Annotated in this window: 45 protein-coding genes and 2 pseudogenes (1 of these 47 running past the window's edge); 25 read left to right on the top strand and 22 right to left on the bottom strand. The window is 71.2% G+C overall.

Translation table 11 applies throughout. From position 1 onward, the window contains the following. Positions 1-369: 369 nt before the first annotated feature. The 5 genes from P3T29_RS14810 (at position 370) to P3T29_RS14830 (ending at position 9297) form a co-directional block, all read left to right on the top strand. Entirely contained in the window at positions 370-1314 is a 945-nt protein-coding gene (locus tag P3T29_RS14810) for a hypothetical protein (RefSeq protein WP_280716893.1), read from the top strand. 214 nt (positions 1315-1528) lie between these two features. Beyond that, positions 1529-2200, top strand: coding sequence for a hypothetical protein (locus P3T29_RS14815; protein ID WP_280716894.1), 672 nt, complete (start codon positions 1529-1531; stop codon positions 2198-2200). A gap of 167 nt (positions 2201-2367) precedes the next feature. Continuing rightward, positions 2368-4773, top strand: a complete 2406-nt coding sequence (locus P3T29_RS14820) for an excinuclease ABC subunit UvrA (RefSeq protein ID WP_280716895.1) — start codon at positions 2368-2370, stop codon at positions 4771-4773. A 577-nt stretch (positions 4774-5350) separates the two neighbouring features. Continuing rightward, the gene (locus tag P3T29_RS14825) at positions 5351-7150 is read left to right on the top strand and encodes an ABC transporter substrate-binding protein (RefSeq protein WP_280716896.1); all 1800 of its coding nucleotides are present in this window, start codon (positions 5351-5353) and stop codon (positions 7148-7150) included. A 425-nt stretch (positions 7151-7575) separates the two neighbouring features. Continuing rightward, positions 7576-9297 carry a hypothetical protein gene (locus tag P3T29_RS14830; RefSeq protein WP_280716897.1) on the top strand — a complete coding sequence of 574 codons (1722 nt, stop codon included), beginning with the start codon at positions 7576-7578 and terminating at the stop codon, positions 9295-9297. 445 nt (positions 9298-9742) lie between these two features. Here P3T29_RS14830 and P3T29_RS14835 read toward each other — a convergent pair whose 3' ends face one another. Both P3T29_RS14835 and P3T29_RS32700 read right to left on the bottom strand, forming a co-directional pair. Continuing rightward, on the bottom strand, positions 9743-10051 hold the full coding sequence (locus P3T29_RS14835) for a hypothetical protein (RefSeq protein WP_280717007.1): 309 nt from the start codon (positions 10049-10051) through the stop codon (positions 9743-9745). Positions 10052-10415: 364 nt separating this feature from the next. Further along, a pseudogene (locus tag P3T29_RS32700) lies at positions 10416-10583 on the bottom strand (alpha/beta hydrolase); the annotation flags it as partial. Positions 10584-10893: 310 nt separating this feature from the next. Here P3T29_RS32700 and P3T29_RS14840 point away from each other — a divergent pair. The 5 genes from P3T29_RS14840 (at position 10894) to P3T29_RS14860 (ending at position 16182) form a co-directional block, all read left to right on the top strand. Continuing rightward, positions 10894-11967: a serine hydrolase domain-containing protein gene (locus P3T29_RS14840; protein ID WP_280717001.1), complete on the top strand. Its 1074-nt coding sequence runs from the start codon at positions 10894-10896 to the stop codon at positions 11965-11967. Positions 11968-12207: 240 nt separating this feature from the next. Beyond that, complete coding sequence (locus P3T29_RS14845) at positions 12208-13215, top strand: ABC transporter ATP-binding protein (RefSeq protein WP_280716898.1); 1008 nt, start codon at positions 12208-12210, stop codon at positions 13213-13215. Positions 13216-13276: 61 nt separating this feature from the next. Further along, on the top strand, positions 13277-14467 hold the full coding sequence (locus tag P3T29_RS14850) for an ABC transporter substrate-binding protein (RefSeq protein WP_280716899.1): 1191 nt from the start codon (positions 13277-13279) through the stop codon (positions 14465-14467). Positions 14468-14470: 3 nt separating this feature from the next. Further along, positions 14471-15343, top strand: a complete 873-nt coding sequence (locus P3T29_RS14855; RefSeq protein ID WP_280716900.1) for an ABC transporter permease — start codon at positions 14471-14473, stop codon at positions 15341-15343. 38 nt (positions 15344-15381) lie between these two features. Next, complete coding sequence (locus P3T29_RS14860; RefSeq protein ID WP_280716901.1) at positions 15382-16182, top strand: ABC transporter permease; 801 nt, start codon at positions 15382-15384, stop codon at positions 16180-16182. 52 nt (positions 16183-16234) lie between these two features. On the opposite strand, the gene P3T29_RS14865 is transcribed toward P3T29_RS14860, so the two are convergent. Beyond that, positions 16235-16882 carry a hypothetical protein gene (locus P3T29_RS14865; protein ID WP_280717002.1) on the bottom strand — a complete coding sequence of 216 codons (648 nt, stop codon included), beginning with the start codon at positions 16880-16882 and terminating at the stop codon, positions 16235-16237. Positions 16883-17356: 474 nt separating this feature from the next. Between P3T29_RS14865 and P3T29_RS14870 the strand changes: the two genes are divergently transcribed. Next, positions 17357-17671, top strand: coding sequence for a hypothetical protein (locus P3T29_RS14870; protein ID WP_280716902.1), 315 nt, complete (start codon positions 17357-17359; stop codon positions 17669-17671). 290 nt (positions 17672-17961) lie between these two features. On the opposite strand, the gene P3T29_RS14875 is transcribed toward P3T29_RS14870, so the two are convergent. From P3T29_RS14875 to P3T29_RS14885, 3 genes are all read right to left on the bottom strand, one after another. Next, positions 17962-18558, bottom strand: coding sequence for a dihydrofolate reductase family protein (locus P3T29_RS14875; protein ID WP_280716903.1), 597 nt, complete (start codon positions 18556-18558; stop codon positions 17962-17964). A gap of 296 nt (positions 18559-18854) precedes the next feature. Continuing rightward, positions 18855-19781 (bottom strand): NADP-dependent oxidoreductase, encoded by a 927-nt coding sequence (locus P3T29_RS14880; protein WP_280716904.1) that lies wholly within the window; start codon positions 19779-19781, stop codon positions 18855-18857. A gap of 74 nt (positions 19782-19855) precedes the next feature. After that, on the bottom strand, positions 19856-20683 hold the full coding sequence (locus P3T29_RS14885; RefSeq protein WP_280716905.1) for an alpha/beta hydrolase: 828 nt from the start codon (positions 20681-20683) through the stop codon (positions 19856-19858). A gap of 273 nt (positions 20684-20956) precedes the next feature. On the opposite strand from P3T29_RS14885, the pseudogene P3T29_RS14890 reads away from it, so the two are divergent. After that, positions 20957-21382, top strand: a pseudogene (locus P3T29_RS14890) (PPOX class F420-dependent oxidoreductase). A 257-nt stretch (positions 21383-21639) separates the two neighbouring features. Then, the gene (locus P3T29_RS14895) at positions 21640-22308 is read left to right on the top strand and encodes a DNA methyltransferase (RefSeq protein WP_280716906.1); all 669 of its coding nucleotides are present in this window, start codon (positions 21640-21642) and stop codon (positions 22306-22308) included. Between the two features lie 69 nt (positions 22309-22377). Here the strand turns inward: P3T29_RS14895 and P3T29_RS14900 are convergent, their stop codons facing one another. The 6 genes from P3T29_RS14900 to P3T29_RS14925 are packed head-to-tail and all read right to left on the bottom strand — an operon-like array spanning position 22378 to position 29917. After that, positions 22378-23655: a hypothetical protein gene (locus P3T29_RS14900; RefSeq protein WP_280716907.1), complete on the bottom strand. Its 1278-nt coding sequence runs from the start codon at positions 23653-23655 to the stop codon at positions 22378-22380. Continuing rightward, positions 23652-24509: a hypothetical protein gene (locus P3T29_RS14905; protein ID WP_280716908.1), complete on the bottom strand. Its 858-nt coding sequence runs from the start codon at positions 24507-24509 to the stop codon at positions 23652-23654. The genes P3T29_RS14900 and P3T29_RS14905 overlap by 4 nt, the downstream gene beginning before the upstream one ends. Continuing rightward, complete coding sequence (locus P3T29_RS14910; RefSeq protein WP_280716909.1) at positions 24506-27031, bottom strand: ATP-grasp domain-containing protein; 2526 nt, start codon at positions 27029-27031, stop codon at positions 24506-24508. Before P3T29_RS14910 ends, P3T29_RS14905 begins: the two co-directional genes overlap by 4 nt. Then, complete coding sequence (locus P3T29_RS14915) at positions 27028-27681, bottom strand: serine acetyltransferase (protein WP_280716910.1); 654 nt, start codon at positions 27679-27681, stop codon at positions 27028-27030. The genes P3T29_RS14910 and P3T29_RS14915 overlap by 4 nt, the downstream gene beginning before the upstream one ends. After that, on the bottom strand, positions 27678-28967 hold the full coding sequence (locus P3T29_RS14920; RefSeq protein ID WP_280716911.1) for an MFS transporter: 1290 nt from the start codon (positions 28965-28967) through the stop codon (positions 27678-27680). Before P3T29_RS14920 ends, P3T29_RS14915 begins: the two co-directional genes overlap by 4 nt. Beyond that, positions 28964-29917, bottom strand: coding sequence for a cysteine synthase family protein (locus P3T29_RS14925; RefSeq protein WP_280716912.1), 954 nt, complete (start codon positions 29915-29917; stop codon positions 28964-28966). Before P3T29_RS14925 ends, P3T29_RS14920 begins: the two co-directional genes overlap by 4 nt. Positions 29918-30620: 703 nt before the next feature. Between P3T29_RS14925 and P3T29_RS14930 the strand changes: the two genes are divergently transcribed. After that, complete coding sequence (locus P3T29_RS14930; protein ID WP_280716913.1) at positions 30621-34439, top strand: amino acid adenylation domain-containing protein; 3819 nt, start codon at positions 30621-30623, stop codon at positions 34437-34439. A 21-nt stretch (positions 34440-34460) separates the two neighbouring features. After that, positions 34461-34685 (top strand): tautomerase family protein, encoded by a 225-nt coding sequence (locus P3T29_RS14935; RefSeq protein WP_280716914.1) that lies wholly within the window; start codon positions 34461-34463, stop codon positions 34683-34685. Positions 34686-34799: 114 nt separating this feature from the next. Here the strand turns inward: P3T29_RS14935 and P3T29_RS14940 are convergent, their stop codons facing one another. Then, on the bottom strand, positions 34800-34970 hold the full coding sequence (locus tag P3T29_RS14940; protein ID WP_280716915.1) for an N-acetylmuramoyl-L-alanine amidase: 171 nt from the start codon (positions 34968-34970) through the stop codon (positions 34800-34802). A 118-nt stretch (positions 34971-35088) separates the two neighbouring features. Here P3T29_RS14940 and P3T29_RS14945 point away from each other — a divergent pair, with 118 nt between their 5' ends. Then, a complete protein-coding gene (locus tag P3T29_RS14945) occupies positions 35089-35616 on the top strand; it encodes a GNAT family N-acetyltransferase (RefSeq protein WP_280716916.1) in 528 nt (175 codons plus the stop codon). A 15-nt stretch (positions 35617-35631) separates the two neighbouring features. On the opposite strand, the gene murF is transcribed toward P3T29_RS14945, so the two are convergent. Next, on the bottom strand, positions 35632-37068 hold the full coding sequence (murF, locus tag P3T29_RS14950) for a UDP-N-acetylmuramoyl-tripeptide--D-alanyl-D-alanine ligase (protein ID WP_280716917.1): 1437 nt from the start codon (positions 37066-37068) through the stop codon (positions 35632-35634). A gap of 450 nt (positions 37069-37518) precedes the next feature. Here murF and P3T29_RS14955 point away from each other — a divergent pair, with 450 nt between their 5' ends. Further along, complete coding sequence (locus tag P3T29_RS14955; RefSeq protein ID WP_280716919.1) at positions 37519-38424, top strand: glycosyltransferase family A protein; 906 nt, start codon at positions 37519-37521, stop codon at positions 38422-38424. Here the strand turns inward: P3T29_RS14955 and murJ are convergent. Next, a complete protein-coding gene (murJ, locus tag P3T29_RS14960) occupies positions 38370-40064 on the bottom strand; it encodes a murein biosynthesis integral membrane protein MurJ (protein WP_280716920.1) in 1695 nt (564 codons plus the stop codon). The two genes, P3T29_RS14955 and murJ, sit on opposite strands and share 55 nt — an antisense overlap. Positions 40065-40144: 80 nt before the next feature. Next, positions 40145-41833, bottom strand: coding sequence for a UDP-N-acetylmuramoyl-L-alanyl-D-glutamate--2,6-diaminopimelate ligase (locus P3T29_RS14965; RefSeq protein WP_280716921.1), 1689 nt, complete (start codon positions 41831-41833; stop codon positions 40145-40147). Positions 41834-42606: 773 nt separating this feature from the next. Here P3T29_RS14965 and P3T29_RS14970 point away from each other — a divergent pair. Beyond that, positions 42607-43008: a transglycosylase SLT domain-containing protein gene (locus P3T29_RS14970; RefSeq protein ID WP_280716922.1), complete on the top strand. Its 402-nt coding sequence runs from the start codon at positions 42607-42609 to the stop codon at positions 43006-43008. 380 nt (positions 43009-43388) lie between these two features. Here P3T29_RS14970 and P3T29_RS14975 read toward each other — a convergent pair whose 3' ends face one another. Together P3T29_RS14975 and P3T29_RS14980 are read right to left on the bottom strand one after the other, a co-directional pair. Continuing rightward, complete coding sequence (locus P3T29_RS14975; RefSeq protein WP_280716923.1) at positions 43389-43991, bottom strand: hydrolase; 603 nt, start codon at positions 43989-43991, stop codon at positions 43389-43391. Positions 43992-44023: 32 nt separating this feature from the next. Then, complete coding sequence (locus P3T29_RS14980) at positions 44024-46252, bottom strand: MMPL family transporter (RefSeq protein ID WP_280716924.1); 2229 nt, start codon at positions 46250-46252, stop codon at positions 44024-44026. Positions 46253-46382: 130 nt separating this feature from the next. Here P3T29_RS14980 and P3T29_RS14985 point away from each other — a divergent pair, with 130 nt between their 5' ends. Then, positions 46383-47117 carry a TetR/AcrR family transcriptional regulator gene (locus tag P3T29_RS14985; protein WP_280716925.1) on the top strand — a complete coding sequence of 245 codons (735 nt, stop codon included), beginning with the start codon at positions 46383-46385 and terminating at the stop codon, positions 47115-47117. A gap of 41 nt (positions 47118-47158) precedes the next feature. Here the strand turns inward: P3T29_RS14985 and P3T29_RS14990 are convergent, their stop codons facing one another. Continuing rightward, on the bottom strand, positions 47159-48262 hold the full coding sequence (locus P3T29_RS14990) for a PP2C family protein-serine/threonine phosphatase (RefSeq protein WP_280717003.1): 1104 nt from the start codon (positions 48260-48262) through the stop codon (positions 47159-47161). A gap of 72 nt (positions 48263-48334) precedes the next feature. Next, a complete protein-coding gene (locus P3T29_RS14995) occupies positions 48335-49399 on the bottom strand; it encodes a CehA/McbA family metallohydrolase (RefSeq protein WP_280717004.1) in 1065 nt (354 codons plus the stop codon). Between the two features lie 309 nt (positions 49400-49708). Between P3T29_RS14995 and P3T29_RS15000 the strand changes: the two genes are divergently transcribed. From P3T29_RS15000 to P3T29_RS15015, 4 genes are all read left to right on the top strand, one after another. Beyond that, positions 49709-50896 (top strand): alpha/beta hydrolase-fold protein, encoded by a 1188-nt coding sequence (locus P3T29_RS15000; RefSeq protein WP_280716926.1) that lies wholly within the window; start codon positions 49709-49711, stop codon positions 50894-50896. A gap of 98 nt (positions 50897-50994) precedes the next feature. Continuing rightward, positions 50995-51960, top strand: a complete 966-nt coding sequence (locus P3T29_RS15005) for an NAD-dependent epimerase/dehydratase family protein (RefSeq protein ID WP_280716927.1) — start codon at positions 50995-50997, stop codon at positions 51958-51960. Positions 51961-52097: 137 nt separating this feature from the next. Then, a complete protein-coding gene (locus P3T29_RS15010) occupies positions 52098-53519 on the top strand; it encodes an oxygenase MpaB family protein (protein WP_280716928.1) in 1422 nt (473 codons plus the stop codon). A 226-nt stretch (positions 53520-53745) separates the two neighbouring features. Beyond that, on the top strand, positions 53746-54045 hold the full coding sequence (locus P3T29_RS15015) for an SCO5918 family protein (protein WP_280716929.1): 300 nt from the start codon (positions 53746-53748) through the stop codon (positions 54043-54045). Between the two features lie 82 nt (positions 54046-54127). On the opposite strand, the gene P3T29_RS15020 is transcribed toward P3T29_RS15015, so the two are convergent. Then, positions 54128-55459, bottom strand: a complete 1332-nt coding sequence (locus P3T29_RS15020) for an erythromycin esterase family protein (protein WP_280716930.1) — start codon at positions 55457-55459, stop codon at positions 54128-54130. A gap of 62 nt (positions 55460-55521) precedes the next feature. On the opposite strand from P3T29_RS15020, the gene P3T29_RS15025 reads away from it, so the two are divergent. Both P3T29_RS15025 and P3T29_RS15030 read left to right on the top strand, forming a co-directional pair. Further along, entirely contained in the window at positions 55522-56091 is a 570-nt protein-coding gene (locus P3T29_RS15025; protein ID WP_280716931.1) for a helix-turn-helix domain-containing protein, read from the top strand. A 152-nt stretch (positions 56092-56243) separates the two neighbouring features. Next, positions 56244-57146, top strand: a complete 903-nt coding sequence (locus P3T29_RS15030; protein WP_280716932.1) for an NAD(P)-dependent oxidoreductase — start codon at positions 56244-56246, stop codon at positions 57144-57146. A gap of 119 nt (positions 57147-57265) precedes the next feature. Here the strand turns inward: P3T29_RS15030 and P3T29_RS15035 are convergent, their stop codons facing one another. Further along, positions 57266-57671, bottom strand: partial view of a DEAD/DEAH box helicase gene (locus P3T29_RS15035; protein ID WP_280716933.1) — the 3' portion only. 1178 nt of this gene lie beyond the right edge of the window; 406 of the gene's 1584 nt are visible here — the last part of the coding sequence; its start codon lies off the right edge, out of view; it ends in the stop codon at positions 57266-57268.

Consider the following 57671-nt stretch of genomic DNA (forward strand, 5'->3'; position numbering starts at 1 on the left):
GGAGCTTCGTTGCGTTCGTGACGGGCCAGGCCCGGACCCCTTCATCGGCATGACCTGCGCACTCACATGCTCACCGGGACTTTGAAACGGCCCTGCCTTGAGCGTAGAGGCTTGAGCCTTGGGCGACGGCGATATGCCCGTTCCGAATCCTGCATGACGCCGAACCCCACGCCCGGAGTCCACGCCGGAGTCCACACCGGCCCCCACGCCTGGCTCCACGCCGGACTCCACCAGTCCGGACAGGCAACCGGCCTCATTCCCCCAAATCCGCTTCGCCGTACGGGGCGGTAACATCACCCTGGCCCCCCAGGGAATAACGATTCGCTCCGGGGTCTTTCTCGTGCTCCGGAACGGCCCTAGTCTGCGTCCGTGTCGATCTTTCGAATGTTTCGGAACTCCGGCCCCCGTCTGGTCCCAGAACTCGATGACAGCAATCTCGGCAGGGTGCGCAAGCAACTGGACACCCCTCCTATGCCGGGCCTGACTGATATTCAGGTCGACCAGATCGAGCGGGTCATTCAGGATGCTGGAACGGATTGGGACCGCCGGGCGCACCGGTTTCTGGTGCTCGCGGAATCCGCAGCGGATTCCGGTCTCGCGAGGTCCTGGCGGCGGCGTCAGCCGCGTAGCGCTGATGCGCTGATCTTCGAGGCGTGGGTCGAGCTGGTGCGCGGCCGTTCGGCGGGCCGGATGGAGGACGCGCACGCTGCGGCCGACAGTTGTCATCGCGCTGCCGAACTCCAGCCGAACGATCCGACGCCATGGGTGGTACTGCTCGGAATCCTGCGGCTGACGAGATGCGATCAGCAGGACGTTTTCAAGGTCTGGCACGAGGTGACGGCTCGCGATGCCTGGCACCGCGAAGCGCATATCCAGATGCTGGGTTACGTGTCACCGGAGGAGTGCGGCTCGCACGGCCAAGTGCTCGACTTCGTCGATTCCGTCCGGTCCCGGATAACCCCGGCGGTGCCTGCCGTCGGCCTGGAGCTGGCGGCGGCCGTCGATCACCACAACCGGACCGTCGCCCGGGGCGGCGTCGACGCGCTGCTGGCCAGAAGGCAGTGGACACAGGCACGCGCCGAGTCCGCGCTGGCCCGGGCACTCGCCGACTGGGTCCGGGCCGGCCGCCTGGGTCATGCGGCGGCCCTGGCCGATCTCAACATGCTGGCCTACGCGCTGGTCCAGGCCAACCGGCTCCCGGAGGCCGCAGAGGTCTTCCAGCTGATCGGAGGAACCGTCACGCCCTGGCCGTGGCGGCTGGACGGCGACCCGGTGCAGCAGTTCAGCTACTGGCAGGCGCAGGCTCTCCGCTGAGGCTCAGCGGGCGGGGCGCAGGTGTCGGCGGCCGAAGGCTGCGATCAGGTCGGCCGCGATACGCGCTGCCGACACCGGCTCGGTGGCGCGGTGCCGCTTCTCCCCCAATGCTGGAACCCGATGCCAACGCTTGAAGCCAGCGCTGGAACCCAGTGCTGGCACCCATCAGCGGGCGATGAACAACGGCATCGGCGTCCGAAGGGAGCGGCTCACGATGAACCGCAGCTGGCTTCCCGGGCTCGGCGAAGCCCTCGGCCACGGTCCCTGGGTCGCGGCCGCCGCAGCCGTGGCCGTCACGCCCGGAGCGATGTGGATCCTCGCTCTCCTGTTGGAGCGCCGCTGGATGGGGACGCGCGAGGGATTCGTGGCGGTCCTACTGGGCGACCCGCTGCTGGCAGTGGCGGTCGGCCTGGGCGTCCAACGGATGCGGGGCGCGCCGCCCACCGGACCGGCCGACCCGAGGTTCGCGTCGGCCTGGCTCGTGGGGTGCCTCGGATTCGGGCTGCTCCAGTGGCACACCGAGCTGCGCCACGGGTTCTTCACCCGTGAACAGGCCCTGGCCCCGACCAAGATCTGGCACCAACTGGTCGTGTACCCGCTGCTCGGCTACTGGCTCTGGACCTCCGTGATCGGTGGCCTGGCCGCCCCCGGCGCCGGGCCGGCCGACATCACGGTCCGGGCTCTGGTCATCCTCTGCGTCCTGGCCTGGCTGGCCACCAACGGCTACGACCGCCGACACCCCAAACTGGGCCACCCGCCCTACGACTGGCGACGGCTCCGGCCGCGCCCCCGGCCCTGGCCGGCCACCTCCACCACCCTCCGCGCGTACCGGGACACAGAACCGCTCGACACCGGACGCCGACGCGTCCCGGCCTCGGGGGGATGACGGGCCGCCCGGGTGCTACCTGCTGCTGCGGGGCGTTGACCCGAAGCGCCTTGGATACCTTGGTTCCTTGCGCCGAGCGCGCCCCGGCCGGCGTCCACCGGACGGGGTCGTGCCACCCCCGGCTGACACCGCCGATCAGGCGGGCCCGCCCAGCAGATGGAGAGACGATGAGCAAGGCCACGAGAGCGAACGCGCAGTCGCCTGCGCCGCACGCTGCCGACAGCCACGACCTGATCCGCGTGCACGGCGCGCGCGTGAACAACCTCAGGGACGTCAGCATCGAGATCCCGAAGCGCCGGCTGACGGTGTTCACCGGCGTCTCCGGGTCGGGCAAGAGCTCGCTGGTGTTCGACACGATCGCAGCGGAGTCGCAGCGGCTGATCAACGAGACCTACAGCGCCTTCGTACAGGGCTTCATGCCGACACTGGCGCGGCCGGAGGTCGACGTACTCGAAGGGCTGTCGACCGCGATCATCGTCGACCAGCAGCGGATGGGCGCGAACGCCCGCTCCACGGTGGGCACCGTCACCGACGCCAACGCGCTGCTGCGCATCCTCTTCAGCCGGCTCGGGAAGCCGCACATCGGCTCGCCCAAGGCGTTCTCCTTCAACGTCGCCTCGATCTCGGGAGCGGGTGCGGTCACCCTGGAGCGCGGGGGGAAGACCGTGAAGGAGCGCCGCAGCTTCACCATCACCGGCGGCATGTGCCCGCGCTGCGAGGGCATGGGGTCGGTGACCGACATCGACCTCACCCAGCTCTTCGACGACTCCAAGTCACTCACCGACGGCGCGATCACCATCCCCGGCTACACGCCGGGCGGCTGGAACTACCGGCTCTACAGCTCGTCGGGCTTCTTCGACCCGGACAAGCCGATCCGCAGGTACACCAAGAAGGAGCTGCACGACTTCCTCCACCGCGAGCCGGTCCGGATGAAGATCGAGGGGATCAACATGACCTACGAGGGGCTGATCCCCCGGGTCGAGCGGTCGATCCTCGCCAAGGACAAGGAGGCGATGCAGCCGCACATCCGGGCGTTCGTGGACCGGGCGGTCACCTTCACCACCTGCCCCGACTGCGACGGCACCCGGCTCAGCGAGGCCGCCCGGTCGTCGAAGATCGAGCGGATCAGCATCGCCGATGCGTGCGCGATGCAGATCAGCGACCTGGCCGAGTGGGTGCGCGGCCTCGACGAGCCGTCGGTGGCGCCGCTGCTCGCCACGCTGGAGCAGACCCTCGACTCGTTCGTGGAGATCGGGTTGGGCTACCTCTCGCTCGACCGGCCGTCGGGCACGCTGTCGGGCGGCGAGGCGCAGCGCGTCAAGATGATCCGCCACCTCGGCTCCCCGCTCACCGACGTCACCTACGTCTTCGACGAGCCCACCACGGGCCTGCACCCCCATGACATCCACCGGATGAACGACCTGCTGCTGCGACTGCGGGACAAGGGCAACACGGTGCTCGTCGTGGAGCACAAGCCGTTGACGATCGCGATCGCCGACCACGTCGTCGACCTCGGCCCCGGCGCCGGTACGGGGGGCGGCACCGTCTGCTTCGAAGGCACCGTCGAGGGGCTGCGGACCAGCGGTACCCTCACCGGCCGCCATTTCGACGACCGGGCCGCCGTCAAGGAGGCGGTGCGCAAGCCCACCGGCACGCTCGAGATCCGTGGCGCGACGGCGCACAACCTGCGCGACGTCGACGTCGACATCCCGCTCGGGGTGCTGGTCGTCGTCACCGGCGTCGCCGGCTCCGGCAAGAGCTCGCTCGTACACGGGTCGCTGCCGGGACGGTCGGGGGCGGCCGGCGAGGGCGTGGTGTCGATCGGCCAGGGCGCGATCCGCGGCTCCAGGCGGAGCAACCCGGCGACGTACACCGGGCTGCTCGACCCGATCCGCAAGGCGTTCGCGAAGGCCAACGGCGTGAAGCCGGCCCTGTTCAGCGCCAACTCCGAGGGCGCCTGCCCCAATTGCAACGGCGCCGGCGTCGTCTACACCGACCTGGCGATGATGGCCGGCGTCGCCACCACCTGCGAGGAGTGCGAGGGGAAGCGGTTCGAGGCCTCGGTGCTGGAGCACCGCCTCGGCGGCCGCGACATCAGCGAAGTACTCGCGATGTCGGTGACCGAGGCCGAGGAGTTCTTCGGCGCCGGCGAGGCGCGCACGCCGGCCGCGCACGCCATCCTCGACCGGCTCGCCGACGTCGGGCTCGGCTACCTCAGCCTCGGCCAGCCGCTCACCACGCTGTCCGGCGGCGAGCGGCAGCGGCTCAAGCTGGCCACCCACATGGCCGAGAAGGGCGGCGTGTACGTCCTCGACGAGCCGACCACCGGCCTGCACCTCGCCGACGTCGAGCAGTTGCTCCGCCTGCTCGACCGGCTCGTCGACTCCGGCAAGTCGGTCATCGTCGTCGAGCACCACCAGGCGGTCATGGCGCACGCCGACTGGATCATCGACCTCGGACCCGGCGCGGGCCACGACGGCGGCCGGATCGTCTTCGAGGGCACACCCGCCGACCTCGTCGCCGCCCGCTCCACCCTCACCGGCGAGCACCTCGCGGCCTACGTCGGCAGCTGACCGAGGCGGGCGGTGCCAGGCAGTCAGTGCCATGCGGTGGGTACCAGGCGGCAGCCTGACGCCCGCCGACGCTGCGCGGTTCTCGCGGTTCGACGCGGCTCGACGCGGTTCGACGCGGTTCGACGCGGCTCCAGGCCTGACGGACCTTCAGCACCGCGACGAACTGCGGGCCGCCGGTGGGCTGTCCGGGGTGAGCACGAACGCGAACGAGGGGCCGCCGGAGGAACAATCGCGCCATTTCCCGCGCGCCGGCGGCCCCTTGCACTTTTCCGAGGCATCGGGTCGCCGCAGCGGCGCTCCACACCCTTGACCGGCGCAGGCTCCGGTTGGGAGAGTCGTGATCAGTCAACGGCGCACCCGCAATTCGAGACACCTTCGAGAAGCACCTCGCGCTGTGTCCAAGGGAGTTCAGCCGCGCGGGCCGGAGAGAACCGGATACCGACGGCGACGACCTGACGGACAGGAACCACGGTCGGCACGGCGCAGCCGCGCACGTTCAGGTCGGCCGGACCCGCCCTCGTCGCGGGCTGTTCGTCATCCCCCACGCTCTTACCCTGACACCTGAGGAAAGTGCCTGATGACTCGCATGACCGACATATCCGGTATGTCCAGGACCAGATCCACCGTGCTGGCCCTCGCCGTGGGATCGCTGGTCCTCACCGGCACCACCGCCGGCACCTCCGCGACAGCCGCCACCGCCCAGGCCGCACTTACGGACCCCACGCAGATCACCTTCGCCGATGCGGCCGGATCCGCCGGCCCCGCGCAGCCGATTCCCGGAGCCAGCAGCGGCGGCACCCTGAACATGCTCCAGCAGGACACCTTCGGCCACCTCGACCCCGCCCAGATCTCGGTCAACAACCAGGCGCAGCTGGCCACCCTGCTGGACCGTGGCCTGACCGGCTACAAGCTCGACAACTCCGGTGCCTACTCGGTCGTCGGCGACCTCGCCACCGACAGCGGCCGGATGAGCGACGGCGGCAAGACCTGGAGCTACACGCTCAAGGACGGGATCAAGTGGGAGGACGGCACGCCGATCACCTCGGCCGACATCCGCCAGTCCGTCGAGCGCCTCTTCGCGCCGTTCGTCACCAGCGGCCCGACGTACCTCCAGCAGTGGCTGGCCGACAGCAACGGCACGGACTACCGCAACCTGCTGCCCGGCGGCCCTTACACGGGCAGCCACCTGCCGGACTCCGTGCTCGCCACCCCGGACGCGAAGACGATCGTCTTCCACTTCAAGAAGGCGCGGCCGGACCTGCCCTACGCGCTGGCACTGGCCGGCTACAGCGCGGTGCCGCAGGCCAAGGACACCAAGGAGGCGTACGACCTGGCGCCGGTGGCGTCCGGCCCGTACAAGATCCAGGAGTTCAAGCCGGGCGTCTCGATGACCCTGGTCCGCAACACCGAGTGGGACCCGGCGACGGACTCGTCGCGGCACCAGTACCCGGACCGGTTCCAGATCTCCTTCAACGTTTCCAGCGTGGACTCCACCCGCCGCATCATGAGCGACGCCGGTGCGGACCGGACCGCGACCTCCTTCACCAACTCGGTGGACGCGGGCAGCATCGCCCAGATCATGGCCGACCCGCAGATGGCCCAGCGGACCCTGGCCGGCTACCAGCCGTACGTCGCGCAGGTCAACTTCAACACCAAGCTGATCACCGACCGCCGACTGCGGCTCGCCCTCGCCTACGCCATCCCGACCCAGGCCGTGTTCGACGCCCAAGGCGGCACGTACGGCGCCGAGTTGGCCGGCAGCTTCATCAGCCCCACCCTGCCGGGCTACCGGAAGAGCGACCCGCTCGGCAAGGTCGCGCACCCCCAGGGTGAGCCGGACAAGGCCCGCCGGATCCTCAAGAGCGAGCACAAGTTGGGCATGAAGATCCGGTACGCCTACATCGACAGCCCGGCGGGCCGGCAGTACTCGGCAGCCATCGAGACCGCGCTGGACAAGGCCGGCTTCGACGTGCAGCGCTTCCCGATCCCCGGCCAGCACTACTACGACACCATCGGCATGACCGACAACACCTACGACATGTACGGCTCGGCGTGGGGTTCGGACTGGCCCAGCGGCCTGACCGTGATCCCGCCGGTCTTCGACGGCCGCACGATCGCCAACGGTTCCTCCGACTACTCGATGCTCAACGACCCCCGGGTCAACCGCCGGATCGACCGGATCGAGGCCATGACCAACCCGCAGAAGGCCGCGACGGCGTGGATGAAGCTGAGCGACTTCATCGCCAAGAACGATGTCCCGGCTGTCCCGACGGTCTACTACAAGCAGCTACAGATGTTCGGTTCGCACGTCGGCGGGGCGACCTACCAGAAGTTCTTCTCCAACATCGACGCGACGCGGCTGTACGTGAAGCCGTAGCGCCACCCTGGGGGGACGGCCGGGCGCGGCGAGAGGCCGGGGTTCTTCGGAACCCCGGCCTTTTGCGGCCTGCGGGGCGACATCAACTTACCGACTGATTACTGACTGATTGTCAGCAAGCTCGGCCCCCGGGCCACCGTGCACGGACGAAACCGCACCCCCTTGACGCGCGGGGTCCGGTACGGCCACTATCCACTGTGGGCGGGTGGCGGTTTGACACAGCATCACTGCAGGTCAGCCAGGCATCGACCGCATCGGTTGCGGCCAGGGCCGAGGCCGCCGGACAACCGGGGCCGCTCCCGACCGGGCTCGGCGCACGGCGTCGCGCCGGGGCCACCAGCCCTCAACCTCCCTGCCTCAGCGCCACGGTGTTCTCACCCGACCCCGTGGGCCGCACGACCCTGAACATGCACGGAGGACAGCAAGTGCCAGACCCAGTAGCCACCACACCCACGGACGCCGAACTCGCGGGTCGCATCCGCGGCGGACCGGAGCGGGACCGGTCGGCGGCCGACGAGATCGCCGACCGCCACCGGGCGGCGGTGCTGGCCTACGCGGACCTGTGCTGCCGGGACCTCCGAGCAGCGGAGGAACTCGCGGACGAGGCCTTCGCCCGGACGCTGGATGCGGTCCGCTCCGGGTCCGGCCCGACCGACGGCTGGCGCCCGTACCTGCTGGCGGCGGTGCGGCGTGCTGCTGCGCGATGGGCCGACACCGGGCGGGAACCGTCCCTCTCGGAAGGTTTCGCCTCCTGGCTGAGGAACCTGCCCTGCACCGACCTGACGGAAGCCTCCCGCCGGGCGGCGGCAGTCGCTGCCGAAGAGGCCTCGCTCCTCCTGCGGGCCTTCCGGAGCCTGCCGGAATCCTCTCAGGCCAACCTGTGGCGATACCTCGAGGCCCCCGCCGGGACACCGGAGACCCCGGCTGCGCCTGGGCTGACCCCGGCCCCGGACCCGGCAGCCCGACAGAGCCTCTATGAGGCCTACTTGCAGGCGTACGTCTCGCATACCCCCAACCGCTCCTGCCGCCACTTGGTGGCCGCGTTGGGCGACAGCGTCCGGAGCGGCATCTCCGCCCCGACGAACGAGCTCGAGCTCCATCTGCCCAGGTGCGGGAGCTGCCGCAGCGCGCGCACCGAACTCGTCGCCGTCCACGCCTGGCAACGCGCCATCCTGATACCGGCGTTGCTGCTGTGGCCGGGGGAACCGCCGGCGGATCCACCGGTCGCGGCGGCCGCAGCCCCGGGTGGAGCCGCTGCGAACGCGTCCGCCCACCAGCCCGCAGCCGGCAGCCGCCGCTTCCTCGGGTCGTCCCCGAGGAGGAGCGGGGTACTCCTGACGGCGGGCGCGGCCGTCGTGGTCCTGGCGATCGTGGGTGTCGTCGGGATGCGGCAGCCGCAGTCCCAGGCAGCGCCCGCCCTCCCGGCCCTGCCGACGGCGGCGACCCCCGCCTCGTCCCCGCCGACGGCGTCCACCTCCCCCGGCCCGTCCGCCTCGGCCAGTCCCTCCCCCGGCCCGTCGGTGTCGGCCACCACATCCGCCAGTGCCGCCACCGCCGCCACGTCCGGCCCGTCCACCCCGGCCGGACCGTCCCCCGACCCGTCGGCGTCAGCCGCGAGCCCCGCCCCGGCCGGCGCGTCGGCCCCGGCCTCCCCGACCGGCTCCACCTCACCGCCGCCCGCCACCATCCCCGCCACCATCGTCGGCGGCGGCCGCTACCACAGCATCAGCGCCGGCGGCAGCGGCGGCCAGGTCCTGGAGGTCTCCGGCACTTGCAGCTCCCCACTCGGCGCCGCCGCCGACATCAACACCTGGTGGTCCGACCACACCTCCGAGCAGTGGACCTTCACCACCAACCCCGACGGCACCGTCCGGATCAGCGACAACTGCTACACCCCCACCCACGTCCACACCGTGCTCACCGCCGGCACCGCCCCCGGAACCAACGCCTACCTGCTCGACTACTCACCCGGTAACCCCTCGCAGGAGTGGCGCGTCCTGCAGAGCACCGCCACCGGCGCACTGACCATCACCAACTCCGCCACCGGCCTGGCCCTCGCCACCACCGCCACCAACGCCGGCTCCACCGTGGTCACCAACACGGCCAGTGCGGCGGCCCCCGGGCAGTCCTGGACCGTCCTCTCCTGACGGTGACCGGCTCCGCCTCGACGGCGAAGGCGGAACACCACGGGCGGATCGCGCCTCCCGAAGCCCGACGGCGGACCGGCGTGCGCCATGGCGGCGAGCCGCACCACGGCGCAGCGGCCCCCATCTGATGGTGGGGGCCACTGCACGCGTTACTCCGTATGGGGGGAGCAACGGCCGCCGGACAGCAGTACTCGCACCGGCAGCCCGGACACCTCGGTGAAGTTGCCCGTTCCCGCAGGCGAGCTGAAGAGTACGCGCATGGCCCGAGCCTAGGGAACCGGAACGCCGGGCGGATGGTCATCGGCTGCGCGGCTGTACGTGAAGCCGAAGCGCCACCGCCGCCTCCGGGGGGACGGCCGGACGCCGCGTGGGGCCGGGGCTCATCGAAACCCCGGCCCCGCTGCGGCCCCCTCGACGCGTCAGCCGCATCGGTGCGCGCGCTCCGTCAGGAGTGGAAGCTGACCTCCGGGTTGGCTGCGGAGGGGCCGTCGAGGACCGGTTCCGGTATGCCCCGCAGGTGCAGGTCGAAGAACGCCCCGACGTAGGTGCGGGTGAGCTGCACCGATCGCTGGGCGGAGATCGTCGTACCGGGGGGCTCGGGGATGCCCAGCTTGTCGGCGAGGACCGGCACGTCGGTGAAGCTGCCGTGGTTGGAACCGGCGACGGTCACCCAGCGCTTCCAGCCGTCCAGGTTCGCCCAGCCGCTCGCCCAGGTGGGATCCACCGCGCCGCCCAGGTCGTGGCTGACCAGCATGAAGGGGCGACCGCCCAGGCCGGTCGCGGGGACCGGCGATGGTGCCGTCCAGGTTCACCCCGGCCAGCACCCGGTTGTCGGTGGCCATGGTCGTGACAGCGGCGTCACCGCCGAGGGAGTGCCCGGCGACGCCGATCCGCCCGGCGTCGATCATGCGGGCGTACCGCCAGGCCGGATGACGGCCGGTCAGCTCGTCGATCACGAACGAGATGTCCGTCGCCCGGCTCTCCGCCATGACCCCGGGACCGCCTGCGGGAGGCGTGTCGCAGATGGCGCAGGCGAGCGTCTGCCCGTCGGGGAAGGTCGTACCGGAGTTCTCGTAGGTGTGGTCGACGAGTGCGACGACGTACCCACAGCTGGCCAAGTCCTCGGCGAGGCTCGTGAGTTCGGTGCGCGGCATGGTGAAACCGGGCGAGAGCAGCACGAGCGGGAACCTGCCGTGCTCCGGCTGCGCGTCGGAGTGCGCCCAAGTGCCGGTCCGGCTGACCTCCTCGGCCGGGATGGTCGTACCCGGAAGCTTCAGCTGAATCATGAGCCGGGCGGCCTCGCATTCTCCCCCCCTGGTCCCCGGGTCGGACCAGGCCCTGGAGTCGCGAGACGACCAGGACCACGGTCCTGGGTGAAGGCGCCTCCCGGAGCACGCTCCCAGGGCGGTCTCGTGCTGGCAGCGGACGAGTTGCCGGGGCCCCGCATGGTCCTCTTGATCCGGGCCGAGGATCCCCGGCGCCTTCCATCAAGGAGTTTTCGTGAACGAGCATGCATCGCAGGGTTTCCGTCTCCCCCGGCGGCGGGATGGTCGACGCAGGGCGGTGGCGGCTGCGGTCGCCGTGGCTGCGGGCATCATGACGGTCGGCGCGCTGGCGCCGCTGTCGGCGTCCGCCGCCGCCAAGCCGGACACCGTCCAGCAGAGCCTGAACGCGCTGGTGCACAACGACGGCCTGCCCGCCGCACTGGCCACCGTCACGGACCGCGACGGCCGCACCCACAACTACACCGCCGGCGTCGCCGACCTGGCCACCAAGGCGAAGGTACCCGTCGACGGGCAGGTGCGGATCGGCAGCAACACCAAGACCTTCACCGCAGTCGTCGTGCTCCAACTGGTCGGTGAGGGGAAGGTCGCCCTCGACGCCCCCGTCGAGACCTACCTGCCGAACCTCCTGCGCGGCGACGGCATCGACGGACGCACCATCACCGTCCGCCAACTCCTCCAACACACCAGCGGCCTGCCCGACTACCTGAACAAGGACGAGATCCTCAGCAATCCGCAGCGGTACTACGAACCACGAGAACTCCTCGACGCGGCACTGGCCCAGAAGGCCCACTTCCACCCGGGCAAGCAGTGGGAGTACAGCAACACGAACTACCTGCTGGCCGGCCTGATCATCCAGAAGGTCACCGGGCGACCCCTCGGCGAGGAGATCACCCGACGCATCATCAACCGCGTCGGACTGCGGCACACCTACTTCCCCGCCCCCGGGGACATGACCGTCCACGAAGCCCACCCCAAGGGCTACAACAGGGACGCGGCCGACGGATCCATGCGCGACGTCACCGAACTGGACCCCTCCTGGGGCTGGGCGGCGGGCGCGGTCGTCTCCACCAACAGCGACGTCGACCGGTTCTTCACCGCACTCCTCGGCGGGCGCCTGCTCCCTGCGGCGCAGCTGGCCCAGATGCGCACCACCGTGCCCGCCGACGCGGTGGGCCCGGGCACCCGCTACGGACTGGGCCTGATGAGCCGGCCGCTGTCGTGCGGCGGCCTGTACTGGGGCCATGGCGGGACCATTCCGGGGTACGAGACCGCCGGGGGCGCCACCGACGACGGCCGGGCCGTCGACATCGCCGTGACCATGATCCCGAGCGCTGCGGCCAGGCAGCACATAGCGGCCGCCGTGGACGCGGCCCTGTGCCGCTGAGCCGCCGGTCGGGCTGACCCGCCGGGTCGGGCCGGGCGAGCCGGGCCGACCCGGTCGTGCTGCCACCGTCAGGCTGACCCGGGTGGCGGGTGGCCTGCGGGACTCCGGGCAACGCGACGGACAGGGGCCGGGACGCCCGACCCCGAACCAGAGTTCGGATGTTTTCCGCCCGGCGGATGAGCGCAGAGATGGGTGCAGACATCGCTGTGGGTCCGAGTGGCAGGAAGAGGCAGGCGCGAGATGGCGGCTGATGACGGCACTGCGGTCCGGCTCACCGGGCTGCGCAAGGCCTTCGGTGCGACCGAGGCCGTGGCCGGGGTGGATCTGGAGGTCCGGGACGGCGAGTTCTTCGCCATGCTCGGTCCCTCCGGCTCCGGCAAGACGACCGTGCTGCGCATCATCGCGGGCTTCGAGGAGCCGACTGCGGGTACGGTCGAACTCGCCGGGCGGGAGGTCACCCGGCTCGCCCCGTTCGAACGTGACGTCAACACGGTGTTCCAGGACTACGCACTCTTCCCGCACATGACGGTCGAACAGAACATTGCCTACGGCCTGAAGATCCGCAAGGTCCCCAAGGCCGAGCGCCGGGAACGCGCCCACGCCGCGCTGAGCAGCGTCCGCCTGGACGGCTACGAGCGACGCCGACCCGCACAGCTCTCCGGCGGCCAGCGCCAACGCGTCGCCCTGGCAAGGGCGTTGGTCAACCGCCCGCGCGTCCTGCTGCTCGACGAACCGCTCGGCGCGCTCGACCTGAAGCTCCGTGAGGAGATGCAGGTCGAGCTGAAGCAACTGCAGCGCAGCGTCGGGATCACCTTCGTCTTCGTCACCCACGACCAGCAGGAGGCGCTCACCATGAGCGACCGGATCGCGGTGTTCAACCACGGCCGGATCGAGCAGGTGGGCACCCCTGCCGAGATCTACGAGCGGCCCGCCACCCCGTTCGTGGCGGGCTTCGTCGGCACGTCCAACCTGACCAACGGCTTCAGCGTCCGACCCGAGAAGATCCGCATCCTGGCCGAGGGTTCACCCGCCGAGTCCGAGCACGACGAGGCGGCAGGAACCGTCGCCGAGGTGGTATATCTCGGTGAATCCACCCGCTTCATCGTCGACCTGGACAGCGGCGGCCGGCTCACCGCCCTGCGCCAGAACCTCGACGCCGACGCCACCGAGGTCGCCGCCTACCGTGGCCGACGCGTCCTGCTCCGCTGGCACCGACGCCACAACTTCGCTGTCGTACAGAGCACTTGACCGGCCCATCCGGCGACCAGTCAGTCAATCGACCACCCGACGTCATCAGATCGGACTCCCCGTGCGCTCTGCTCTCAAGTCGCTCGTCGCCATCGGTGTGCTGGCTCTCGCCACCGCCTGCAGCTCGACCCCGGCGAAGACCGCCCCGGACGGCAGCTTCACCCCGCCCAAGCTGACCGCGCAGCAGTCGCTCGGCGCAGGGGAGGGCCAGGTCAACCTGATCGCCTGGGCGGGCTACGTGGAGAACGGCTCGGACGACCCCAAGGTCGACTGGGTGACGCCCTTCCAGAAGCAGACGGGCTGTCAGGTCAACGTGAAGGTGGCCGGCACCTCCGACGAGATGGTCAACCTGATGAAGAGCGGCCAGTACGACGCCGTCTCGGCCTCCGGCGACGCCTCGCTGCGCCTGATCGCCTCGGGTGACGCGGCACCCGTCAACACCGACCTGGTGCCCAGCTACCAGGACATCTTCCCCAGCCTGAAGCTGCAGAAGTGGAACTCCGTCAACGGCGTCGCCTACGGCATCCCGCACGGCTACGGCGCCAACCTGTTGATGTACCGGACGGACAAGGTCAGCCCCGCGCCGACCTCCTGGGGTGCGGTCTTCCAGCCGGACTCCCCGTACAAGTCGCACATCACGGCCTACGACTCGCCGATCTACATCGCCGACGCCGCGCTCTATCTCGCCAAGACCAAGCCGGAGTTGGGTATCACCAACCCGTACGCGCTGGACCAGCGGCAGTTCGACGCCGCAGTCGCACTGCTCAAGCAGCAGCGCGCCAACGTCGGCGAGTACTGGAGCGATTACCTCAAGGAGGTCTCCGCCTTCAAGAGCGGCGACTCGGTGCTCGGCACCACCTGGCAGGTGATCGCCAACACCGCTCAGGGCGAGCAGATCCCCGTCAAGGCCGTCCTGCCGGACGAGGGCGCGACCGGCTGGTCCGACACCTGGATGCTCTACAGCAAGGCCGCCCACCCCAACTGCGCCTACAAGTGGATGGACTGGATCACCTCCGCCAAAACCAACGCGCAGGTCGCCGAGTACTTCGGTGAGGCCCCGGCCAACCAGAAGGCCTGCGACAACACCTCGGACAAGAACTTCTGCGCCGAGTACCACGCGGGCGACGCCGCCTACTACCAGAAGATCGCCTTCTGGACCACGCCGATCCCGCAGTGCGTCGACGGCCGCAGGAACGTCAAGTGCGTGCCGTACGCGGACTGGGTGCAGGCCTGGACCGCCATCAAGGGCTGACGGGTGACCACCGACTCGGCCGGCCGGCGGCTGGCGGGAGCCCTCCACCGCCGCCCCCGGCTGCGGCTGGGCCTGCTGCTCGCCGCGCCGCTCACCTGGCTGCTGGTGGCCTACCTCGGGTCGCTGGCCGTGCTCTTCCTCTCCGCCTTCTGGACCACCGACCCGTTCACCTCGGACGTGGTCAGGTCCTGGACCACGGACAACTTCCGGACGCTGCTCAGTGCCCCGGTCTACCGGACCGTCGCGCTGCGCAGCCTCGGCGTCGCGGCGGCGGTCACCGTGATCGACGCGGTGGTCGCCCTCCCGATCGCCTGCTACACCGCCCTGGTCGCCAAGCCCTCCCGCCGCCCACTGCTCGTGGTCGCGCTGCTCACCCCGCTGTGGGCGAGCTATCTGGTCAAGGCGTACGCCTGGCGGATCATCCTCGCCAACGGCGGCCCACTCGACTGGGCGCTCGGGCCGCTCGGCCTGCACAGCCCCGGCTACGGCCTGACGGCGGTGATCCTGGTGCTGGCGTACCTCTGGCTGCCGTACATGATCCTGCCGATCCACGCGGGCCTGGAGCAGCTGCCGGCGAACCTGCTGGACGCCTCCGCCGACCTGGGTGCCCGGACCTGGCGTACCGTCCGGTCCGTCGTCCTGCCGATGGTGCTGCCCTCCGTCGCGGCCGGGTCGGTCTTCACCTTCTCGCTCAGCCTCGGCGACTACCTCGCGGTGCAGATCGTCGGCGGCCGCAGCCAGCTGATCGGCAACCTGATCTACGCCAACGTCACCCTCAACCTGCCGCTGGCCGCCGCGCTCGGCACGGTCCCGGTGGTGGCGATCCTGCTCTACCTGCTGGCCGTACGCCGCAGCGGTGCCCTGAGGAGCCTCTGAACGATGCAGCCCGCCCGTCCCTGCGCAGTCGGTGACCGATGAAACTCTCCCGCCGCGCGCGGATCACCGTGCGGATCATCGCCTTTCTCGGCCTGGCGGCGATCTATCTGCCGCTGCTGCTGGTCCTCGTCAACTCGCTGAACGCGGACCGGAGTTTCGGCTGGCCGCCCCGGCAGCTCACCCTGCACTGGTGGACCGACGCCTGGGCGAGCACCGGTGCCCGCGCCGCGCTCTGGACCTCCGTCCGGGCCGGGCTCGGGGCGACCGCGCTCGCGCTGGTGCTCGGCAGCCTGGCCGCCTTCGCCGTCCACCGGCACCGCTTCTTCGGCCGGGAGGCGGTCTCCTTCGCCGTCGTGCTGCCGATCGCGCTGCCCGGCATCGTCACCGGAATCGCCCTCAACTCGGCCTTCCGGACGGTACTCCAGCCCGCCGGGATCGGTCTCGGCCTGTTCACGGTCGTGGTCGGCCACGCCACCTTCTGCATCGTGGTGGTCTTCAACAACGTCACCGCCCGGCTGCGGCGCACCTCCGGCTCGTACGAGGAGGCCGCCATGGACCTGGGGGCCACCACCTTCCAGGTCTACCGCGACATCACCTTCCCGCTGCTGCGCTCCGCCCTGGCAGCCGGCGCGCTGCTGGCCTTCGCGCTCTCCTTCGACGAGATCGCCGTGACCACCTTCACCGCCGGCGCCGGAGTCCAGACCCTGCCGGTATGGATCTTCGCCAACATGGCGCGCCCGAACCAGGCCCCGGTGGTGAACGTGGTCGCCGCCGTCCTGGTCCTGCTCTCCGTCGTCCCGATCTACCTCGCGCAGCGACTCTCCTCCGACACCAAGTAGCCGGCGGCGCCCCGCGCCTGTCCCCGGCCCGGAGCAGCGCGGAGGCCGGCGGTCAGTCGGACTCCACCGGACCGTCGGACGCTGCGGCCTTGACGCCCAGCTTGGCCTCGGCGGTCGTCCAGTCCGCGGCAACGGCCTGCTGCGCGGCAGCGAGCGTGACCTGGCCCTTGCAGATCGCCGTGTGCAGGTGGGTCTCGACGGCGTCCTTCGGGTTGTTCGGCCCCTTGCCGGGGACGTGTCCCGGGGACGGCGGCTCCACCCACAGGTTGCGCGGGTCGTTGGGGTCGCCACCGAGCTGAAGACTGATCAGGTGATCGTACTCCGCATCACCCATCGGCCCGGTGTAGCCGTAGGAGGCAGCGTTGGCAGCCTTCTCCTTGCCCGTGACGTTCACCGGCGGCCTGATCGCGGAGGTGTAACCACCCGCCTTGCAGATCGTCGAGGAGATCGTCGCCTGCGTCACCGCCGGACTCGTCACCCCCGGCGTACACGCCGCGTCCGGCAGCGGCTGCTTGGCCGTCGTGTACCGGTAGTGGCACGTCCCCGGAGCCGGCTGCGCCTGCGCCGTGTAGGCGGACTGCGGACCCGCGCCCACGGGTATCGCACCACCAGCCGCCGGCCCACCGGCGGCGGCGGACGGCGTGGTGGCAGCCCCGCCCCCGGAGCCCGGGTGATGGGCCGTCGACGGCGAGCAGCCCACCGCCCCCGCGAGCAGAACGGCACCGATCACAACAGTTGTACGCGCAGCCGAAACCACAGAATCCTCCGAGAATCGCTTCCGGCCCTCCGGGTGACGGGCCGACAGAGATCCTGCCAGTACCCGATCCTGCCAGCACCGGGGGGGCGTGCGCGGTCTGCCATGCTCCACGCCGGTAGTGGCCGGCGCGACGCGGGGTCGTTGGCAGGGCAAGGCTGCGGCGCCCGGCCCTGCGGTGGCGCCGGGGCCGCTCCGTCCGCTGCTGGGAGGACATCCGTCCATGCGCCCCCGCCACCTACTGTCCGTGGTCCTGGCCGCCGCAGCGGTCCTCTCCCTGTCGAGCGTCAGTCACCCGAGGGCCGCCTCTTCGACGCCGCCTGGAACTCGGCCTCCACCCGTGGCCTGTACGGTGCCGGCCGGAACAACGTCGGAGACCTCACCTGCATCTCCGGTGCCGCGTCGGGGTACCACTGCGGCGTGGAACTGACCGGCGTCGACGGCAGGATGCCCAACGAACACGGCGACGTCATCAGCCCGGTAGACACCGGCGAGCACCAGAGCGGCCACGCCATCGTGGTCGCCCAGGGCGACAGCGGCGGCCCGGTCGTGGCCGACCCGTCCGGCCCGCAGGCGTCCATGACGGCACGCGGGATCATCGTGGCCGCCGCCGAGGATACGCAGATCCCGTGCAGCGCCGGCAGCGACACCGCCATCGGCTCCACCTGCTTCTGGCAGGTCTTGTGCGTCCCGATGACTCCGATCGTCGACACGTTCAACTTCTCGATCTCCTGAAGTTCGTCGACTGTCGACTGGGGTGCCGTCCGACGGATGTCGTCCTGCGCGAGCGCGCCGATGGGGCACGGATGTGACACGTTGGAGGTGGAGGGGCGAAGTCTGGCGCTGCGAGAGGAGAGGTCATGTCATCGAAGCGACGCCGTAAGAAGAAGGGTCGTCGTAAGCACGCGGCCAACCACGGTCGGCGGCCGCAGTGCTGAGCGAGACTGCAGGGTAGGTGACCGAACTGCCTGGTCGCCGGGTCGCGTCAGCGCGGCCCGGCTGGCCGGTTTATGCATCGCCCGCGCCTACCCCTTGGTAACCGGCCGGTAGGTGCACACCTGTACGCCCGTGCCGCCGGCGACCGTGGAGACGAGTTCGAGCGCGCGCAGGGTGCCGTCGTCGGGGAAGATCCTCTTGCCGCCGCCGAGGATCACCGGCATGATCACGAGCCGGAGCTCGTCCACCAGACCCTCGCTCAGAAGGGTGCGCACGAGCGTGGGGCTCCCCATCACCAGCAGGTCGCCGCCGTCGGTCTCGTGCAGCTCACGGATGCGGGCGACGGCCTTGTCGCCGGGGATGTGCGTGGTGTGATCCCACGTCAGCTCCTCGGCGCCCAGCGTCTGGGAGACGACGTACTTCGGGATGGCGTTCATCCGGTCGGCGAACGGGTCACCGGATCGTTCGGGCCAGGCCGCAGCCATCGTCTGCCACGTGCGGCGACCGAACAGCAGCGCCTCGGCGTTGGTCAGCGCATCGTTGAAGAAGCCGCCCACCACCTCCGGATCGAAGAACGGGTGCGACCAGCCGCCGTGGGCAAAGCCACCGTCGGTGTCCTCCTCCGGGCCACCCGGTGCCTGCACGACGCCGTCCAGGCTCATGAACTCACTGATCACGATGCGCACGTGACTCGCTCCTCTTACTCGTTCCGGGGATACGGCGATGGAAACCGTCGCGCTCCCGTAGTGGTGCTGCTGTAGAGAACATAGAGCCCGGTACTGACAAACCTCGTGAACAGCGGCCCCGGTCACCCGCCGCGCGCCTCCGGCCCACCTCGGGATAGCGCCGGCGGACGTGGCCCGGCTCAACGGCGGTAGGGCCGCCGATCCCTGGGAACTCCAAGGATCGGCGGCCCTACCGGCGTCCAGCGATACCTCGGACGAGGCATCAGAGGAATGAGGTATGACGAGGTGTCAGCGGATCAGGAGACGGTGATGACGATCTTGCCGCGGGTGTGCCCCTGAGCGTTGAGCCGCTGCGCGTCGGCGGCCTGGTGCAGCGGGAAGGTCGCGGCGACCTCGACCTGCAGGCGCCCCTCCTCGGCGAGGTCGGTGAGCGCGGCCAGCTCTGCGGCGTCGGGCCGGACGAAGACGTAGTGGCCGCCGAGGGCGAGCACCGCGCCGTCCGCGACGGAGGCGATCCTGCCGCTGGGGGCGAGCAGCGCCGGGGAGGCCTGGAGCGCCTCGCCGCCGATCAGGTCCAGGACGGCGTCCACGCCGTCCGGCGCCAGTGCCCGGACCCGGTCCGCGAGGCCCTCGCCGTACGTGACGGGCTCGGCGCCCAGCGTGCGCAGGTAGTCGTGGTTGTGCGCGCCTGCGGTGCCGATCACGCGGGCACCGAGGCTGCGGGCGACCTGGACGGCGAGGGAGCCAACACCGCCGGCGGCGGCGTGCACCAGGACGGTCTCGCCCGGCTTCACGGCCAGCGCCCCGCTGAGCGCCTGGTAGGCGGTGAGACCGGCCAGCGGGAGGCCGGCGGCCTGCTCGAAGGTGAGGTTGCGGGGCTTGCGGGCGAGGGTGCGTACGGGCGCCGCGACGTACTCGGCGAAGGTCCCACGGCCCACCATGTCCTCACGGACGTAGCCGATGACCTCGTCGCCGGGGGCGAACTCGGTGACACCTACGCCCACCTGCTCGACCACGCCCGACACGTCCCAGCCGGGGATGACGGGGAAGACCACGTCCATCACGCTGTCGAGGTACCCGGCCTGGATCTTCCAGTCGACCGGATTGACCGACGCCGCCCGGACCTTGACCAGCACCGCGTCGGGACCCAGCTTGGGCTCCGGGACGTCGCCGTACTCCAGGACGTCGGGGGTGCCGTAGGTGCGGTAGGTGATGGCCTTCATGGTGGTGCTCCCGAAACAGAAAGATTTGACAGTCTTGATTGTTGAGTCACTCAAGCAATGGTTTGAAGGTACGCCTATATAGTTGAGACTGTCAAGCAATTGCCCTCGGTCTGCCTACGCGCTGCGTCGGGCACTGAGCCACCGAACGTCGACAACGCCTCGACCACCACGTGCCAGGCCTCGCTGAGCGGGTCGATCAGCGCGAAGTGGCCGACGCCCGGCATCGGGACCATCCGAGTGGCCGGATGCGCGACGGCGTAGGAATCTCCGACCTCGAAGGGCACGATTTCGTCCTCCTTCCCGTGCACGATCACCACCGGGGTCGGCGGGCCGGCCATCCGTACCGGATCCAGGTCACCCCGGCCCTGCGGCGAGCCGCCCAGGAAATCGGCCACGGCACCGTCGCGCAGGCCCAGTCGGTACGCGAGTTCCAGGTCCGCCACGGGGGCGAGGGCGATCGTGCCCACCAGCCCGGGAATCGGCACCACGGCTGCGGCCCACAGCGCCAGCTGGCCGCCCGCAGAGTGTCCGAGGACCACCACTGATCCGTTGTGCGACGCCTCCCCGGCGCGGTCCCCCACCGCTGCGGCCAGCAACTCCGGTACGGCGGTGAGGACCGCGCCGACATCGTCCAGCGACAGTTCGGGCCGTCCCGGGACGCGCCGGTACTCGACCGAAACCACCGTCCACCCCGCCTCGCGCAGCGCGACGGCCTGCGGACGGGTGTGCGTACGGTCTATTTCGGGGCGCCAGAAGCCACCGTGAACCAGTACGGCCAGCGGACGCCCCGCCGCGAGGGGGCCACCCAGCCAGACGTCCGCGACCTGCTCGGCCGCAGCACCGTAGCGCAACGTCAGATCGGGCCCTGGCGCCGGGCGGGTCAGAATCGATAGGTCTTCCACTGTCAGTGCCCTACTTTCCGCGTCTGGGGCGAAGAGGCAGGCGACGAGCACACCCGTCGCCGGCCGGAATCGAACGCATGCAGCGTAGGGCCCCGCCTCGACATCACCCGCGCCGGGTTCGATGTCTGACAGTTGACCGGCCCGGACCAGGCCCGGTTCAGGCAATCTGGTCCCGGCCGGCTCGGCACCGTCGACGCGTTGCAGAGTGGTCGGCCGCCGGCCGATGGGTACGGTGGACATGCACTGACGATCCGTCAACAGAAGGAGATCCCGATGACCGACGACGCGGCGCTCCGCGCCCTGTTCGCCACTCGAAAGGGTGGCGTGCTGGCGACCCTCAAGCGGGACGGGCGCCCACAGCTCTCCAACGTCAACTACGCCTACGACGAAGCCTGATCACTCATCCGGGTGTCCATCACCGACGACCGCGCCAAGGCCAGGAACCTGCGCCGCGATCCCCGCGCGAGCTTCCACGTGACGAGTGGCGACTTCTGGTCCTGGGCCGTGGCGGAAGGCACCGCCGAACTCACCCCGGTCGCGGCGGACCGGGACGACGCCACCGTCGAGGAGCTCATCGATCTCTACCGCGCCATCAACGGCGAGCACCCCGACTGGGACGACTACCGCGCCGCGATGGTCCGCGACCGCCGGCTCGTCCTCAAACTCCACATCGAGCGCTGCTACGGCCAGACCCCCTGAGCCCGGCCCTCCGGGGGCTCGGACAGCACACGCAGTGACCTCCGGCAACGGGACTCACCTCGCTCCTCGGTCCGCTCGGCACGCCGCGAGTTGACATATCCGGAGTCCCTTTCTACCCGCCCGCACCCCCCGCGAGCTGGGCCTTAGCCCCCGTACGCAGCAACCCCGGGGCCGCCGGCTCAGTAATATCCGCCCCGGATGCCGTGCGGCGGCCTGCCGGCGGCGGCGGTGGTGCTTGGAAGGGACGAGTGATCCTGATGGGGGTTTCCAGCTGGCTGGTTCTGGGGGGCGAGGACCCGGAGCACGCCCTCGCCGAAGCGGCGGGTCAGGCCGGGCTGGTGAGCCAACTCAGGCCGCTGATCCGTGAGTTGAGCAAGCCAGATGACCTGGTGTTCGACCCGTTCGCCGGGTGGGGGACGACGCTGGTGGCGGCCTCGGTCGAGGGGCGTCGTGGGTTCGGCATCGAGGTGAACGCGGAGCGCGCCGAGGACGCGCGGCGGTGGCTGCGGGACTACCCCGGGCAGGAGATGTACTGCGGCGACGCCCGCAAGCCCCCGTTGGAGGCCGGGTCGGTCGACCTGGTGCTGTGCGATCTGCCGTATTTCGGCACCAACCTGGACACCGACGCGATGGCCGACGGCCAGTTCTACGCGCTGCGTGAGTACGACGACTACCTGGGTGCACTGGACGAAGCGTTCGCCGCCATCGCGCTCACGATGCGCCCGGGCGCCAACGCGGTGATCGCGGTGCAGAACCGCCGCATCGCCGACCGGTTCGTGCCGCTCGCCTGGGACGCCGCCCGGGTGCTCGGGCGGCACCTCACGCTCGGCGACGAACGCATCCACCTCTACGACCGGCCGGCGAGCGGCGACGACCCGATGCGGACCAACCGCTCGCACGAGTACCTGCTGATGGCCACCAAATAGGCTGCCGACCAGAAAACTTGCCGTACCCGTGGTGAGGACCGGCCCCACCACGGGTACGGGCGCCGCCGCTCAGCCGTTGCCGCCGAGCGGCTCCAGCACCAGCTCGCCCAGGAACCACTCCTCCAGCACCTGCAGCCGCGCCCGGCACTCGGCCTGGTCCGCTCCGGAGACCAGCGCTGTGAGCAGGAAGTCCGACGAGAAGGCGGCGGCCTTCATGGTCTGCCCCGGCCCGACGAACACCTGGTACTTCTCGATCCACGGGAAGGCCGGCGGCACCTCGGGGATCGCCACCACCCGGCCGGGACGCTTCATCAGCACCAACTGGCCCGACATCTGACGTGGCGTCAGTTTTTCGGGGCCGGTCCGGCCGAGCCACTCCGGCAGCGGCAGCCCCAGCTGGGCCCGTACCCAGGACTCGCTGGGGTCGACGCCGAACAGCGTACGGACGATGTCGCGGATGGCGGCCCCACCCGTGCGGCAGGCGATCTCGCACAGCACCAACTCGTCCTCGGGGGTGTGGAAGAACTCCGCGTGGAAGGCGAAGTGCTCCGGGCCAGAGAGTGCCCCCAATGCCTGCTCGGTGAACGCCAGCAACCGCTGCGCGAGCGGATCGCCGACATCGAGGGTGAGGTCCAGCCGGGGGCCGGTGTCGGTGGCGAAGGACGCCAGCGTGTACTGGTACTGCGAGGGCCAGGACAGCACCACCCGCCCGTCCACGACCAGCCCGTCCACATGGCACATCGAGCCGTGCACGAAGGCCTCGGCCATCAGGTTCGGCTGGTACGGCCCGTAGAGGTCGAAGCCGTCGGCGAGGTAGTCGTCCAGGTCCGCGCGCGACTCGAGGATCCGCAGGCCCACCGAGCCGGCGCTGTCCCGGGGCTTGAGCACCACCGGGAAGCCGTGCTCCTCGGCGAAGCCGACCAGCTCCGTGGCGCACTCGATCTCCCGGTACGGGGCCACCCGCAGCCCGGCGGCGAGCGCCCGGCGCTTCATCACCACCTTGTCGCGGTACGGGAGGACGGTGTCCATCCGCTGGCCGGGCAGCCCGAGGATGTCCCGCAGCTCGGCCGCGCGTTCGAGGTCCCGCTCCTGGCACGCGACGACGTACCGGATCTCGTGCTCGCGCGCGAGCGCCAACGCCAGTTCCTCCAGCTCACCGCTGGTCTCGTAGCCGTCCACGGCGGCCGTTCGAGCGTAGCCACCGCCTTCGGCGGGCAACTCCTCGCCCACCAGGGCCAGATGCTCCCGGGAGGTGATCAACAGAACGTCGCCGTCGTGGTCGGCGAGCCACTGGTCGTAGGGGGTGCCGACCAGCGAACCCCGGTGGTGCAGAACGAGCACGGTCATCTCAGGCCCTCCTCGGCCGGCTCCAGCTTCAGCTCCAAGTCCGCGTCCGCGTCCAGCTTCAGCTCCAGCTCGGGGTCGAGCCCGGCCTGCGCGCGTACCAGGGCCCGCGCCGGGCGGGCGGCGGGGTGGTAGCCGAGGCCGTGCACCAGCCAGTCGCCGCCGGCCTCGCGGACCGCCTCGACGGCGTACGGGTGACCGGGGTCGGACGGCAGCGCCGCCAGCACCGCGTCCGTGACCGCCAGGCCCGGTCCGTGGTGGCGTTCGCCGGTCGTCAGCGGCTCGACGGTCAGGCTCGGCACCACCGACGGGTCGTCGGGCAGGAAGCCGCCCGCCACGAAGGCGCGCAGCGCGGCTTCGTCGGCGAGTTCGGCGAGTTCGGCGAGTTCGGCGCCCACCGGCCGACCGGCCGCCCGGCGGCGGCGCACCGCGAGCGGGTAACCCCACTGGTGCGCCCACCAGTACAGGTCGGCCACCCGCCGGACCTCCTCGCGGCGGGTCGCGGGGACGCCCGCCCGGGCCAGCAGGTCCTGGGCCGCCACGCCGTCGGCCAGGGCCAGCGCGGTGTCGCGCGACTGCCCGGCCAGGCCGAGGTGGTCGCGCAGGCCGCCGGCCCTGATCTGGTCGGCCGGGTCGAGGGCGACCACCGCCGACACCCCGCCCTGGCGGGCGAGGTCCAGCACCGTGGTCTCCACGGCGGCCGACTCGGCGTACCGCCGCACCACACGGACCGCCGAGAAACCGGGGTACTCCCCCGCTCGGCCGGTCAGCAGTACGAGCGAACGGCCGGAGTCCGCCAGCCAGTTGGGGCAGTCGGCCGCGTACCGGCCGTCCGGGTCCAGCACGACGATGCTCATCGACTCCCGTCCTCCATCCGTACCGTCAGCACCGTGTCGATCAGCTCCTCGCAGAGCCGCACCGCCGCGTCCGTGTCCGGCGCGGTGACGGCGAGCAGGCCGAGCCGGTCCCAGTTGTCCTCCATCGGCCGGATCACCGAGCCGCTGCGCGCGGCCAGGTCGAAGGCCAGGACGGCCGGGTGGGCGCGCAGTTCGTCGACGCCGCCGATCTCCGCCACCCGGCCGGGCGGAGCGATCACACCCCGGACGGCGCCTGCGGCCACCGGCTTCGGGCGCTCCACCAGCGGCTCGACCAGGCCGAAGGGCCAGGCGAGGGCGTAGCGGGTCAGGTCCAGGCCGTAGGCGGCCTGGACCAGGTCGGGGATGTGGTCGCCGCCGAGGCGGTTGTGGCCCTCGATGATCAGCGGGCCGCGCGAGCTGAGGCGCAGCTCGGTGTGGCTGGGGCCGTCCGTGATGCCCATCGCGTCCAGGAAGACGGCGACCGCGTCGACGATCCGCTCCTCGTCGGCCTCGTCCAGCCGGGCCGGCTGCGCGTGGCCGAGCTCGACGAAGTGCTCGCCGCCGGTCAGCTTCTCGGTGATCGCGACCACGATGTGGCGGCCGCCGAAGCTGAAGCCCTCGATGCTGAACTCGGGGCCGTCGATGTACTGCTCCATCAGGAAGTCCCCGACGGTGTACAGGGTGCTCCCCCGGTCCATGCCGTCGCGGCGGACGGTGGCGATCCGCTCCCAGACCGCGTCGATGTCCTCGGGGCCGCTGACCTGGAAGATGGCGAAGCCCGCCGTCAGGTCGGTCGGCTTCACCACGAACGGGTACCCGTGCGCCCGGCCGAACGCCGTCATGCTCGCGCGGTCCCGCAGCGGGTCGGCGGCGACGGTGGGCGCGCCCACCTCGGCCAGGTGGCGGCGCATCGCGAGCTTGTCGCGCAGCAGCCGGGCAGGCAGGTAGCCCGTACCGCCCAGGCCGAACAGGTCGTTGACGCGCCCCGCGATCTCCAGGCCGGGCTCGGTCAGCGAGAGCGCGGCGGAGAAGTTCCAGATGGTGTGGGCGGCTCGCGCGAGGGGCTCCATCACCGACCAGTCGGTGTAGTCGGCGATCAGGGTGACGTCGGCGAGCCGGGCCTGCTCGGGCTCGAACTTGTCCTTGTGCTGGACGAGGATCACGTTCAGCCCGAGCTGCTTGGCGATCCGTACCGGCTCGGTGAGGTGGCCGATCAGCAGCAGCGTCCGCTCGGGGTGCATCGGCCCTGCGGGGGCCGCGTTGACCGCGTTCAGCAGCTCCGAGCCGGTCTCCACCCGGAGCAGTGCCTTCGCCTCGGCCACCAGCCGGTCCGCCTCCTGCGCCGACTCCGCCTCGATGATCACGCTGCCGTGCCGACTGGCCGAGTGACGGGTGTGCGGGAGCAAGTCCCCTTTCGCGAAAGGGAACTTCACGTCGTACACGTAGGGGAGCGCGGCGACCTGCTCCAGGCCGTCGATCCGGGTGATCGGGCCCGGGCGGAACTCGAAGAAGGAGATCGCCCCGACCCGCGTGGCCTGGGTCGGGGTGACGGTCTGCCCGGCGAGCTGGTCGAAGACCGCGCCCTCGATGTCGAAGCCGGTGGCGATCCTGATCAGCGCCGGGATCCGGTCACCGCCGAAGCGGGCCTGGGACTCCACGATCCGGGGGCCGGACGCAGTGAGGATCAGCTCGGTGTGCGCCGGGCCGAACTGATAACCGGCCGCGTCGAGTACGGCGGTGACCAACTCGCCGATGGCCGCCACGTCCTGCTCGGGCAGCGGCGCCGGGAAGACATGGCCGGTCTCCACGAAGGCGGGCGCGGGCGTCTTGCGCTTGGCGGTGATGCCGACGAGCTGGTGCCGCCCGCCGTTGCTGAGCGTCTCGACGCTGAACTCTGGACCTTCCAGGAACTCCTCGACCAGCACCGGACCTTGGTAGTCGAATCGAGCCAACTCGGCCTGCCAGCTGTCGAGTTCCTCCGGACCGAGGAGCAGTCGCACCGCAGCGCTGCCCTGCAGCCGGGTCGGCTTCACCACCGCCGGGAGTCCGAACTTCTCGAGTACTCCGGCGACTTCGGACGGGTCGGCCGCCACGGCCGAACGCACCGGGGACAACCCGTGCTCGGACAGCAGCTCACGCAGCGCCGCCTTGTCGTTGAGCCGGCGGATCGCATCCGGCGGATTGACCGCGAGCCCGAGCGCCTCGGCCTCCTCGGCGACCGGCAACATGGTCGCCTCCTCGCCCAAGTGCAGTACGTACGCCACGTCGTGGGCGAGGGCGGTCTCCCGGACCAGGCGGCGCAGCGCCGGCTCGTCCTTGAAGTCGACGTACAGCATCTCCTTGACGTGCTGCGCCACCTGCGCCAGGTACGAGGCGGGCTGCAGCGTCGGATCCCAGATCGACCAGACCTCGAAGCCGATTTCCGCCGCCTTCGCCACGAACTGGCTGTACGGCTGGACCATCAGGAGGCGGTTGTTCCCGACTGCTGAACCACTCGTCGTCACTGCGCTGTTCTCTGTCACTGCGCGCCATTCCCTTCTGCGGCGGTGGGCATCTCGTACGTCTGCTCGTACGTCTCGGGGGCGGTGGGCATCTCGTGGTCGAGGACGGCTTGCGGGGCCAGCGCCCGTCCGCCCTTGGGTACATCGGTCATCACCAGGGCCGTGGCACCGATCAGCGCGTCGTCGCCGATGGTGATCGGTCCGAGCAGGGTGGCGGCGGCTCCCACCGTGACGCCGTTGCCGAGCCGGGGGTGGCGGCGCTCGCCCGGCTCGCGGCGGCGGTCGTTCCACCAGCCGAGGGAGCCCAGTGTGACCTGGTGGAACAGCGACACGTCGTCCCCGATCACGGCGGTCTCGCCGATCACCGTCCCGCCGCCGTGGTCGATGAAGAAGCGCCGCCCGATCTGCGCGCCGGGGTGGATCTCGACCCCGCCGGTGACGACTTTGGCGATCATGGAGACCGTCCGGGCCGAGCGGTAACAGCCGCTTCGGTACAGCGCGTTGCCCACCCGGTGGCCCGCCAGCACCAGCGCGGTCGGGTGCAGCAGGGCCTCGCTGCGCCGGCCGACCGAGGGGTCGCGGGCCACGATGACGTCCAGCGTCTCCAGGCCGCCGCGCACCACACCGCGCACGGCGCCGCGAAGCCGGGGCAGCGGCCCGTGGCCTCTCACGCGGCCACCCCGGTCTTCACGTCGGCGCCGACCACCTGAGCCGCCGCCTGGGCCGCCCGGTCCTGCTGGACCCGGAACAGGAATCGGTAGAGGTGGATCGCGCCGGCGCCGAAGGCCGCGAAGAGCACGGCCATCACCCAGCTGGGCACGACGGCGGAGAGGATCACCGAGAGCGACCCGACCAGGTAGCCGAGCCGGACGTGCAGCCCGTACGCGGCCATGTACTTGGTCCGGGAGTCGGCGGGCACCAGATCGGCGAGCAGCGCCTGGTTGACCGGCAGGGAGGTGATCTCGCCGAAGGTGACCACGAAGGCCGCCACGATCAGCACCCAGGCGTTGCTGCTGACCGCCCAGACCATGTAGCCGAGGGTGAAGACCACCACGCCTACCACCATGCGCAGTTGCTGATCAAACCGGCCGAGCAGCCGGCCGATCCAGAGCGCGCAGCACACTACCAGCAGGGTGTTGACGGCCCGCAGGATGCCGAGCACGTTGACGCCGTCGACGTGCACGGTCCAGGAGCCGATGCTCAGCAGCCGCTGCGCGGGGAAGTGCGAGCCGAGCCGGACCGCGATGGACGACGAGATCTGCACCTCGACGCACCAGACCAGCAGCGCCGCGAGGATCAGCCGCAGGAACACCCGGTCGCGGGCCACCGACACATACCCGACCAGGGCCGACTTCACGCCGCGCGGGTTCTGTGCCGCCTCGGGCGGAGCGGTCTCGGCGAGCGCGAACCAGGTCACCAGGAAGATGCCGAGGGTCGCGACCGCCGCCCCTGCCAGCAGCTGGAAGAAGTAGCCGCCGTAGAGGAGGCCGCCGACCAGCGAACCGAGCATGAAGGCGACGTTCACCACCCAGTAGTTGATCGTGTAGACGGTGGTCCGCGACTCCGGTGTGGAGACGTCCACGATCATCGCCTCGTTGGCGGGCAGCGCGATGCCCGCCATGCAGGTGGCGCTCAGGTACAGCAGATACGTCGCCGGACCGGAGTGCAGGAGCGGCGAGTTGACCAGGGCGAGCCCGGCGTACGACAGGCCGACGCCGATCTCGCCGAGCAGCAGCACCCGCCGACGGCCGTAGACATCAGAGAGGTGTCCGCCGACCAGGTTGCACAGCACGGTGGCGGCCGCGACCAGCAGGGTCATCAGACCTGCGGTCGCCGCACCGTAGAGATGGGCGAAGTGAATGACCATCAGCGGGACGAGCATGATGTCGAAGAACCGCTGGAAGAAGCCGACGCCGATGCGCAGCTTGAGATTGCGGTGCAGCTCCCGGAAGTTCACGCGCCCTCCCCCTCCTCGACGGGCCACCAGCTGAGGTAGCGCTCGCCGCTGTCCGGGAAGACGGTGACGACCGTCGCACCCGACAGGTCGCGGCGGCGGGCGAGTTCGACGCAGCCGTACGCGGCGGCGCCCGCCGAGACGCCGACCAGCAGGCCGGTGGTGGCCGCCAGGGTGCGGGTGGTCGCGGCGGCGTCGGCGTCGGACACCGCGATCACCTCGTCGATGCAGCCGACGTCGGTGACCGGGCTGATGAAGCCGCCGTTGAGGCCGGGGATCCGGTGCGGTCCGGCACAGCCGCCGGAGAGCAGCGGCGAGCCCTCGGGTTCGACGGCGACCACGTGCAGCGCGGGGTTCCGCTCGCGCAGGTAGTGGGCGATGCCGGTGATCGTGCCGCCGGTGCCCACCCCGCAGACCAGGACGTCCACCCGGCCCTCGGTGTCCCGCCAGATCTCCGGACCGGTGGACTCGTAGTGGGCCCGGACGTTGGCGGGGTTCTCGTGCTGCCGTGCGTACCAGGATCCCGGGGTGGCGGCCGCCAGCTGCTCGGCCCGCGCTACGCAGCCCGCGAAGCCGAGCGCGGGGTCGGTGAACTCGACCTCGGCGCCGAGCATCCGCAGCGTCAGGATCCGCTCGCGGGAGGCGTTCTCGGGCAGCACGATCAGGCACGGATGCCTGCGCGCCGCCGCCAGCGCCGCCAGCGCGATACCGGTGTTGCCGGAGGTGGCCTCGATGACGGTGGCGCCGGGGGTCAGCTCACCGGACTCCTCGGCCGCCCGGACCATGAACAGGGCGGCCCGGTCCTTGATGCTGGACAGCGGGTTGGCGGCCTCCAGCTTCGCCAGGACCGTGGCGGCCGGCGGTAGGCCGTCCAGCGTCAGCCGGAGCAGGGGGGTGTTGCCGACCAGGTCCTCGAACGAGGTGGCCACCCTCGCGGCCAGTTGGTTGGTCATCGCTCTTTCCTCGGGGCTCAGTGGTGCTCGAAGGTCTGGCTGGTGCCGTGCTTCTCGCCGAATGCGCTGCTCCGACTTTTACGCAGCTCCGCGTGCACGCCTCTACGAGCGTCTCGGTGCGCGTCTCCGTGCGCATCTCCGCACACGTCTCCACATACGTCTCAGCGCACACCGGCAGCCGCCCAGAAGTGCATTCGACAATGCCGCCTTCCGAGAGCATCGATATTCTGCGGCAGTCGGCGGTAATCGACGGCAATCGGGTCCCCGCTCATGCCAGTACTCTGCCGCCCGCTCGCCGGACCCGCCACGGCCGCGATGATTCGGGTTAGCGCAGTGCACACAATCCAGGGGTTCATAACGGACCAATCGGTGCATCCAACCCCACATGATGGCCCCTTGGAGCGCAGCAATCGCCGGATGTGGCCATGTCATAAATGGCCGGGCAGAGCCTTGCAAAGGCAGCCGATGGCCCGCCACTGTCGCTTTTGTCAGGAAATGGGGAAGCTTGCCGGCGAGCGGAACGAGCCATCCACCGAAAGCTCTTGCCAAAACCTCGGCTTGAACTCATAGTTTCCACCGTCCTGACAGTTGAGCTCCATTCGAATGGGGGGCCACAATGGAAATCCTGGTCGCCGGGAATCCAGACACGGCGAGGCAGGCGTATCCCGACGGAACATGCCTCACGGACCTGTTCGTGGAGCAGGTGCACAACCGACCTGACGAAGTCGCGGTGGAGTGCGGGAACGAGACGCTGACCTATCGCGAACTCGCGGACGGGGCGTTGGACCTCGCCTCCCGGCTGCGCGGCCTCGGGATCCGCGCCGACGACTGCGTCGGCGTCTTCCTGGATCCCTCGCTCACGCTGCCGGTGGGCGTCTGGGCGGTACTCTTCGCCGGCGGCGCCTACCTCCCGCTGTCACCGGGGTACCCCGACGAGCGCCTGCGCTACATGATCGAGGACTCCCGCTCGGCGGTGATCCTGACGGACGAGCCGCTCCGGGACCGCCTGGCCGAGCTCGCTCCCGCCGGCACGCGGATCGTCACCCTGGCGGAGGTGACCGACAGCGCCACCCGGCAGCCTGCCCACACCCGACCGACCGGTCCGCAGCCGTCCGACCTCGCGTACGTGATCTACACCTCGGGCAGCACCGGCCGGCCCAAGGGCGTGATGATCGAACACCGCAGCATCGTCCACCAGATGCGCTGGCTCACCACGGCGTACGGCCTGGGGCCGGGGAGCACGGTCCTGCAGAAGACGCCGATGAGCTTCGACGCGGCGCAGTGGGAGATCCTCGCGCCCTGCCGTGGCAGCCGGATCGTGATCGGCGCACCCGGCGTGTACCGGGATCCGGAGCGCCTGGTCGACACGATCCGCCGACACGGCGTGACCACCCTCCAGTGCGTTCCGACGCTCCTGCGCGCGCTCCTGGACACCGACCGGCTGGCGGAGTGCGCCTCGCTCACCCAGGTGTTCTGCGGCGGCGAGGCCCTGCCGAGGCAGCTCGCCGCGCAGTTCCTGGCCACTCTGCCGACGTGCGAGCTCGTCAACCTCTACGGGCCGACCGAGTGCACGATCAACGCCTCGGCCTGCACGGTGGATCCGGAGAGCGTCGGCGACGGGCCGCAGGCGATCTCGATCGGCACCCCGGTGGACGGCACCGCGTTCCACATCCTGGACGAGGACAGGTCGCCGGTGGCGCTCGGCGAGGTCGGCGAGCTCTGGATCAGTGGCGTCCAGGTCTCCCGGGGTTACCTGCACCGGGAGGACCTGACCTCGGAGCGGTTCGCCGCCAACCCGTTCGCCACCGACCCGGCGCACTCCAGGCTGTACCGGACCGGCGACCTGGCCTACCGGAACTCCGACGCCAGCGTCCAGTTCGCCGGCCGGGTCGACCGGCAGGTCAAACTGCGCGGCTTCCGGGTCGAGTTGGACGAGATCAGGCTGGCGATCGAGAGCCACGACTGGGTCAAGAACGCCGCCGTCCTGGTCAAGGACGACCCCGCCACCGGCTACCAGAACGTCATCGCCTGCGTCGAACTGAGCCCGCGCGAAGCCGCGTTGATGGACCAGGGCCACCACGGCTCGCACCACGTCTCGAAGGAGAGCAGGCTCCAGGTGCGGGCCCAACTCGCCGGCGGGGGCTGCCGGGACGCCGGTGAACTCGACGGCCGCCCGGTGGTCCAGCTGCCCGGCCGCACACCCACCGCCGAGCAGCGGCGCCGGGTGTTCGCCCGCAAGAGCTACCGGTTCTACGAAGGCGGCGGGATCCAGCCCGCCGACCTCCTCGACCTGCTCGGCACCCGCACCACCGGCCACAGCTCCCGCCCCCCGGAGAGCCTCGGCCTGGCCGAACTCGGCGAGATCCTCCGCTACCTCGGCCAGTACCCGAGCGAGGAGCGGCTGCTGCCCAAGTACGGCTACGCCTCACCGGGTTCGCTCTACGCGACGCAGCTGTACCTGGAGACCGGCGGGATCGGCACAACCGACGCAACCGACGCGGTCGGCGGGACCGGCGGGACCAGCAGCCTGGCACCGGGTTACTACTACTACCACCCGGTGCACCACCAACTCGTCCTGATCGACGAGCGGGCGCCGTCCCACGACGCCGGGGTGCGCTTCCACTTCGTGGGCAGGAAGCGGGCGATCGCGTCCGTCTACCGCAACAACCTCCAGGAGGTACTGGAGATCGAGGCCGGCCACATGGTCGGCCTGCTGGAGCAGGTGCTGCCCGGCTACGGACTGGACGTCAGCCCCAGCCCGTACACCCCCGGCGAGATGAGGCACCTGGACTGTGCCGACGAGGACTACTACCTCGGCGCGTTCGAGCTGGTCCCCTACCGGGAGGCGAAGCCCGACGTCCCGGTCGACGTGTACGTCCAGCTCCACCCGGGCGGCGTGTCCGGCCTGGCGGCCGGCCAGTACCGGTACGCCGGCGGAGCGCTGGAGTGGATCTCCGACGAGCTGGTCCTCAAGCGCCATGTCATCGCCATCAACCAGCAGGTCTACGACCGCTCCGCGCTCGGCATCACGGTGGTGAGCAGGACCGACGAGGACTGGCGGGCGTACCTGGACCTCGGGCGGGAGCTGCAACGGCTCCAGATGAACGACGCCCGGTTCGGGCTGATGGCTGCGGGCTACAGCTCCAGGACCGGGAACGACCTGCCTGCGGCCAAGCGGATGGAGGCCGTCCGGACGGCCGCCGGCCGGCCGAACGGCCCGTCGTACTTCTTCGTCGGCGGCCGGGTGAGCGAGGAACAGCTCGCGCACGAAGGCATGTACGAGGACAGCGTCCACATGCAGGGCCCGGCCGAGATGATCAAGGTAGACCTGGTCAACCTGCTGCCCGACTTCATGGTGCCCAACCGGGTCGTGGTCATGGACCGGCTGCCGCTCACCGCCAACGGGAAGATCGACCTCAAGGCGCTGGAGGCGTCCCCCGAGACGGACGTCTCACCCACCGACCGGCCCTTCGTCGCGCCCAGGACGTTCACCGAGTGCCGGATCCGCGAACTGTGGCGGGCCGCGATGAAGCGTGAAACGGCCTCCGTACAGGACGACTTCTTCGAGTCCGGCGGCAACTCACTGATCGCGGTCGGGCTCGTCAACCGGATCAACCAGGAGTTCGACTGCGCCCTGCCGCTCCAGGTCATCTTCGAGGCCCCGACCATCGAGGAGTTGGCCTGCCGGGTCGACGGTGAGCGCAGCGGCCCCGCCTCCCGGCTGGTGCCGCTCGGCGCCGGCCGGACCGGCGCGCCCCGCTACTGCTGGCCCGGCCTCGGCGGCTACCTGATGAACCTGCGGCCGCTGGCCAGGCGGCTGGACGACGAGCGCCCGTTCTACGGCGTCCAGGCCCACGGGATCAACGAGGGCGAGAAGCCCTACCTCACCATCGCGGACATGGCCGCGGCGGACGTCCAGGCCATCAGGGAGGTCCAGCCGCACGGCCCCTACACGCTCTACGGCTACTCCTTCGGCGCCCGGGTAGCCTTCGAGGCGGCCCACCTGCTGGAGCGGTCCGGCGAGCGGGTGGAGCAGCTGGTCCTGATCGCCCCGGGGTCGCCGACGCTCCAACTCCCCGAGCCGGGCGCCCTGGTGGAGGCCGGCGGCCGGTGGTCCTTCTCCTGTCCGGCCTTCGTCACGATCCTCTACTCGGTGTTCGCGGGCAGCATCACCGGCCCCGGGCTGGACGAGTGCCTGCGGGCCACCGTGGACGAGGAGAGCTTCGTCGCCCACATCGTGCAGAGCTTCGACCTGGACCCCGTACTGGCCACCAGGATCATCGACGTGGTCCGGCAGACCTACGAATTCACGTACAACTTCACCGAGTTGAGGACCCGTCGGGTCAACGCCCCGGTGACGGTCGTCAAGGCCCGAGGCGACGACTACTCGTTCATCGAGAACAGCAGCGGGTACTCCGCCGAGGAACCCCGGATCATCGAACTCGACGCCGACCACTACAGCATGCTGCGCGACCCGGGCGTCGACGCCCTGGTGCGCAGCATCCACCCCCCGACCCCCTGACACCGAAAGCAGGCCACCACCATGCCCCACGTGAACATCAAGTACTTCCCGACCCCGGTCACCGACGAACAGGAGGCCAGGCTGGTAGCCGCGCTCACCGAAACCCTGCGCGAGAACCTGGGCTGCGACGAGGGCGCCGTCTCGATCGCACTGGAACCCGTCGAGCCGGCCGACTGGAACGAGAAGGTCTACACCCGAGAGATCATCGACCGCCGCCACCTGCTCCGCAAACTGCCGAACTACTGATCTGACGAGTCGTCAGTTCCGCTTGCTCCGCCCGCTGTACGCGTCTGGGCCCGACCGAGGATGCACGGTCGGGCCCAGACGGCTGTGCGCGGGTACGCCGGTCAGATACGCCGGTCAGACGAAGTAACCCTGGAGGTCCGCGACGACGTCGGTGCCGCCGCTGGAGTTGTAGATGTCGATGCAGCCGTCGCTGCCGACCGGAACCAGCGTCAGGTTGGCCGCCGTCGTTCCCGGCGTCAGGTTCAGGCTCGACGTGGTCGGGCGGGCGCCGCCGTCGCCCTCCACGGGGGTAGCGGCGCCCCGGCACTCCCCTGACGTACCGGCGGGGAGTGAACCCGCAGCTCTCCGCCATGGGCCCGCTCGTCGTTGCCACCGAAGTAATAGGCAGATAGCCTCTTTGCCCATGACGCTAACTTTCGCCCTGCACCCCCCGCTCGATCTCGGACTCCGCGAGGAGTTCATCCGGCTCTGGACGGACGCCAGCAACGCCGGCGGCGCCGTCGGCTTCGTCCCGCCGGTGACGGTGGACCAGGCGCGGGCCGCCGCCGAGAAGCACTTCGCGGGCCTCGGGCCCGGCTGTCCGGACCGGCTGCTGATCGCCCGCGAGGTGGGAAGCGGGCGGCTGGCCGGGATGCTGATCTTCGAGGACATGCGCTTCCCGCTGATGGACCACTGGCGGCTGCTCAAGCTGGTCATGGTGCACCCCGACCTCCAGGGCCGGGGCTACGGCGCGGAGTTGATGGGCGAGGCCGAGCGGATCGCCCGGGGCTGGGGCCTGAGCGCCCTGCGGCTGACCCTGCGCGGCGGGCTCGGCCTGGAGAAGTTCTACGGCCGCTGCGGGTACACCGAGGTCGGCCGGGTGCCGGCGGCCCTCCGGGTCGCCCCCGGCGACGACCGGGACGAGGTCACCATGTGGCTCGACCTGCGCTGATCCCCCGGCTGCACGTCAGACGTCCGGCGATCGGCGGCCGGAGACCGCCGCGCGCGTCGCGGCCCGCGCGGCGGCGTCGGGGTTGGTGAGGCGCCTCGCGGTGTCCTCGAGTCCGGTGCTGTGCGATCCCTTGACCAGCACCAGGTCTCCCGGCTCCAGGTAGTCCCGCAGGAGTTCGAGGGCCGCGTCCCGGTCGGCCACCAGCGTGCTGGTCACGCCGGCCAGCAAGGCCTGACCGTGCATCAGCGCGGCCTCGGCGCCGCCGACCGCGATCAGGTCCGTGACACCGGTCGCCGCCACCCGGCGGCCCAGCTCCACGTGGTGGGACCCGGACTCCGGGCCCAGTTCCCGCATCTCGCCCAGTACGGCGACCACCCGCCGCCGGCCCCCGGCCATCGCCGCCAGCGCCCGCAGGGCCACGGCCATCGAATCGGGGTTGGCGTTGAAGGCGTCGTTGACGACCGTCACACCGTCCGGGCGCTCACCGACCTCCATCCGACCCGGCGTCAACTGCCGGGCCGCACTGAGCGCTTCGGCGACCTGGCCGAGACCGGCACCGAGCCCGAGCGCGACGGCGGCGGCAGCGGTGGCGTTGGCCACGTGGTGCTCCCCGTACATGCCGAGCCTCACCCGGGCACCCGCGCCCTGCCAGGTCAGGGTGAAGGACGGTCGTCCGGCCTCGTCCAGCGCGATGCCGGTGGCACGGATCTCACCTCCCAGGCGGCCGAAGGTCAGCACCGGGGCGAGGCTCCTGGACGCCATCGACATGACGTACGGATCGTCGGCGTTGAGGACCGCCAGGCCGTCCGGAGGGAGGGCCTCGACCAGTTCACCCTTCGCGGCGGCGATGGCCTCCTTGCTGCCGCCGAACTCACCGAGGTGGGCCGTGCCGACGTTGATCACCAGACCGACGGCCGGCGCGGCGATGCCCGTCAGATGCGCGATGTGCCCGGCCCGGCTGGCGCCCATCTCCAGCAGCAGGTGGCGGGTGCCGACATCGGTGTGCAGGACGGTCAGCGGCAGGCCGATCTCGTTGTTGAAGGACAGCGGTGTGGCGACGGTCGTGTCCATGGTCCGCAGTACCTGGGCGAGCAGGTCCTTGGTACTGGTCTTCCCGGCCGAACCGGTCAGTGCGATCACCGTCGGTAAATCCAGCCTGGCCAGCACGGCGCGCGCGAGCTCGGCCAGCGCCTCCAGCACGTCCCGGACGATGATCGCCGGACCGTCCACCGGCCGCGACGCCAGTACCGCGACCGCGCCGGCACCGACGGCGGCGGCCGCGAAGAGGTGGCCGTCGGTGCGCTCGCCGGGCAGTGCGACGAAGAGCGAACCGGGTTCGGCCAGCCGGGAGTCGACGACCGCCGGCCGGTCGACCACCGCTCCCGGATCGGGCACTCGGTACAGGGTTCCCCGTACGGTCTCGGCGATCTCCTGCAGGGTCATGGGGACCACGGCGGCTCCGATCCGTCGACAGGTGTGTCCCGGCTGGGCCCTGTCTGACAATTCCCGTCGGATCAGCGCGCAACTCCCCCAGCCTTCGGCCGGGAGGTACCCCCACGGCGCCCGGCTGGGCGTGCCGGCGGATCGGCCTCGTACTCGGTCGTACGTGGCCGATCCGCCGGTGCGTCCAGGCGGGATGGCTGGGGGTACCTCCCGGCCGAAGGCTGGGGGCGCGTCGTGCGCCCGGCGGGAATTGTCAGACAGGGCCTGGGCTCCGGCCAGACGCTAGCGCTCGGACGGCCCGGCGGCGCGTTCCGCCACACGGGATGGGGCCATGGGGGTGCACCGAAGGCGGCACACGCCCTGCCTGACCACCTGCCACCGCCCGGCCTGGGACGATGCCGGGGACACCGGCGGTGGGTCTGCGACGCCCCCGAACGCGGAGACGAGAAGAGGTGCGGGATGGCGGACGGTTCGGCGCCCGTGAGCGTGGTGATCGCCGCCTACGATGCGGAGCGGACCTTGGGCGCGGCGGTGGCCTCGGCGCTCCGGCAGGTCCCCCGGCCGGCCCAGGTGATCGTCGTCGACGACGGATCGCGGGACGGCACAGCCGGAGTGGCCGCGTCGTTCCCGGACGTGCTGCTGCTCGAGCAGGACAACCAAGGGCCCTCGGCGGCGCGGAATGCCGGGATCCGGGAGGCCTCCCAGCCCTGGGTGGCGTTTCTCGACGCGGACGACGTCTGGCTGCCGGGCAAGCTGGCGCGGCAGCTGGCCGCGTGGGAGCGGCATCCGGCGGCGGTACTGCTGGCCGGCGACTGGCTGCGGGCCGAGCCCGCCGGGGTCGCGGCTCCCCCGGCCGTGACCGACCCGCCGGAGACCCTGCTGAGCTACCGGGAGCTCCTGGTGCTCAACCGCTTCCAGACCTCCACCGTCCTGGTACGCGCAGACGTCCTGGCGGCCTGTGGCGGATTCGATCCCGCGCTGGACGGCGCCGAGGACTGGGATCTGTGGCTGAGGTGCGCCAAGTTGGGCACAGCCGTCAAGCTCGACGTACCGCTGGTGGTCTACCGCGACGAACCGACGGGCTACAGCAAGGACCTGCCGCGCCTGTACCGCAGGATGCTCACGATGCTGAGCCGGGAACGCGTCTGCACCACACTGACTGCGGCCGCCTTCGCCCAGGTGGTGACCTGGCACCACCTGCGTTTCGCCCTGGCCTTCCTGCTGGCCGGTCAGCCCGAACGGGTGCGGGACGTACTGCGGGAGCTACGAGTGGCAGGCCTCGGCCGGCATGTGCCCGCCGCAACCGCCCGCTACCTCGCCCCCTTCCTGGGCGGGCGGGCGTTGCGCCGGCTGCGCCGGAGCTGAGGCGGGGCGACCGGCGCCAGCGCCGCCATGCTCAGACAGACGGGCAGCGCCGCAGCGGCAACCGTCAGGCCCGCGAGGAGCGGCAGCACCGCCCCCGTACCGGTCACGGGCGCCATCGAACGCACCTTCAGCCAGGCCAGCACACCGGTCGGCAGGCTGGTCGCCACCGCCCGGGTCAGCGCTCCCAGCATCGGCGGCTCGTCGCCTGCCGGGCCGAGCCGTCGGCGGAGGACGGCGGCGGCGGCCACGGCGGCGGCCGTGTAGCCCACGGAGACGGCGGCGGCGATGCCCTGGACGCCCGCCGGACGGTACAGGGCCGTCGCCAGGAGCACCGTGAGCCCGTTGTTCAGCACGTACAGCCCGAAGGCCGAGCGCAGGTCCTGCATCGCCTGGAAGACCCGGACGAAGTAGAGGTAGGCCGAGAACCCCGGCAGGCCCAGGGCGAGCAGGGCCAGCACCTGGCCGGTGACGGCCGCCCCGGCCGCGCCGGTCGCGCCGTGCCCGAGCAGGAGGCGGACGATCGGATCCGCCAGTGCGGCCAGCACGGCGGCGATCGGCACCATGAGGAGGATGAGCAGGCGCAGTCCGGCGGCCACCCCCGTACGCAGGTCCCGGACCCGGCCGGCGGCCCAGTGGGCCGACCAGGAGGGCTGCCGCGCGCCGGTGATGGACACCGCCACCACACCGAAAGGCACCTGGAAGAACGTGTACGCGTAGGTGTAGGCGCTCACCCCGCCGGGTCGGCTGTTGGCGAGCAGCAGCACCACGAAGAGCGTCGCCTGGTTCGCGGCGACCATGGCGAAGGTCCACCCGGACAGCCCGGCCACCTGCCGGACGGCCGGGTGGCGCGGCTCCCAGCGCCAGCGCAGCCGCGCTCCGGACCGGCGCACCCCGAGCACCACGACCAGCGCCTGGGCGACGACACCGGCGGTGGTGCCCAACCCGAGCACGGCGAGCAGCGCCGGATCGGCGAGCGCCTGGCCGGTCGAGGTGTGCCGCAGGGTTCCCGACAGTGCGAGCAGGACCGCGATGAGCACCAGGTTGTTGGCGATCGGAGCGAACGCCGCCAGCGCGAACCGGCGCAGGCTGTTCAGCACGGCCGTACCCAGTGCGACGACACCGTAGAGCAGCACCTGCGGAGCGAACAGCCGCAGCAGCCGCACCGCCACGCTGCTCTCGGCGCCTGCCGTCTCCGCCGGAGCGACCAGGGTGTAACCGCGCATCAGCGGCCCGGCCGAAGCCGCCACGAGGGCTGCGGCGAGGACCAGGGCGACCAGGCAGACGGTCACCACGGCGGAGACACCGGCCCATCCCTCGTCGTCCGGTCCGTCGTCCGGGGCCCGGTCCTGCTTCCGTTGCAGTCGTGCGACGAAGACCGGGACGAGTGTGGCGGACAGCACTCCGCCCAGGACCAGGTCGTAGACCATGTTGGGCGTCGTGTTGGCGAGGTTGTAGGCGTCCGCCAGCGGGGTGATGCCGAGGGCGTACGACAGGGCGAAGACCCGCCCCAGCCCGGTCAGCCTGGACAGGGTGGTGCCCACCGCCATCGTCAGTTCCGGCCGGAGCGCGCCCTGCCACCGGCGGAAGCGAGAGCCGTCACCGGTCATCCGGGGCTCAGGTGACAGAGGTTTGCCCGACACGCCGATGACCTCGAGTTCGTGAAAGCGGATCCTGGGTGGAATGGGGGCCGTGGTTCGAGGCGGGACGGGCTGCCGGTCGGCTACGGCGACAGTGCCCCGTACGGCGGGCCCTCGTCGGCAAAGCCCAGGACCCCGCTGGGGACGTTCCCGGTCGCGCCGTGCGCCGGGTGGCACTTCACCACCCCGAGCCGGAGGCGTTCGGCCTTTCTCCGCACGGGGGTCCCGGTGCTGCCGCCGTCGGCCCAGCCACGGGCCGTGAGGACGGCCCGGGCCTGCTCCCGGTCGTCGAACGGAACGGCCCGCCCGGCCACGGACTGCGTCGTCTCATGCCCTCGTCCGAGGATGAGCACGACGTCGCCGGGCCTGGCCACCGCCACGGCCGAGCCGATCGCGGCGGCCCGGTCGAGCTCGACGACCACCTCCCGGTCCGGGCGTTCCAGCATGCCGGCGAGCATCTGGGAGACGATCCCCTGCCGGTCTTCGTCGCCTGGGCTGTCGCTGGTGAGGATGACGGTGTCGGCGGCCATCGCGGCCCGTCCGGCGTCGGGGCGCTTGTGGCGGTCCCGGCCACCACGGCAGCCGACGACCAGATGCACCTGGCCGCCTCGTTCGACCAGCCGGCGAGCGGTTTCTATCTGAGCTCTGAGTGCGCCGGGCGTGTGCGCGTAGTCGACAACCACGAGAAACGGCTGGCCGACATCCACCAGCTCGGACCGCCCGGGAATGGGTTCGCAGGTCGCGATCCCGGTGGCCGCCGCCTCCGCCGGCACTCCCAGCGCCCGCGCGGCGAGATACGCGGCGGCAACGTTGGTCGCGTGGCAGGCACCCACGACGGGCGCCGACAGCTCGACGGACCCGGCCGCGTCCTCCAGCCGGATGCGCGTGCCGTTCAGGTCGCTGGTCGTGTCCGTGATGCGGACCTGCGCCCGGTCGGTGCGACCGAACGTGGTCGTGGGAACCCTGCTCTGGTGCGCGAGCCGGACACCCCATTCGTCGTCGACGCACACGAGCGCCTGTCGGCAGCGCTCGGGGGTGAACAGCAGCGACTTGGCGTAGTAGTACTGCTCCATCGTGCCGTGGTAGTCGAGGTGCTCGGCCTCCAGGTTGGTGAAGACCGCGACGTCGAAGGTGACCCCGCCCACGCGGTGCTGGTCGAGCGCGTGGGAGGACACCTCCATCGCCACGGCCCGCACCCCTTCCCGCCGCATCCGGACGAAGGCGCGTTGGAGTTCGGTCGCCTCCAGCGTGGTCAGCGGCGACGTCCACCGGTGCCGGCCGATCCGCGTCTCCACCGTGCCCAGCCGCGCCGCAGGCCAGCCGGCCGCGACGAACGCGGAGTGCAGCAGGTAGCTCACAGTGGTCTTGCCGTTGGTGCCGGTCAAACCGGCGATCGACAGCCCGTCCGCCGGACGGCCGTGCAGAACCGCAGCCACCGGACCGATGGCCCAGCGTACGTTCGGCACTCGCAGCTGCGGCACGTCGAGATCCAGGAAGTGCTGCACCAGCAGAGCGCGGGCACCGGCCCGAACGGCGGTCTCCGCGTAGTCGTGGCCGTCGAAGTGAGCCCCGGAGAGGGCGCAGAACAGCCAGCCCGGGCGGACCTGTCGGCTGTCGTGCGTGCAGTCGACCACGCCGACGTCCCGGCCCCGATGCTCGGCACCGGGCCAGCCGGCCATCAGCTCGGACAGCCGGACCGCGCGGCGCGAGTCGGCACCCACCGCCCGCCAGGAGGCCTGGTCCGGCGGACGCGATCCCGTCGGGTTCACCACCACATGTCTCCATCGAGCGGACGGGGCACCCGACGAAGGATCCGTATCCCACAGGGTGCCGTGCCCCAGTGCGCCAAGGCGCGCCTGAGCCATCGGGCCGGAATCGGCCGACACGCCGAAGCAGGCACTCGGTCTGTTCGAGCACTGCTCCGACGCTAGGCGAGGAGGGCGACACGTGCAGCTCGGAGGTGACTACGCTACGTGAGGATCCGGGCGGCCCGATCCCGCCTGCACACTCCGTGGGCGCGGCTCGACGCATGGTCCGCGCCACATAAATCGGACATTTAGGACGGCTGGCGGGTGAGGGTCCTCACAGGCTCCGGGGGAGTACGGAGTCGGATAGTTGATCGTCCGCCCAACCGGGACGGGGCGGCGGGTGCCAGCGGCGGGCCAGAAACGGCGGTTCGGCAGGTTTGAGGGTGTAGCGGACGATTCGTGCAGGTCAGTGGGGTGAACCCGGGCTTAGAAGGTGCCGAAAAGCGGTGGTTTGAGGTACCGGGCAACGGGTAGTCGGGGCGGGTTCCGGGCAGGTGATCGTCCGGGCCGGCTACTACGCGGCGTCGTACCAAGGGGGTCTTGGCGGCTGTCATCGGGCCCGCTAACAATTGCGGAGTCGCCAGAGACCGCAGCACCTGTCCCGCTGCGGTTCTCGTTCGCCAGGCCCCGCTCACAGCGGGTCCCCGCGCCTCACCCCGACCGCACGAGCCCCTGTCCGGCCGTACGGATCTCCCGTGGGTGGAAGCGCAGCCAACCGATTGAGGATCAACTTCCCCATGCGCATTTTCTCCACCCGTCTGCGTACCTCGGCCGCCCTGCTCGCCTCCGTCGCCGGTATCGCCACCCTCGGCAGCGTCGTCGCCCCCAGCATCGCCAGCGCGGCCACCCCGGCCTCCTCCGCGCAGGCTCTCGCAGCGCAGATCGTCCCCGCCAACCAGCTGGCGTCGTTCAAGCAGATCGTCTCGCACGAGAGCAGCTGGAACACCACCGCCACCAACGGCTCCTCCGGCGCCTACGGCCTGGTCCAGGCCCTGCCGGGCTCCAAGATGGCCTCGGCCGGCGCGGACTGGAAGACCAACCCCGCCACCCAGATCAAGTGGGGCCTGAAGTACATGGACGAGCGCTACGGCAGCCCGAACGCCGCCTGGGCGTTCTGGCAGACGCACCACTGGTACTAAGCCGAACCGGCTCTACCGAACCCGAACCACCTCCTCCCTCCGAATAGCCACTATCGCGGCGCTCCGGGCGTCGGACAGGGGCGTCCCGGGGCGAAGACGGAGGGGCCCGGTGCGCGAACTCCGCGCACCGGGCCCCTCCGTCTGCACTCGGACCCACCCGGCCCGCCTGTCCCCCGCCTCCCGACTCGGCCTCAGCTGACGGGGAGCTACCAGCACTCCCCCACCACCCCGGCTGCTACCCCTGGGCCGACCCTGACCACACGTCAGAGTCCGCCCCGGGGTAGCAGCCGGGGTGGTTCCTGATGTGCCACCGCGAGCCGCAGCACCACCCAGGCACCCGGGAACCGTCAGCGCAAGATCAGCGCCAGGTCAGCGCAGGGTCATGAAGCCGGGCCGGACGACGGCCGGGTCTTGGTGAACAGTTCGACGATCTCCGCCGTCGTGCCGCTCTCGCTCAGCCGGGGGAAGATCCGCTCGACGCTGTTGCGGTGGGCCTCGGCGTCACGGTCGGAGACGGCGTCGGTCGCGATGGTGATGTGGTAGCCGTGTTCGTGGGCGGCGCGGGCGGTGGACTCGACGCCGATGCTGGTGGCGATACCGGCCAGCACGATCTGTGTGACGCCCCGGCGGCGCAGCTGCAGGTCGAGGTCGGTGCCGTAGAACGCCCCCCAGTTGCGCTTGGTCACCATGATGTCGCCGTCGTGCCCGGCGAGCTGGTCGATGATCTGGTCCCACCCGGCGGGCGGGGTCCAGGCGGGACCGGGAGTCTCGTTACGACCGGGCACCAGGTCGGCGTCGTCGGCGGCGAAGGAGACCCGGACCAGGACGACCGGGGCGCCGTGGGCACGGAAGGTGTCGGCGAGCTCGACCGAGCGGTCGATCACCTGTGCGGCGGAGTGCGGGGTGACGGGTCCGCCGACGATGCCGTTCTGCAGGTCGATCAGGACCAGCGCGGTGCGCTCGTCAAGTGTGGTCAGTGCCATGGGGATACCTCTCTCGGTCGGACAGCTCGGAATCAGTCTGCCGTAGCGGGCCGGTAGTGCTCGGGGTGGCCCTCGATGTGCAGCTGCGGGAGCGCGCGGTCGAGCCAGGCCGGGAGCCACCAGTTGCGGCTGCCCAGCAGGTGCATCACGGCCGGTACCAGCAGCATGCGGACGAGCGTCGCGTCGATCAGGATCGCCGAGGCCATCCCCACCCCGATCAGCTTGATCGGTATGTCGGGAGCCGGCACGAAGGCCGCGAAGACCGAGACCATGATGGCCGCCGCCGCAGTGATCACCCGGGCGGTGGTGGCCAGGCCGCCGACGATCGCGCTGCCGTTGTCGCGGGAGGCGAGCCACGCCTCGCGCATCCGGCTGACCAGGAACACCTCGTAGTCCATCGACAGGCCGAACAGCACGGCGAAGGTGAGCACCGGGACGAAGGCCGGCAGCGGGGTCGGGTTGTCGATCCCGATCAGCCGCCCGGCGGCCCCGCCCTGCAGGACGAGCGCGACCACTCCGTACGCCGCCCCGACGGAGAGCAGGTTCATCGCGGCCGCCTTGAGCGCGACGGCGAGGCTGCGGAACGCCACCAGGAGGAGCAGCATCGAGACCGCGACCACGCCCCCGACCAGCAGCGGGATCCGGCTGACGATGTTGTCCGTACTGTCGATGGAGGCGGCGGTGAGTCCGCCGACGTGCACCTGCAGACCATGGCCGGCGACGGCGCCGGGGATGACCCGGTCCCGCAGGTCCCGGACCAGGTCCTCGGTGGCGGTGCTCTGCGGGCCGGACTTGGGGACGACGGTCAGTACCGCCGCCGTCCCGGCCGCGTCGAGCCGCGCCGGGGTGACGGCCGCGACGTCGGGCAGGGCGGACAGCACCGCGCTCAGCCCGGGCAGCGCCGCGCGGTCGGCGGGAGCGGCCAGCTCGGCGACCAGCAGCAGCGGGCCGTTGCTGCCGGGGCCGAAGCCCGCCGTCACACTGTCGTACGCCTGACGGTTGGACCGGCCCGCCGGGTCGTTGCCCGCGTCGGGGAAGCCGTACCGGACGCCCAGGAACGGCACGGCCAGCGCCAGCAGGACGACCACGCCGATGACGGCCGCGACGATCCGGTGCCGCTCGACCAGCCTGCTCCAGCGGAGCCAGCCGGGGCTGATCTCGTTGGCGGGCCGCTGCGCGCCGCGCCGTGGGAGGGGCAGCCGGAGCCGGTCGATGTGGCGGCCGAGGTACCCGAGCAGGGCGGGGAAGAGCGTTCCGGACGCGACCAGGACGACCAGGACGGAGAGGATCGCGGCGAACGCGGCCCCACGCATGAAGGACAGCCCCATCGCGAACAGCCCGAGCATGCTGATCACCACGGTGAGCCCGGCCACCAGCACGGACCGTCCGGCGGTGTCGAGGGTGGCGACCGTCGCGGCCTCCGGCTCCAGCCCCTCCGCCCGCCACTCGCGGTAGCGGGTGACGAGCAGCAGCACGTAGTCGATGCCCACGCCGATGCCCATCATGGCGGCGAGCGAGGTGGACCAGTCCGGCAGCGGCATGATCGTGGCGAGCACTGGCAGCAGGATGCTGCTCACCGCCAGTCCGGCGACGGCCGTGAGCAGCGGCAGACCGGCCGCCACCACGGAACCGAAGGTCAGCAGCAGGATCAGCGCGGCGGCGGCCATCCCGATGCCCTCGGACCCGATCGACCCCATTTCGGCCTGCTGCACCGTGACACCGCCGAGGTGCACCTGTACCCCGCCGCCCGACCGCGCGGCGATGTCCAGCAGGTGCTGGGTGTCCGCCTTGGGCATGTCGGACGGGTTGCCCACGTCCAGGCGCAGCGTGGCCATACCCGTACGGCCGTCCGCCGAGATGGAGCCGGGCACGGCGTACGGGCTCTGGACGCTCCGGACATGCGCGACGGTGGCCAGCTGCCCGAGCAGGCCCTCGACCTGGGAGCGGATCGCGGGCGTGGTGATCGGGTCGGCGGCGTGCACCACGGCGCTGATCGTCTCACCGGACTCGGTCGGGAAGTCGCGGACCAGCAGCAGCTGGGCGGTCTTGGAGTCCGAGCCGGGCGCGGAGTAGTCGGCGCTGTACTTGCCGCCGAACGCCGAGGCCAGCCCGAACGCGACGCCGAGCGCGACCAGCCAGAGCAGGACGGTCGTCCCCCTGCGCCGGAAGCTCCAGCCCGCAAGTCGGCCGAGCGGGCCTGCCCGGTGGCGGGTTTCCGCCCCGGCGGGCGCTCCCCGGCTACCTATGACGGCTTGGGACATGCGATCCTCCGACGTGACTGCTGACGTGATGCCGCTTCATGGACGTTACGAGACGTAACACTTATGATGTGGCATACGGATTGTCAACGCCCTGTGCCCCGGATCACAGCGGCCGGAGAACGGAGCCGCCATGCCCACGGATTCCACGACTGTGCACAGCCGTAGGGAGCGCGTCAGGGCGGCCACGGTGGAGGAGATCAAGCAGACGGCGCTGACGCTGATGCGGGAGTCCGGCACCGCCGAGGTGCGCTTCACCGACATCGCCCGGCTGATGGGCATCACGGCCCCGGCGCTGTACCGGTACTTCGCCGACCGCGACGAGCTGCTCACCGCCCTGGTGGCCGACTCCTTCGACAGCCTGGCCGCCGCACTGGCCGGCGCCCAGGAGTCGGTACCCGCCGACGACCTGGGCGGCCGGTTCCTGGCCATCTGCTCGGCCTACCGCTCCTGGGCACTCGGCGATCCGCAGCGCTTCGCGCTGATCTTCGGAGTACCCGTCCCCAGCTACCAGGCCCCGCCGGACGGCCCGACCGCCGAGGCCGGACAGCGGGCCCTGGACCACCTCGCGGCCCTGGTCACCGACACCGCGCGGCTCGGACGCCTCGGCCCCCCGCTGGTCGCCCCTGCCGCCCCGGCCGTCCCGGCGGCAGCGGGCACCCTGGCGGAGAAGACGGAGCACTGCGCCGACGGCCTGGCCCCGGAGATCTACCAGGTCCTGCTGCTCACCTGGTCGACGCTGCACGGCTTCGTGTCACTCGAGGTGTACGGCCACTTCAACTGGCTGGACGCCACCACCCTCGACCACCTGTTCACCACCCAGGTACGCGCGGCTGCCCTCGTCGCGGGCCTGGTCCAGCCGGCCTGACCCTGGGCGGCCTGACCCGGTGGCGCGCGAACGCCCCCGGGTCAGGCCGAAACGCGGCGGAGCGCGATCAGCACCGCGTCGTCCCGCAGCGGGCCGCCGACCCACGCGCGCAGATCGCGGCGGAGGTGGTGCAGCAGGGCCTCGGGCCCCGCGCCCGGCCAGAGCACCACCCGGTCGGCGAGCGGGTAGAACGCGCGCTCGGCGTTTCTGGCCTCGGTGATGCCGTCGGTGTGCAGCAGCAGGGTGTCGCCGGGCTCGAAGGCGAAGGTGTCCGTGTAGTAGACGATGTTGGGGATGCCGCACATGCCCAGCGGCGGCGCGGGCCGGGTGGCGTGCAGCGTGCGGACCTGGCCGCCGCGCAGCAGAAGCGGCGGGGGATGTCCGCAGTTGGTGATCCGGATGACGGGTTCCAGGTCGGGCACGTCCAGCAGGAGGGTCGTGACGAAGTGCTCCCGGAGCTCCTCGTCGGTGTCGGCCAGCTCGGCCAGGTTGCGGCAGAAGCTGGCTTCCAGGCCGACGGCCAGGTCGACCAGGCCGGCGTGGTGGTGGGCCAGCTCGCGGAAGGCGCCGAGCACGAGCGCGGCGTCGCCGATGGCTGGTAGTCCCTTCCCACGGACGTCGCCGATGAGCAGCCGGGTGCCGGAGCCGGTCCGGGCGGCCGCGTAGAGGTCGCCGCCGACGAGGGCCTCGTCCTCGGCGGCCAGGTAGGTGGTGGCCACCCGGAGCGGGCCCAGCCGGTTCGGCAGGGGGCGGAGCAGCACCTGCTGCACCGCCTCCGAGACCGTCCGCACCTGCGCGAGCTCGCGGCCGCGCCGCTCCCGTACCCGGCAGTAGAAGACGATGACCGCCGAGACCACCAGCAGCGCGGCGATCTGCGTCTCGTGGTTCGCCGTCCCCAGGCCGCCGTGCAGCGTCCCGATCACCACCTGCGCCGCCACCGCCGCCGCACCGATCAGCGCGGTGAGCCGGGAGCCGGCGAACGAGGCGGTGATGGCGGGGGCGACCACCAGCAGCGGGCCGAGGTGGATGTCGGACGGGGAGGAGATGTCGGCGATGGAGATCAGCACGATGAACGCCAGCGGGAGCAGCACCAGGAGATGCCCCGTCTTCCATGACTCCCGCAGGTCCGCCAGCGCCCGTCTCATACCCACGTCTCCCACCTTGCACCGTCCGCCGCTCCCCCACACCCGGACCTGGTGTGGGGCGGGCAGCGACGGTCAGCCGGTGGCCCGCAGGAAGACCGGGTTGGTCATCGCCGCCATCGGTCCCCAGGGCAGGGCCGGGCCCGTCGAGTTGCCGTGGCCCGGTGTGCCGTCCGGGTCGGGGTGCCGGACCTCGGCGCGGACGTAGGAGGCGAGCGAGGCGGTGGCCCGCCAGGTCACCGTGCCGGAGCCCGAGGCGGGCAGCGACTCCTGGTGCGTCTGCCCCTCGTCGGTGATGAACCGGACGGTGCCGCCGGGGACCCCGGCGACCGTCAGCCGGACGTCGGCGAAGGCGTCCGCCGGGACGGTCAGCGTCTGCCCGATCCCGGCCTGCCGACCGTGACCGGTGACGGCGAAGTCGAGCTGCACGGCGGCGGACTCGGCGAGCCAGCTGCGGCCGGCCCGCAGTCCGTCGAGGATGTCGTCCCTGGTCAGATCGGCTGCCAGCACCACGTTGTGCGGAGCGCCGATGACCTGCGGCACGCTGTGCGCGTCGCTGTTGCCGACTGCGGGCAGCCACGGACGGCCGTGGCGCAGGGCGTCGCCGAGCATCGCGTCCCAGGTGTCCACGGCCGACTCGTCGTCGTAGGTCCAGGGTCCGTTCCAGATCTCCACCGCGTCCGCGTCCTGGTACCCGAACTTCCACTGACAGGCCACGTACGGGCAGTACGGGTGCGCGGGCACGACCAGGCCGCCCGAGCGGTGCACCTGGCGTACGAAGCGCGCGTACGCCTCGTCGCGCGAGCGGTACCGCCAGTCGACCCACTCGCCGGGCGGGAGGCCGAGGGCGAGCCAGTGGCCGTTGCGGGTGGTGATCTCCTCGCCCGTGATAATCAACAGGTCGGGCCCGGCGTAGTTGCCCCAGGCGCCGTGCGAGGCGGGGGTGTTGTGGTCGGTGGAGACCATGAAGTCCAGGCCCGCCGCCCGCGCACCGGCGGCCACCTCCTCGGGCAGGCGGCGGCCGTCCGAGTAGACGGTGTGCAGGTGGCAGTCGCCCCGGTACCAGGCCCGGCCTCGGCCCCGGGCCCGCTCCGGCGGGCAGTTCGGGGTGAAGCCCGGCCCCGGGTCGCCGAAGTGCAGCGTGACGTCGACGGTCCGGTTGTCGCGGTGCGTCGCGCCCTCTCAGACTCCGGCGCGCCGGGCCGTCCCGGCAAGACCGCACGAGCCCGCTGACTGCCCCAAGTAGCCTTTATTGTCCGGGAGTTCACGTCGATATGATCGACAGTCAAGCGTACGCTCAACGCATAGCCACGCCGGGCCCGGCCGCGCCGCGCCGGGATCACGCCGGAGTGTCCGTCCCTGCGGCCCACTCGCCCCTGGTGCACCCTGGACCTCTGGTGCACCCTGGACAGGGACACACCGAGCGAACGGACGGGGGCGACCGGACCCATGGGTCTGACCAGCCACAAGGTGCTGGCACTGTCGATAGTGATCACCGCGCTGACGGTGCTCGGCACCGTGTGGATCTGGCCCCGGCTGGCGTACCGCAGCTGGCCGGCGGTGTTCGCCAGGCTCGGCACCATCGTGGTCACCCAGCTCGCCGTGCTCTGCACGATCGGCCTGCTGGTCAACAACTCGTTCGTGTTCTACAGCAGCTGGTCCGACCTGCTGGGTACGGGCAACCAGGGTCCGGTCAACCTCCAGGGCGCGGTCGGCGCCGGCCCGAGCGCCGCCCCCGGCACCGGTCCGAGCCCCGGCACCTCCACGGCGAAGCCGGTCACTCCCGCCGGGGTGCAGACACTCGGCACCGAGACCGTACCGGGCACGGGCAGCGCCGGCCAGGACCCGGTCAAGGTCGGCGCGCTGCAGCGGGTGCGGATCCCCGGGGCGCTGAGCAAACTCTCCACGGACGGCTACGTCTACCTTCCGCCGCAGTACTTCCAGCCCGCGTACCGGGCGACGAAGTTCCCCGCGATCGCCGTGCTGACCGGCTTCCCCGGTGACGCCAAGAACCTGGTCACCAAGCTGGACTACCCGTCCATCGAGCTCCAACTGATCAACCAGGGCCGGATGAGACCGGTGGTCCAGATCCTGATGCGGCCCTCCCCCTCGATGCCCAGGGACAGCGAGTGCGAGGACATCCCGGGCGGCCCGCAGGCCCGTACCTACTTCACCCAGGACGTTCCGCAGGACGTCCAGGCGTCGTACCGCGTCCTCGGCGGCGCCGGGAGCTGGGGTGCGGCGGGCGACTCCACCGGGGGCTACTGCGCGCTGAAGTTCGCCATGACCGACCCCACCGTCTTCACCACGGCCGCCTCGCTCTCCGGCTACTTCAAGGCGGCCGAGGACTTCACCACCGGCGACCTCTTCGGCGGCAGCCAGCAGCGCCGCAACGAGGCCGACCTGAACTGGCGGCTCGCCAACCTCCCGCCGCCACCGGTCTCGGTCATGCTGGCCAACAGCAAGTCGGACGGCACCTCGTACGCCGACTCCCAGCCCTTCGCCGCCGCCGTGCACCCCCCGATGACGGTCGCCCAGGCGACGGTCGACTCCGGCGGCCACAACTTCACCACCTGGGTCAGACTGCTGCCCGCCTGCCTCGAGTGGCTCAGCACCCACCTCACCAACCCGGCCTGAGGCTTACCCAGTACGAACCGGCACGTCCGATGATCACCGATCGGTCACGAATGCGGAGTACCCGCCCTGCGCACCGGGCCGGGTGGAAGGCTGGGGGCATGGACGCAAGACGGGCCCTGGTGGTCGGCGGGACAGGGTTCATCGGGCGGTACGTGGTGGCGGAGTTGCTCCAACGTGGCTACCGCGTCTCCGTGTTGAGCCGCAGATGCTTTGTCGAGGATGCCACGCACGAGCTGGTCCGGGGGGACACGGAGCAGCTGGACGAGGACGGGTGGGCCGAGCTGCTGGCGGGCCATGACGCCGTGGTCTTCGCGGCCGGCCGGGACGACCGTACGGTGCCGCCCGCGCCTGCGGCGCCGTACTTCCACCAGGGCAACGTGGCGCCGGTGGAGCGACTCGCGGCGGCGGCGCGGCGGATGGGGTGCCGCAGCCTGGTGGTGCTCGGCTCGTACTTCACGGCCATCGACCGGCAGCGCCCGCAGTTGGCGCTCGCCAACCGGCATCCGTACATCCGGAGCCGGGTCGAGCAGGCGGCGGCCGCCCGCCGGGCGGCCGGGCCGGAGCTGCCGGTCGCCGTGCTGGAGATCCCCTTCGTGTTCGGCGCCTCGCCGGGCCGGCCTTCGCTGTGGGCGCCGGCCGGGCCGCTGCTGCGCTCCCGGCTGCCGCTGTTCGCGCCTCCCGGCGGGACGGCCGTCGTACCGGTACGGGCGGTGGCGCAGGCTGCCGCCGGGGCGGTGGAGCGCCGCGCGGCCGGTGACTACCCGGTGGCGGCGGAGAACCTGGGCTGGGCGCAGCTGGTGGAACGCATGGCCCTCGCGGCGGGCCGTCCTGGCCCGGTACGGGTCCACTCGATGCCGGCGTCCGTGTTGCACGCGGCCATGCGCGGCGTGGGCGTGAAGCACCGCCTCCGGCGGCTCGAGCCCGGGCTGTCGGCCCGGCTGGTCGGTCCGCTGCTCACGTCGGACCTGTTCCTCGACCCTTCGGTGTGCCGCGACGAACTCGGCGTCGTCGCGGGCGGTTCGGACGAGCTGGACGAGGCGATCCGAGACTCCTTCTCGACCTGAGCGCCTGCCGGGTGTCCAGCACGCACCTCGCCGAGCCGGCCCGGCGGGTGCGGTATGACTAGTTTCCGTTCGAGTTTCCCGGCGGACCGGAGTGAGCAGATCGGGGTGACATCCGGCACCCACCAGGAGTTTCGTCCATGGACAGCATCGCTCATCCCGGCACGGACCCCGAACCGCTGTTCCGGCGCGGCCTCAGCGAATGGCGCATCGGGCTCGTCGCTTGGCGGCTGCTGGTGCTGCAGACCTCGCACCCGGTCGTCGCCGCAGGCATGGCCGAGCACTCCACGTACCGCGCGCACCCCTGGCGCAGGGTGGAGCACACGATGGCGAGCGGCCGGCGGCTGGTCTTCGCCGACCAGGAGACGCTGCGGCGGGAGATCGCCCGGCTGAACCGGGCACACCAGCGGATCAGCGGCACCGACCGGGACGGCCGCGCGTACTCGGCCGAGGACCCGGTGACCCGGGCCTGGGTCCTGATCACGCTGTACGAATCGGTGGTGGCGATGCGGGAACTGTCCGGCAACCCGTACACCCCGCAGGAGTTGGAGCGGCTCTACGCCGATTTCGGCCCGATCCTCACGGAGTTCGGGCTGCCACCGGGCGTGCTGCCGGCTACCGCCGCCGACGTCCCTGGATACATCGACAAGATCGTGCGTGAGCAGCTGGAGTTCGGCCCGGAGGTGCGCTACCTGCTGTACGACATGCTCCGCGAGGCTCCCCGGCCGCGACGGCTGCGCCTGCTCGGCCCGCTCTGGCCCGTACTGCGGGCCGTGGTCGCCTCGGTGCTGACCTCGCTGACCCTCGCGGATCTGCCGCCCGCGTACCGGGAGCGGTTCGGGCTGCGCAGGACGTGGCGGAGCGCGCTGCTCTCCCGGGTGCTGCACCACGGACTGCGCCGGCTCATGACGCGGCTGCCGGACCGCTGGCGCTACCGGTCGGCCGGCGCCCCGGCTGCGGTGCCCGTGCCGGTGGCGGCGGGGAAGGTCCGCGTGCCGGCGCCCCGGCGCGGTCGGCAGCAGCGGCGTGACGCGCGCAGGCCCAAGCTCGGGCAGTTCTTCAGCCTGGTCCTCGACCAGACCGGCGAGGGTTACATCGACGCCAACGACCTGCAGGCGATGGCACAGAACGTCTGCTGGCAGCTGGAGCTCACCGACGGCGGCGAGGCGGAGGTCTACGCGGCGTTCGCCACCTGGTGGGAGCAGCTCCGCACCACCATGGACACCGACGGGGACGGCCGGGTCAGCCGGGAGGAGTTCGTGACCGCCACCGTGGCCCACTGCGACCGCGACCCGGCCTACCTCGAACGCGGCCTCCAGGTCGCGGTACGGGCGGTCTTCCGGGCGGCGGACACCGACGGCAACGGCTTCCTCGACGCGGACGAGTACCGCGTGCTCTTCGGCTCCCGCGTCCACCCGGCCGAACTCTCGCACGGCTTCCGCCAGTTGGACCTGGACGGGGACGGCTGGGTTACCGAGGAGGAATTCGTCCGAGGGTTCACCGAATTCTTCACGGCGCGCAGCGGCCTGGCCGCCGGCAGCCAGCTACTGGGATGCCCCTGAGCCCTGGGCGCCGCTGGGCGGAGGCGGGCTGTCCACCGGCCGCGCCCGGCGGGACCAACCCCGTCTCGCAGGCGAGAACCAACGCGAATCTCCGGGATGGCCCCTGGATTCGGTGATCATTAAATCGCGAGCGGTGATTTTCGCGGAATAATTCAGCACTTCCCCGTGGTTAATTAATGTGAAATGATCGGATCCCGAATATTTCTTCTCTATCTGCTGAGGCACTATGCGCTGCATCATCGCGGGCTACTCATTCGACCTCATCATGAGCGAGGTGCAGCTGCTGATGAAGGGCCGCCAGCCCGAGGCGATCACGGGTGAGTCGGTTCGGATCGGCCGTCGCGTGTATCCCGTCAAGCAGGTCGGCGAGGCGATCACCCGGCAGGACCGCCGTGACTTCAGCTCCCAGGACGTGACACGCGCGCTGGTGCGCCTCGGCTTCACCTGCGACGCGGCTCCGGCCCCCGCCACCGCCGGTCCGGCGGACTCGGCTCCGACGCAGCCGGACAGCCTCGTCCTCGGCTGACGTCCACACCTTCGCGTTCGGACGGCCGCCGCCGGGCCGGGAGAGGTCCGGCGGCTGCCTCGCCTTTTGCCGCCCCCCGGCGTCACTGCGGCTTCCAGTGCGAGAACACCTCCTGGACGTCGTGCGGGGAGTGGGCGAGCGCGGCGGGGTCGGGTTCGGCCGCCGTGACGTGGGAGAGGTGCACGATGACGTCGTAGGCGTCCAGCGGGCTCACCTCGGAGTAGAAGGTGCCGATGCCCGCGCGCTGTCGGGAGGCGGCCCGAACGGCTTCGGTGTCGGCTGGTGACAGCCGCCGCAGGTCGGTCGCGAAGGGTCCGTCGTGGCTGGCGGCCATGAGCGCGTCGAGGCTGCCGGGCTGGGGTGGGTCCAGGTGCTTGAAGAGTGTGCCGGTATAGAAGTCGGCCCCGGTGTTGAGGATCTCGCCGGTCCCCGAGGTCGTACCGATGACCAGGTAGTCCGGACCGAGCCGGTCGGCGAGGTGCATGCCCATCGGCGTCATCGGGGCCGTCCCGGGAATCGCACCGGGCCAGCGCTGGATGTGGCCGTTGTGGGCGGCGAGGACGATCCGGTCCTCCCTGCCCAGGATCCACTCGACCGTGTCCGCGATCGTGGCGTCGCGGTTGAACATCATCCCCTGCCGGTCGCCGCGAACCATCTCACGGCTGAACGTGTCGAGGGCGACCGTGACGCGGAGCGAAACCAGCGCGTGCTCGTAGGCGTCGAGCGTGGTCCGTCGAAGGTAGCTGAGGCGCCGGCCCGCCATGCGTGCCGTCAGCTCGGCAAGGCTCGCCGTCAGCGCGTCCCTGCGCTCGGGCGCGAGCTCCCCATAGGCGGCGATGGCCGCGGGCGCGGAGAACGCCGAGGCCGCAGCACAGGCGGAGGCCGTCTCCCGGACGCCCGGATCGACCTGGAACTCGGGATCGGCCTGCGCGAGGTAGGCGAGTACGACGTCCAGGCCGGGCAGCAGGGACACCATCGAGCCGGGCAGGTCGATCCCGTAGAAGCCGACGGGGTGTTCGGCGGTGCGATTGTGCCCCCGCATCCACTCCAGCTGGGCGCCCAGCTGCGTCCACAGCCCCATCAGCGACGTCAGGCCGTTGGCCATCACCCGACCAAGCTGGTCGCCACCGCCCCGGACCCAGCTGTCGACCTGCCGTCCCTCGACGAATCCGCTCTCCATCGCGTACGCACTGAAGCCGTGCCGTTCGACCAGGTGGCGCAGCAGGCGGTGGCGGAGCCGGTAGAACTCCCGGTTGTAGTGCGCGCTCTCGCCGATCGCCACCACCCGCGCCTGGCCGACCGCCTCGTCCAGCCATTCCAGGTCGTCCAGCGGCCCGGTCGGGTCCAGCGTGCGCAGCGGCACCACCGCCTCGTCACTCAGCCGAGCCGCCGCCGTCGAGGTGTTCGTGGTCATTCCCAGCCCCTCTCGTTCATTCCCAACTTTGGGAACAGTACCAAATATGGGATCGTCGGGGTGTGGACACGCGAGACCTACTCCTGCATCCCGTACGACTGCGCATCGTGCACGCCATGTCCGGCGCACGTGCCCGCACCACCTCCGAGCTGTGCGCCCGGCTGCCCGACATCCCCAAGACCACCGTGTACCGGCACGTCGCCCTGCTGGTCGAGGGCGCAGTGCTGGAGGTCGCCGAGGAGCAGCGCGTGCGCGGTGCCGTCGAACGCCACTACCGGCTGCGCCGGGACCGGGCGGCGATCGATGCCGACGCGGCCACGTCGATGTCCCTGGACGACCACCGCCGTGGGTTCGCCGCCGCCATGGCCGCCCTGCTCACCGAGTTCAACGCCTATCTCGAACGGGACGGAGCCGACCCGGGCGCCGACTCGGTGGGCTACCGGCAGGGCACCCTCTGGCTCAACCCCGACGAACTCGCCGAGATGGTCGGCGCATTGCGCGAGGTCTTCACGTCAAGGGCGGCCAACAAGCCCTCGCCGGGCCGCAGCCCCCATCTGGTGAGCGCGATCTTCTTCCCGGGCGAGGAGTCACCGCAGCACAGGACCGACCAGCAGGCCGACCAACGCTCATGACTCCACGTCAGCCGGGGACGGGCAGGACGGCGGGGCCTCCTGCACAGCTCGTGGGTGCGAAGCCGTCCGAGGCGGGGAGAGAGCGGTGCGCGGGTCTCGGCCGCCCCGCCGGGTACTGGTCGGGTGATCCGTCGGTATGCCAAGCTCTGCCCATGAGTTCACTCTCCATAGGTTTCATCGGGCTGGGCGTCATGGGCGAGCCGATGGCTCTCAACCTGGTGAAGGCCGGCACCCCGCTGCTGGTCTGGAACCGCACCGCCTCCCGGACCCACACCCTGGCGGCGGCCGGTGCCGAGGTGGCCCCCGATGCGGCGAGTGTGTTCGCCCGCTGCGAGGTCGTCATCCTGATGCTGCTCGACGACCCGGGTGTGGACGCCGTCCTCGGTCGCGGGACTCCGGCCTTCGCCGAGCGCGTCGCCGACCGCACGATCGTCAACATGGGGACTTTCGCGCCGACTTACTCGCAGGAGCTGGCGGCGCAGATCCGCGCCGCCGGCGGTCGCTACGTCGAGGCGCCGGTCTCCGGATCGAGCGTCCAGGCCGCCGCCGGCGAGTTGGTCGGGCTGCTGGCCGGGGAGGCGGAGGTCGTGGCGGCAGTGCGCCCGCTGCTCGAACCGATGTGCCGTGAGCTCACGTTCTGCGGGCCGGTGCCCAACGGCCTGCTGATGAAGCTGGCGGTCAACACCTTCCTGATCACCCAGGTGACCGGGCTGGCCGAGTCGTTCCAGTTCGCGCGCCGCCAAGGGCTCGATCTCGACCAGCTGGTCTCGGTACTCGGCGCGGGGCCACTGGCGAGCGCGACGATGCGGCTGAAGGCGCCCAAGCTGGCCGCCGAGGACTTCTCGGTCCAGGCGTCGATCACCGACGCGCACAAGGTAGCCCGGCTGATCACCGACACCGCCGCCACGGCCGGCATCGCCGCCCCGCTGCTCGACGTCTGCCGGGCGCTCTTCGCCGAGACCGATCAACTCGGCTACGCGGACGCCGATATGGCCGCCGTCGTCAAGGCCATCGAGGTCCGCGGCCGGGCGCTCGACGGCCAGGCCGACCGGTAGCCGGTAGCCGGTAGCCGAGGGGGGATGCCCCCAACAGGGTCTCTCGGACCCTGCAACGCGTTCCGGCCGCCGCCGGACCTGGAAAGGGTCCGGCGGCGGCCGCCGTACTACGCGCCGTACTACGCCGCGACGGAGCCGCGCGCCGACCCGCCCGTGCGGGGGGCCGAGGACGAGGACGACGAGCCGTTGCCCCGGCCCGAGTACGCGCGGCGGCCCCGGCTGCCGCCGGAGCGGCCGGAGGAGGAGGCGCTGCGGCGCGGCCGCTCGATCACGGGGTTCGCCACCACGACCGGCACGCCGGTGGGGGTGCGGGCACCGGTGATGCGGGCGAGTTCCTCGTCCGTGGAGTGCACCTTGACGATGTTGGGGGTGAGCTCGGCGGTGGCCATCATCCGGGTCATCTCGCGGCGCTGGTTGGGCAGTACGAGCGTGACGACGGTACCGGACTCGCCGGCCCGGGCGGTGCGGCCGCCACGGTGCAGGTAGTCCTTGTGGTCGCTCGGCGGGTCGATGTTGACGACCAGG

This window comes from Kitasatospora sp. MAP5-34 (assembly GCF_029894335.1).
In the GTDB taxonomy this organism is placed as follows: domain Bacteria; phylum Actinomycetota; class Actinomycetes; order Streptomycetales; family Streptomycetaceae; genus Kitasatospora.

Excerpts from the sequence above, each read along its gene's own strand:
- P3T29_RS14835 (WP_280717007.1), bottom strand. The coding sequence starts at position 10,051 with ATGCTGGTCAGCCACGACCTGGGCGGCGCGGTGGATCCCACCTGGGCG.
- P3T29_RS14820 (WP_280716895.1), top strand. The coding sequence starts at position 2,368 with ATGAGCAAGGCCACGAGAGCGAACGCGCAGTCGCCTGCGCCGCACGCT.
- P3T29_RS14925 (WP_280716912.1), bottom strand. The coding sequence starts at position 29,917 with ATGACCAACCAACTGGCCGCGAGGGTGGCCACCTCGTTCGAGGACCTG.
- P3T29_RS14880 (WP_280716904.1), bottom strand. The coding sequence starts at position 19,781 with ATGAAGGCCATCACCTACCGCACCTACGGCACCCCCGACGTCCTGGAG.
- P3T29_RS15020 (WP_280716930.1), bottom strand. The coding sequence starts at position 55,459 with ATGACCACGAACACCTCGACGGCGGCGGCTCGGCTGAGTGACGAGGCG.
- P3T29_RS14900 (WP_280716907.1), bottom strand. The coding sequence starts at position 23,655 with ATGACCGTGCTCGTTCTGCACCACCGGGGTTCGCTGGTCGGCACCCCC.
- P3T29_RS14980 (WP_280716924.1), bottom strand. The coding sequence starts at position 46,252 with ATGTCCCAAGCCGTCATAGGTAGCCGGGGAGCGCCCGCCGGGGCGGAA.
- P3T29_RS14895 (WP_280716906.1), top strand. The coding sequence starts at position 21,640 with ATGGGGGTTTCCAGCTGGCTGGTTCTGGGGGGCGAGGACCCGGAGCAC.
- P3T29_RS15000 (WP_280716926.1), top strand. The coding sequence starts at position 49,709 with ATGGGTCTGACCAGCCACAAGGTGCTGGCACTGTCGATAGTGATCACC.
- P3T29_RS14840 (WP_280717001.1), top strand. The coding sequence starts at position 10,894 with ATGACGGTCGGCGCGCTGGCGCCGCTGTCGGCGTCCGCCGCCGCCAAG.
- P3T29_RS14860 (WP_280716901.1), top strand. The coding sequence starts at position 15,382 with ATGAAACTCTCCCGCCGCGCGCGGATCACCGTGCGGATCATCGCCTTT.
- P3T29_RS15010 (WP_280716928.1), top strand. The coding sequence starts at position 52,098 with ATGGACAGCATCGCTCATCCCGGCACGGACCCCGAACCGCTGTTCCGG.
- P3T29_RS15015 (WP_280716929.1), top strand. The coding sequence starts at position 53,746 with ATGCGCTGCATCATCGCGGGCTACTCATTCGACCTCATCATGAGCGAG.
- P3T29_RS14955 (WP_280716919.1), top strand. The coding sequence starts at position 37,519 with ATGGCGGACGGTTCGGCGCCCGTGAGCGTGGTGATCGCCGCCTACGAT.
- P3T29_RS14975 (WP_280716923.1), bottom strand. The coding sequence starts at position 43,991 with ATGGCACTGACCACACTTGACGAGCGCACCGCGCTGGTCCTGATCGAC.
- P3T29_RS15030 (WP_280716932.1), top strand. The coding sequence starts at position 56,244 with ATGAGTTCACTCTCCATAGGTTTCATCGGGCTGGGCGTCATGGGCGAG.
- P3T29_RS14985 (WP_280716925.1), top strand. The coding sequence starts at position 46,383 with ATGCCCACGGATTCCACGACTGTGCACAGCCGTAGGGAGCGCGTCAGG.
- P3T29_RS14970 (WP_280716922.1), top strand. The coding sequence starts at position 42,607 with ATGCGCATTTTCTCCACCCGTCTGCGTACCTCGGCCGCCCTGCTCGCC.
- P3T29_RS14945 (WP_280716916.1), top strand. The coding sequence starts at position 35,089 with ATGACGCTAACTTTCGCCCTGCACCCCCCGCTCGATCTCGGACTCCGC.
- P3T29_RS15005 (WP_280716927.1), top strand. The coding sequence starts at position 50,995 with ATGGACGCAAGACGGGCCCTGGTGGTCGGCGGGACAGGGTTCATCGGG.
- P3T29_RS14815 (WP_280716894.1), top strand. The coding sequence starts at position 1,529 with ATGAACCGCAGCTGGCTTCCCGGGCTCGGCGAAGCCCTCGGCCACGGT.
- P3T29_RS14825 (WP_280716896.1), top strand. The coding sequence starts at position 5,351 with ATGACTCGCATGACCGACATATCCGGTATGTCCAGGACCAGATCCACC.
- P3T29_RS14935 (WP_280716914.1), top strand. The coding sequence starts at position 34,461 with ATGCCCCACGTGAACATCAAGTACTTCCCGACCCCGGTCACCGACGAA.
- P3T29_RS14845 (WP_280716898.1), top strand. The coding sequence starts at position 12,208 with ATGGCGGCTGATGACGGCACTGCGGTCCGGCTCACCGGGCTGCGCAAG.
- P3T29_RS14905 (WP_280716908.1), bottom strand. The coding sequence starts at position 24,509 with ATGAGCATCGTCGTGCTGGACCCGGACGGCCGGTACGCGGCCGACTGC.
- P3T29_RS14990 (WP_280717003.1), bottom strand. The coding sequence starts at position 48,262 with ATGAGACGGGCGCTGGCGGACCTGCGGGAGTCATGGAAGACGGGGCAT.